Origin of the sequence: Corynebacterium alimapuense (assembly GCF_003716585.1) — a bacterium.
Lineage (GTDB): Bacteria > Actinomycetota > Actinomycetes > Mycobacteriales > Mycobacteriaceae > Corynebacterium > Corynebacterium alimapuense.
Window position 1 is genome coordinate 57,672 of sequence record NZ_PTJO01000005.1, and the last position, 57,671, is coordinate 115,342.

At 56.9% G+C, this 57,671-nt stretch carries 49 protein-coding genes, 3 tRNA genes and 1 pseudogene (2 of these 53 cut by a window edge); 19 read left to right on the top strand and 34 right to left on the bottom strand.

What is annotated here, in order from left to right; translation table 11 throughout:
* Window positions 1–106 carry the beginning of a 3-isopropylmalate dehydratase small subunit gene (gene leuD, locus C5L39_RS07365; protein WP_123048261.1) on the bottom strand. 497 nt of this gene lie to the left of the window's left edge, so 106 of the gene's 603 nt are visible here — the first part of the coding sequence; the start codon lies at window positions 104–106; its stop codon lies off the left edge, out of view.
* Window positions 107–130: 24 nt separating this feature from the next.
* Window positions 131–1,549: a 3-isopropylmalate dehydratase large subunit gene (leuC, locus tag C5L39_RS07370; protein ID WP_123048262.1), complete on the bottom strand. Its 1,419-nt coding sequence runs from the start codon at window positions 1,547–1,549 to the stop codon at window positions 131–133.
* Window positions 1,550–1,606: 57 nt separating this feature from the next.
* Here leuC and C5L39_RS07375 point away from each other — a divergent pair, with 57 nt between their 5' ends.
* On the top strand, window positions 1,607–2,317 hold the full coding sequence (locus tag C5L39_RS07375; protein ID WP_123048263.1) for an IclR family transcriptional regulator: 711 nt from the start codon (window positions 1,607–1,609) through the stop codon (window positions 2,315–2,317).
* A gap of 140 nt (window positions 2,318–2,457) precedes the next feature.
* On the opposite strand, the gene C5L39_RS07380 is transcribed toward C5L39_RS07375, so the two are convergent.
* From C5L39_RS07380 to gltX, 9 genes are all read right to left on the bottom strand, one after another.
* Window positions 2,458–3,579 (bottom strand): YHYH protein, encoded by a 1,122-nt coding sequence (locus tag C5L39_RS07380; protein ID WP_123048264.1) that lies wholly within the window; start codon window positions 3,577–3,579, stop codon window positions 2,458–2,460.
* A gap of 141 nt (window positions 3,580–3,720) precedes the next feature.
* Window positions 3,721–4,644 carry a DUF5655 domain-containing protein gene (locus tag C5L39_RS07385; protein ID WP_123048265.1) on the bottom strand — a complete coding sequence of 308 codons (924 nt, stop codon included), beginning with the start codon at window positions 4,642–4,644 and terminating at the stop codon, window positions 3,721–3,723.
* Between the two features lie 134 nt (window positions 4,645–4,778).
* Window positions 4,779–5,918: a DEAD/DEAH box helicase family protein gene (locus tag C5L39_RS07390; RefSeq protein WP_123048266.1), complete on the bottom strand. Its 1,140-nt coding sequence runs from the start codon at window positions 5,916–5,918 to the stop codon at window positions 4,779–4,781.
* On the bottom strand, window positions 5,918–7,540 hold the full coding sequence (locus C5L39_RS07395) for an ATP-dependent nuclease (protein WP_245974931.1): 1,623 nt from the start codon (window positions 7,538–7,540) through the stop codon (window positions 5,918–5,920). Before C5L39_RS07395 ends, C5L39_RS07390 begins: the two co-directional genes overlap by 1 nt.
* Complete coding sequence (locus C5L39_RS07400; RefSeq protein ID WP_126268744.1) at window positions 7,527–8,294, bottom strand: restriction endonuclease; 768 nt, start codon at window positions 8,292–8,294, stop codon at window positions 7,527–7,529. Before C5L39_RS07400 ends, C5L39_RS07395 begins: the two co-directional genes overlap by 14 nt.
* Before the next feature lie 76 nt (window positions 8,295–8,370).
* A tRNA-Glu gene (locus tag C5L39_RS07405) sits at window positions 8,371–8,446 on the bottom strand.
* Between the two features lie 696 nt (window positions 8,447–9,142).
* Window positions 9,143–9,215, bottom strand: a tRNA-Glu gene (locus C5L39_RS07410).
* Window positions 9,216–9,250: 35 nt separating this feature from the next.
* A tRNA-Gln gene (locus tag C5L39_RS07415) sits at window positions 9,251–9,322 on the bottom strand.
* Window positions 9,323–9,626: 304 nt separating this feature from the next.
* Window positions 9,627–11,117 carry a glutamate--tRNA ligase gene (gene gltX, locus C5L39_RS07420; protein WP_197714731.1) on the bottom strand — a complete coding sequence of 497 codons (1,491 nt, stop codon included), beginning with the start codon at window positions 11,115–11,117 and terminating at the stop codon, window positions 9,627–9,629.
* A gap of 212 nt (window positions 11,118–11,329) precedes the next feature.
* Here gltX and C5L39_RS07425 point away from each other — a divergent pair, with 212 nt between their 5' ends.
* Window positions 11,330–12,442: an isochorismate synthase gene (locus C5L39_RS07425; RefSeq protein ID WP_123048270.1), complete on the top strand. Its 1,113-nt coding sequence runs from the start codon at window positions 11,330–11,332 to the stop codon at window positions 12,440–12,442.
* On the opposite strand, the gene C5L39_RS07430 is transcribed toward C5L39_RS07425, so the two are convergent.
* Genes C5L39_RS07430 through C5L39_RS07455 form a run of 6 tightly spaced genes read right to left on the bottom strand, consistent with a single transcriptional unit; the run spans window position 12,439 to window position 18,959 of the window.
* A complete protein-coding gene (locus tag C5L39_RS07430) occupies window positions 12,439–13,017 on the bottom strand; it encodes a class I SAM-dependent methyltransferase (RefSeq protein ID WP_165858008.1) in 579 nt (192 codons plus the stop codon). The two genes, C5L39_RS07425 and C5L39_RS07430, sit on opposite strands and share 4 nt — an antisense overlap.
* Window positions 13,004–13,798 carry a fumarylacetoacetate hydrolase family protein gene (locus tag C5L39_RS07435; protein ID WP_123048272.1) on the bottom strand — a complete coding sequence of 265 codons (795 nt, stop codon included), beginning with the start codon at window positions 13,796–13,798 and terminating at the stop codon, window positions 13,004–13,006. The genes C5L39_RS07430 and C5L39_RS07435 overlap by 14 nt, the downstream gene beginning before the upstream one ends.
* Before the next feature lie 30 nt (window positions 13,799–13,828).
* On the bottom strand, window positions 13,829–14,485 hold the full coding sequence (locus tag C5L39_RS07440; RefSeq protein WP_123048273.1) for an exonuclease domain-containing protein: 657 nt from the start codon (window positions 14,483–14,485) through the stop codon (window positions 13,829–13,831).
* Window positions 14,485–16,341, bottom strand: a complete 1,857-nt coding sequence (locus tag C5L39_RS07445; protein ID WP_123048274.1) for a DUF294 nucleotidyltransferase-like domain-containing protein — start codon at window positions 16,339–16,341, stop codon at window positions 14,485–14,487. The genes C5L39_RS07440 and C5L39_RS07445 overlap by 1 nt, the downstream gene beginning before the upstream one ends.
* 52 nt (window positions 16,342–16,393) lie before the next feature.
* Window positions 16,394–17,902, bottom strand: coding sequence for a cell wall-binding repeat-containing protein (locus tag C5L39_RS07450; protein ID WP_123048275.1), 1,509 nt, complete (start codon window positions 17,900–17,902; stop codon window positions 16,394–16,396).
* Window positions 17,903–17,948: 46 nt separating this feature from the next.
* Window positions 17,949–18,959: a 3-isopropylmalate dehydrogenase gene (locus tag C5L39_RS07455; RefSeq protein ID WP_123048276.1), complete on the bottom strand. Its 1,011-nt coding sequence runs from the start codon at window positions 18,957–18,959 to the stop codon at window positions 17,949–17,951.
* A 265-nt stretch (window positions 18,960–19,224) separates the two neighbouring features.
* Between C5L39_RS07455 and efeU the strand changes: the two genes are divergently transcribed.
* From efeU to efeB, 3 genes are read left to right on the top strand one after another with little or no spacing between them, the layout of a single operon-like run.
* On the top strand, window positions 19,225–20,265 hold the full coding sequence (gene efeU, locus C5L39_RS07460; RefSeq protein WP_123048277.1) for an iron uptake transporter permease EfeU: 1,041 nt from the start codon (window positions 19,225–19,227) through the stop codon (window positions 20,263–20,265).
* Between the two features lie 14 nt (window positions 20,266–20,279).
* Window positions 20,280–21,548: an iron uptake system protein EfeO gene (gene efeO / locus C5L39_RS07465; protein WP_245974932.1), complete on the top strand. Its 1,269-nt coding sequence runs from the start codon at window positions 20,280–20,282 to the stop codon at window positions 21,546–21,548.
* Window positions 21,549–21,560: 12 nt separating this feature from the next.
* On the top strand, window positions 21,561–22,817 hold the full coding sequence (gene efeB / locus C5L39_RS07470; protein WP_123048278.1) for an iron uptake transporter deferrochelatase/peroxidase subunit: 1,257 nt from the start codon (window positions 21,561–21,563) through the stop codon (window positions 22,815–22,817).
* 43 nt (window positions 22,818–22,860) lie between these two features.
* Here the strand turns inward: efeB and C5L39_RS07475 are convergent, their stop codons facing one another.
* The 3 genes from C5L39_RS07475 to C5L39_RS07485 all read right to left on the bottom strand — a co-directional run bounded on the left by C5L39_RS07475 (window position 22,861) and on the right by C5L39_RS07485 (window position 27,048).
* Window positions 22,861–23,349 carry a flavin reductase family protein gene (locus C5L39_RS07475; RefSeq protein WP_123048279.1) on the bottom strand — a complete coding sequence of 163 codons (489 nt, stop codon included), beginning with the start codon at window positions 23,347–23,349 and terminating at the stop codon, window positions 22,861–22,863.
* A gap of 212 nt (window positions 23,350–23,561) precedes the next feature.
* Window positions 23,562–25,151 carry a phosphoglycerate dehydrogenase gene (gene serA, locus C5L39_RS07480; protein WP_123048280.1) on the bottom strand — a complete coding sequence of 530 codons (1,590 nt, stop codon included), beginning with the start codon at window positions 25,149–25,151 and terminating at the stop codon, window positions 23,562–23,564.
* Window positions 25,152–25,254: 103 nt separating this feature from the next.
* Complete coding sequence (locus tag C5L39_RS07485; protein ID WP_123048281.1) at window positions 25,255–27,048, bottom strand: GmrSD restriction endonuclease domain-containing protein; 1,794 nt, start codon at window positions 27,046–27,048, stop codon at window positions 25,255–25,257.
* An 82-nt stretch (window positions 27,049–27,130) separates the two neighbouring features.
* Here C5L39_RS07485 and C5L39_RS10880 point away from each other — a divergent pair.
* Window positions 27,131–27,313, top strand: a pseudogene (locus tag C5L39_RS10880) (recombinase family protein); the annotation flags it as partial.
* A gap of 447 nt (window positions 27,314–27,760) precedes the next feature.
* On the opposite strand, the gene ilvC reads toward C5L39_RS10880, so the two are convergent.
* The 3 genes from ilvC to C5L39_RS07505 all read right to left on the bottom strand — a co-directional run bounded on the left by ilvC (window position 27,761) and on the right by C5L39_RS07505 (window position 31,292).
* Entirely contained in the window at window positions 27,761–28,774 is a 1,014-nt protein-coding gene (ilvC, locus tag C5L39_RS07495) for a ketol-acid reductoisomerase (RefSeq protein ID WP_123048282.1), read from the bottom strand.
* A gap of 124 nt (window positions 28,775–28,898) precedes the next feature.
* Entirely contained in the window at window positions 28,899–29,414 is a 516-nt protein-coding gene (ilvN, locus tag C5L39_RS07500; RefSeq protein WP_123048283.1) for an acetolactate synthase small subunit, read from the bottom strand.
* A 3-nt stretch (window positions 29,415–29,417) separates the two neighbouring features.
* Window positions 29,418–31,292, bottom strand: coding sequence for an acetolactate synthase large subunit (locus tag C5L39_RS07505; protein WP_123048284.1), 1,875 nt, complete (start codon window positions 31,290–31,292; stop codon window positions 29,418–29,420).
* 289 nt (window positions 31,293–31,581) lie between these two features.
* Here C5L39_RS07505 and C5L39_RS07510 point away from each other — a divergent pair, with 289 nt between their 5' ends.
* From C5L39_RS07510 to C5L39_RS07525, 4 genes are read left to right on the top strand one after another with little or no spacing between them, the layout of a single operon-like run.
* Window positions 31,582–33,267 (top strand): mechanosensitive ion channel family protein, encoded by a 1,686-nt coding sequence (locus C5L39_RS07510; protein ID WP_123048593.1) that lies wholly within the window; start codon window positions 31,582–31,584, stop codon window positions 33,265–33,267.
* A 32-nt stretch (window positions 33,268–33,299) separates the two neighbouring features.
* Window positions 33,300–33,833: a PH domain-containing protein gene (locus C5L39_RS07515; protein ID WP_245974934.1), complete on the top strand. Its 534-nt coding sequence runs from the start codon at window positions 33,300–33,302 to the stop codon at window positions 33,831–33,833.
* Complete coding sequence (gene ilvD / locus C5L39_RS07520) at window positions 33,830–35,671, top strand: dihydroxy-acid dehydratase (RefSeq protein WP_123048286.1); 1,842 nt, start codon at window positions 33,830–33,832, stop codon at window positions 35,669–35,671. The genes C5L39_RS07515 and ilvD overlap by 4 nt, the downstream gene beginning before the upstream one ends.
* Before the next feature lie 10 nt (window positions 35,672–35,681).
* Entirely contained in the window at window positions 35,682–37,010 is a 1,329-nt protein-coding gene (locus tag C5L39_RS07525) for a glycosyltransferase 87 family protein (protein WP_245974935.1), read from the top strand.
* Window positions 37,011–37,021: 11 nt separating this feature from the next.
* On the opposite strand, the gene C5L39_RS07530 is transcribed toward C5L39_RS07525, so the two are convergent.
* Window positions 37,022–37,894, bottom strand: coding sequence for a DoxX family protein (locus C5L39_RS07530; RefSeq protein WP_123048287.1), 873 nt, complete (start codon window positions 37,892–37,894; stop codon window positions 37,022–37,024).
* Window positions 37,895–38,205: 311 nt separating this feature from the next.
* Between C5L39_RS07530 and C5L39_RS07535 the strand changes: the two genes are divergently transcribed.
* A complete protein-coding gene (locus C5L39_RS07535; RefSeq protein WP_123048288.1) occupies window positions 38,206–39,300 on the top strand; it encodes a glutathione S-transferase family protein in 1,095 nt (364 codons plus the stop codon).
* Here C5L39_RS07535 and C5L39_RS07540 read toward each other — a convergent pair.
* Window positions 39,251–40,144: a LysR family transcriptional regulator ArgP gene (locus C5L39_RS07540; protein WP_123048289.1), complete on the bottom strand. Its 894-nt coding sequence runs from the start codon at window positions 40,142–40,144 to the stop codon at window positions 39,251–39,253. The two genes, C5L39_RS07535 and C5L39_RS07540, sit on opposite strands and share 50 nt — an antisense overlap.
* A 70-nt stretch (window positions 40,145–40,214) precedes the next feature.
* Between C5L39_RS07540 and C5L39_RS07545 the strand changes: the two genes are divergently transcribed.
* Window positions 40,215–40,895, top strand: coding sequence for a LysE/ArgO family amino acid transporter (locus C5L39_RS07545; protein ID WP_123048290.1), 681 nt, complete (start codon window positions 40,215–40,217; stop codon window positions 40,893–40,895).
* Between the two features lie 107 nt (window positions 40,896–41,002).
* On the opposite strand, the gene mgrA is transcribed toward C5L39_RS07545, so the two are convergent.
* Together mgrA and gatB are read right to left on the bottom strand one after the other, a co-directional pair.
* Window positions 41,003–42,082 (bottom strand): L-glyceraldehyde 3-phosphate reductase, encoded by a 1,080-nt coding sequence (mgrA, locus tag C5L39_RS07550; protein WP_123048291.1) that lies wholly within the window; start codon window positions 42,080–42,082, stop codon window positions 41,003–41,005.
* A gap of 14 nt (window positions 42,083–42,096) precedes the next feature.
* Entirely contained in the window at window positions 42,097–43,602 is a 1,506-nt protein-coding gene (gatB, locus tag C5L39_RS07555) for an Asp-tRNA(Asn)/Glu-tRNA(Gln) amidotransferase subunit GatB (RefSeq protein WP_123048292.1), read from the bottom strand.
* 288 nt (window positions 43,603–43,890) lie between these two features.
* On the opposite strand from gatB, the gene C5L39_RS07560 reads away from it, so the two are divergent.
* The 4 genes from C5L39_RS07560 to C5L39_RS07575 all read left to right on the top strand — a co-directional run bounded on the left by C5L39_RS07560 (window position 43,891) and on the right by C5L39_RS07575 (window position 46,887).
* Window positions 43,891–44,379, top strand: coding sequence for a GbsR/MarR family transcriptional regulator (locus C5L39_RS07560; protein WP_123048293.1), 489 nt, complete (start codon window positions 43,891–43,893; stop codon window positions 44,377–44,379).
* Window positions 44,376–45,293: an ABC transporter ATP-binding protein gene (locus C5L39_RS07565; protein WP_123048294.1), complete on the top strand. Its 918-nt coding sequence runs from the start codon at window positions 44,376–44,378 to the stop codon at window positions 45,291–45,293. Before C5L39_RS07560 ends, C5L39_RS07565 begins: the two co-directional genes overlap by 4 nt.
* Window positions 45,283–46,059, top strand: coding sequence for an ABC transporter permease subunit (locus C5L39_RS07570; protein WP_165858009.1), 777 nt, complete (start codon window positions 45,283–45,285; stop codon window positions 46,057–46,059). Before C5L39_RS07565 ends, C5L39_RS07570 begins: the two co-directional genes overlap by 11 nt.
* A gap of 99 nt (window positions 46,060–46,158) precedes the next feature.
* Entirely contained in the window at window positions 46,159–46,887 is a 729-nt protein-coding gene (locus tag C5L39_RS07575; RefSeq protein ID WP_165858010.1) for an ABC transporter permease subunit, read from the top strand.
* A 91-nt stretch (window positions 46,888–46,978) separates the two neighbouring features.
* Here C5L39_RS07575 and C5L39_RS07580 read toward each other — a convergent pair whose 3' ends face one another.
* The 3 genes from C5L39_RS07580 to C5L39_RS07595 all read right to left on the bottom strand — a co-directional run bounded on the left by C5L39_RS07580 (window position 46,979) and on the right by C5L39_RS07595 (window position 51,093).
* Entirely contained in the window at window positions 46,979–48,091 is a 1,113-nt protein-coding gene (locus tag C5L39_RS07580) for a GmrSD restriction endonuclease domain-containing protein (RefSeq protein WP_123048297.1), read from the bottom strand.
* A 532-nt stretch (window positions 48,092–48,623) separates the two neighbouring features.
* A complete protein-coding gene (locus C5L39_RS07590; protein WP_165858011.1) occupies window positions 48,624–49,655 on the bottom strand; it encodes a 6-phosphofructokinase in 1,032 nt (343 codons plus the stop codon).
* 10 nt (window positions 49,656–49,665) lie between these two features.
* Window positions 49,666–51,093: a DHA2 family efflux MFS transporter permease subunit gene (locus tag C5L39_RS07595; RefSeq protein ID WP_123048300.1), complete on the bottom strand. Its 1,428-nt coding sequence runs from the start codon at window positions 51,091–51,093 to the stop codon at window positions 49,666–49,668.
* A gap of 34 nt (window positions 51,094–51,127) precedes the next feature.
* Between C5L39_RS07595 and C5L39_RS07600 the strand changes: the two genes are divergently transcribed.
* Complete coding sequence (locus C5L39_RS07600; RefSeq protein WP_123048301.1) at window positions 51,128–51,451, top strand: hypothetical protein; 324 nt, start codon at window positions 51,128–51,130, stop codon at window positions 51,449–51,451.
* Between the two features lie 3 nt (window positions 51,452–51,454).
* Here the strand turns inward: C5L39_RS07600 and C5L39_RS07605 are convergent, their stop codons facing one another.
* The 3 genes from C5L39_RS07605 to gatC all read right to left on the bottom strand — a co-directional run bounded on the left by C5L39_RS07605 (window position 51,455) and on the right by gatC (window position 54,420).
* Window positions 51,455–52,312, bottom strand: a complete 858-nt coding sequence (locus C5L39_RS07605) for a siderophore-interacting protein (protein WP_123048302.1) — start codon at window positions 52,310–52,312, stop codon at window positions 51,455–51,457.
* Between the two features lie 315 nt (window positions 52,313–52,627).
* Entirely contained in the window at window positions 52,628–54,118 is a 1,491-nt protein-coding gene (gene gatA / locus C5L39_RS07610) for an Asp-tRNA(Asn)/Glu-tRNA(Gln) amidotransferase subunit GatA (protein ID WP_123048303.1), read from the bottom strand.
* A gap of 5 nt (window positions 54,119–54,123) precedes the next feature.
* Entirely contained in the window at window positions 54,124–54,420 is a 297-nt protein-coding gene (gene gatC / locus C5L39_RS07615) for an Asp-tRNA(Asn)/Glu-tRNA(Gln) amidotransferase subunit GatC (RefSeq protein WP_123048304.1), read from the bottom strand.
* Between the two features lie 184 nt (window positions 54,421–54,604).
* On the opposite strand from gatC, the gene C5L39_RS07620 reads away from it, so the two are divergent.
* On the top strand, window positions 54,605–55,276 hold the full coding sequence (locus C5L39_RS07620; protein WP_123048305.1) for an ACT domain-containing protein: 672 nt from the start codon (window positions 54,605–54,607) through the stop codon (window positions 55,274–55,276).
* Here C5L39_RS07620 and ligA read toward each other — a convergent pair.
* Complete coding sequence (ligA, locus tag C5L39_RS07625; RefSeq protein ID WP_123048595.1) at window positions 55,273–57,336, bottom strand: NAD-dependent DNA ligase LigA; 2,064 nt, start codon at window positions 57,334–57,336, stop codon at window positions 55,273–55,275. The genes C5L39_RS07620 and ligA overlap by 4 nt on opposite strands.
* A 53-nt stretch (window positions 57,337–57,389) precedes the next feature.
* Between ligA and C5L39_RS07630 the strand changes: the two genes are divergently transcribed.
* Window positions 57,390–57,671, top strand: partial view of a 3'-5' exonuclease gene (locus C5L39_RS07630; protein WP_123048306.1) — the beginning only. 390 nt of this gene lie beyond the right edge of the window; the window shows 282 of its 672 coding nt (coding positions 1–282); its start codon is at window positions 57,390–57,392; its stop codon lies beyond the right edge, outside the window.

Consider the following 57,671-nt stretch of genomic DNA (forward strand, 5'->3'; position numbering starts at 1 on the left):
TGCGGGTCACTCGCTTGAGATAAACGGCAGGGATGATCTGGTCGGTATCAACATTCGACCGGGTCAGCGGGACGGCAACGCCGGTGTGGGTGGTGAATTTATCCACGGTGTCTGTTCAGCTCCTTGTAGCTCAGAGGTCGGCGGGGGATGCGAGGTGGCCCAGGACCGCGGTAGCTGCGGCGACCTGCGGGGATACCAAGTGAGTACGTCCACCGGGTCCCTGTCGGCCCTCAAAGTTGCGGTTGGAGGTAGAAGCAGAGCGCTCCCCCGGTGCCAATTGGTCGGGGTTCATGCCCAGACACATAGAGCAACCTGCGGTGCGCCACTGCGCGCCGAAGGCGGTGAAGATCTCATCGAGACCTTCCTGCTCTGCCTGCTGTTTGACCATGGTGGAGCTAGGCACCACCAGCATGCGGGTGTTCTCCGCGATAGCGCGGCCCTTGACTACCTCAGCTGCCTCACGCAGATCTTCGATGCGGGCGTTGGTGCAGGAACCTAGGAAGACCGTGTCGATGGCGATCTCACGCAGTGGAGTACCCGGGGTGAGATCCATATAGGTCAGTGCCTTCTCGGCAGCTGCCTTATCTCCATCGTTGGTGTAGTCCTCTGGGTCTGGCACATTCGCACCCAAGGGCAAGCCCTGACCTGGGTTGGTTCCCCAGGTGACAAATGGAGTCAACGCGGAACCATCGATCTCAACGACGGTGTCGAATTGGGCACCCTCGTCAGTGGGCAGCGTCTTCCAATAAGCAACGGCATCGTCCCAATCCTGGCCGGCGGGTGCGAATTCACGGCCCTGAACGTAGTCGAAGGTCTTCTCATCTGGGGCGACCATGCCGGCACGGGCGCCAGCTTCGATGGACATATTGCAGATGGTCATGCGCGCTTCCATCGACAGGTTCTCAATAGCCTCACCACGATATTCAATGATGTGGCCTTGACCTCCGCCGGTTCCAATCTGGGCGATGATGGCCAGGATGAGGTCCTTGGCACCCACTCCGGGCTGGAGTGTTCCGGAGACCTCAATGGCCATGGTCTTAAAGGGGCGCAGCGGCAGCGTCTGGGTAGCCATGACGTGCTCTACCTCAGAGGTGCCAATGCCCATGGCGATCGAACCAAAGGCGCCATGAGTAGAGGTGTGGGAATCTCCACAGACGATGGTCATGCCCGGCTGGGTTGCACCCAGCTGCGGGCCGACGGTGTGGACGATTCCCTGCTTAACATCACCCATCTGATGCAGGCGAACACCGAACTCTTCGCAGTTGCGTCGCAGGGTCTCAACCTGGATGCGCGAGGTCGGTTCTTTGATCTCTAAGATCTCTCCGGAAACGATGCCCTCGGTGGGCACGTTATGGTCCTCGGTAGCTAAGTGCAGGTCGGGACGACGCAGTGGGCGGCCAGCTAGGCGCAGTCCGTCGAAGGCCTGCGGAGAGGTCACCTCGTGGAGCAGCTGCAGGTCGATGTAGAGCAGGTCGGGCTCATCATTATCGCCTTTGGCGACAATATGGTCGTTCCATACCTTCTCGGCCAGCGTAAGCTTGTCGGCCATGGATGTTCACCATCTTTCCCTTGAAAATCTCACATGGTGAGATGCTAGTATCGTGGTATGGGACAGTATACCGCAGTTTCCGGCATCAAGGTGCTCGATCGGGCAGTAGCAATTATGGCGGCCGTCGCCCCTCGTCCGCTATCGCTGACCGAGCTCTGTGAGGCCACCGATCTGCCGCGCGCGACCACTCACCGCCTAGCCAGCGCTTTGGAAACTCACCGAATCTTGGCCCGCAATGTCGATGGCCGCTGGACCACCGGCCCAGCGCTAGCCAGTCTGGGAGCAGGTGGCCAGGACCAACTCATCGATGCCGCCATCCCGATCATGTCCACCTTGGTCGATACCACCGGCGAATCCGTGCAGCTTTATCAACTCAATGGCACCTCAAGAAGCTGCATTGCCTCCCAAGAACCACCCAGCGGCCTACAAAATACCGTTCCAGTGGGCTCCCAACTGCCACTAACCTCCGGCTCCGCGGCCAAAATATTCCTGGCCCATGGCTCGCCCCAACTGCGCGAAACCCTGCTTATCGACGCCGCCTTCTCCCCCGAGGAAGTAGCCATCGCCCGAGAACGAGGATGGAGCGAATCCGTCGCTGAGCGTGAGCTCGGATTGGCTTCCGTTTCTGCCCCCGTGTTCTCCTCCGCCGGAGCCTTCGTTGCAGTGTTATCAGTCTCCGGTCCAGCTGAGCGTCTGCGCCCACACCCAGGACAAAAATGGAGCAGCCAGCTAGTTGCGGCAGCACGGCGTTTGTCAGAGTCACTATAGCGAGTTGATTGGCGCCAGCTAGGTGCACGGCGATAACCCTGGCGGCTAGGTAGACCTAGACCAACAGGGCAAGAAAAATTGGGACAGGTCCTCATGTGAGGTCCTGTCCCATTCTGCTGGCGATATCAGCAGTTCACGGTCTACCTAGCTGCACCCTCCGGAGGAGCACCACCGGCCGGTGGTCCGCCTGCGGGAGCTCCGCCACCGGGCGGCCCACCAGCAGCAACCTCAGCCTCAGCAGTCTGACCAATCATGCAGGTAATTACCTGGTTCTCTTCTGCCGGATTGGCATGGTAGTGATAGCCCTCGGCCTCGGTGTAGTGACCGTTGCATTCATCCAGTTCTACCTCTGCTGCCTGTTGTTCATCGTAGGGACTGTGTACCGGGTAGCCATCCAGTGCATATCCGAACTGCAGGGTTTCACCTTCAGAAGCTCCTTCGACTTCGGAGCAACCAACCGCGCCATGCATGTGATAGCCCTCGGTCGGGTTGAAGTGACCGCCACAGTTGTCAAAGGCGGCAATCGTATGAGCATCCAAGATCGCAGTAACGGGTGCTGCGGCATCGATCCGAACACCGGAGAGAGTCACTCCCAAAAAGGCCGTTGCACTAGCAGGTTCAGCGGCTGCCACCGGTTCGGTAGGAATGAGCACCGTGGCCTGAACCGGCTCACCGTTTTCGAGCCATTCCAAACGGCCCTCCACACAGTGGTTCATTACTGATTCATCGACGTTGGGTTGAGCTGCCAATTCAAATTTCTCTTTGGTGTCAGTGACGAAGATATTGCCCTCTTCGTCATACATCTGCCATGCATCATCGCCGTAGAGTTCCGGAAGCTGCTCAAAGAAGGGGCCATCGAGCGAGTAGATGTCCTCACCGTCAAACCAGATGCCGGCTTGATCAGCGGTATCAGTGATGGTTTCCGGACAGAAGGGGCCAACTTCATCATCCAAGGGGTACCCGGAGATGGTGAGGTTATAGCAGGTAGAAGCGCTCCCATCGCTGAGAATGCAGTCCTCGATTGTCGGCTCTTGGGCTAGCGCCCCATCTTTGAACAGATCAATGTTAAGACCGGCCGGAGTCACCTCCAGCTCTGCTTCAGTAGTTGTGGTCGCATCAGTTGCCGATGCTGATTCCTCGGAATCAGAGTCCCCGGAACCACAAGCAGTAAGCAAGAACAGTGCTGCCACTGAGACTGCTGCAGGAGGCAGGACGCGAAGTGATCGTCGTGCTGAACTAGGCCGATCATTGTCCTGTTTCATAGCAGGAGAGTAGCAATATCCTGCGAAATTTTCGTTTCGAAATTTGAATGATTTGTGATGCACCTCTCAAAGTCGTTAGGAGCTTCTGTATTCTCGCCGAGATCATGCCGAGATCTCGCTAGTTCACTCACCTTGAAGCGCTTACTGATTGATGCTGTAGCTCTGCTCTACTAGCGTCATGAGATAGTCCAAATCGGTCTTTGGAGTGACCTCGACGCGATAGTCCCCATTTCCCCAGTGCCCCTTCTTGACCGGATGAACTAGGTTCTCGGCGATACCTCGCGGATCTTCGAGCGTGCCGCTCTTGACGTTGATAAACACCCAGAGCTTTTGCTTTTGGAAGATAACGTCAGTCACATTGCGGGTCATTTTGAAAACCACGTAGAGCTTCTTAGGCTCGAGCTCCATCTCTTGGTCGAGGCCCAAGAGACGCTCCTTGAGATCGTCGAAGAGCTTGCGGCTGGCTGGCCCACCCTTGGCTAGGTGGTCGTCGAGCGTATAAGTGACCTGGAGAGTTTCGGGCTTTTTTTCGACGCTCGCACCGAGCTTCGGGACGCCTTGGAGCCTCACTTTCTGATAGCTCTCGGTATCTAAGGTAAGCATGTTGTTCCCGAAGAGCTGGTAGCGCATCAGCTCAATCTTGATCGGCAGTAGATCCGCGGTGTCGGTATCGAACCTGCTGTAGCTCTCCGCTACGCAAATAACTCGGGGAGCATCCCACTGGACTTCCTTCTCAACACCCTTCTCCTGGCAGAGAACGTGGAATGAGTCCTTGTGGTCGAGCAACCAACGCAGGTACGAGAGCCCCTGGTTGATGACATTCTCGTTTTGGCCCTTCTTGTACTCAATAATGCACGGGTTGCCGTCATCGTCGATGCCGAGGGTGTCCATGCGCCCACCGAAGCTGGTTGAGTACTCGCTGGCCAAGAAGTGGACGCCAAGGATCTCATACAGGCTGCCCTCGAAGATCTTCTGGATGTCTCGCTCCAGAACCTTCTTCCCATTGACGGTAGTCATGGGCTTAACCTGCTTGGCCGAGTCTTGGCCCACTTCAAAGAGAATCATATTGGGATACTATATCACTTTGACCTGGGAGTTTATATGTCTCATTAGCTCGCTTCCCGGAATCATTCGGGCCGTTCAAAGGATGAGAGCCAGTCCGCTACAACAACTATCCAACTGCCACGGCTATAAAACTGTCATTCCTGCATCGGTGACCAGATCTGAACTTCTGGCAGTAAGTTCTGCAAAAACGGCTTGGTTGGCTTTTGAGGGACGATTGCCACCGAATACCTAGCTCGCGTCACTCCGACATAGAAGCCACAGGCCGATTTGTCGACAAGATATTCCTTCCCCTTAAGGAAATTGTCGATAGGACCAGTTGCGGCAATCAACACCCGAGCAAACGTTCGCCCTTTAACTTGTCCGATGTTCTCGAATCCAAGATGAGAGAGGTGTTTCGCGGTGGCCTTACTCCCACGAAGAGGAGTTGGCGAATAGAGTTTCATATATGCATCCAGATCATCTTTCAGGACTAGGAATACACCATCGTGCCCGGTGACCGCCTTGTTCGCCGATCTGGTTGGGCTAAAACTAAACCTAGGAGGGAAAATTGAATCAGAAAAATGGGAAATCAAGGCGTTAGATCGGTAAGTAGTCGATAATTCGCTGATCTGCAGTATCCCCGATTTCTCTCGACTTCTATACCAGTTAATCAGCTCAAGTCGGTCGGTGCTTTTATTGCGAGGAGAGAACAGACTACTGTCGATCAGGGACTGACGAGTATCTCCAACAGAATAGAAATTGAGTGCGTTCTGGTTTAGCAGGAGATCAATAATGTCGAGACCTTTTCTACTAATATCCTGAGCCTCATCGATGACAAGTTCATCATAAATCCGGGCCAATCTTGCTTCAACGAGACCACCCGCCTCCATCATTACGGCAAAAGCTAAATTTTCAATTGTTTCTTGAAAAATACACCAATTCGAATCAAAGTAGCGCAAAGTGCTGTCTCCACGCTGGAAGCGAATATACTTAGCCCTATCTTTCTTATCTTTACTGTCGTCGGGTGGAAACGAAAATCCCATGACCTTTGCATTTGGAAAGAGCAGCGGAAGGTACGGGCGAATACAATGATGAATCAAGAACGAGTACCAACCAGACACGTCTGGCAATCTTGCCGGAGAACAGGCTTCTTTTAGGCGACCCTCTAACTCATTCTGACCAGTCAGTGTCAAGGTGACGATCAGTCTCCGCGTGGATTTTTCATCGTTGACGCATCTGTCGATGATGCTCTGCGTCTTACCTGCGCCCGCACAAGCATGAACGAACTGGTGCATTAGCTTGATCGACTCCCGGGCGGGCTCATCAGGAAGTCGAATGCCTCATTGAAATATACGGGCGGAAGAATCTTAGACTGGCTCTCTGCAATCTTGAGTGCCGCAGTGGTCTTGTTGCCAGTCATCCATGACTCAACGTCAGTGCCAGGGTCGAGGTCAAATAGTTCCCTTAGAGCCTCCGCCTTGTTCGCGTTGCAGATCTGTGGCTCCAAAGTGTGTCCCAGCCCCTTGTCTCCAATAAAAAACTGCCGGTGTCCTGGCTCAAGATACTGGGTCGACTTTTCCTCCCAGTGGCTCGCACTTTCCCCGTCATTATCTCGAAGTGCAGCTAACCTAATTCCCAGCCGATCGGCCAATTCAAAGGCACGAGCAAAGCTCGTTCCTACAGTGACCACATCTATTCCTTGGTCTAGTGGCTCAACTCCAAAGCGGTCTTTGAAGAAGCGGTTGAACACTATCTCGTCAGAAGGTCCCTCGACTACCACGGCCAAATCCGCGAGCAATAATCTCAGACTATCGAAGCCCGAAAGCTTCTGAAAATATTCCACGGTTTCGGGAGACAACTGGTCAAACTTGCGGATCTCCCCCGACCTCAACATTGCTAAGTGATCTAGCCCGAGTCGGTTCAGCACAAAGGAACTATGTGTTGTCACGAAAAGTTGTTGATCTCCCACGTTCTTGCTCACCAAATCGAGAAGAATGCGAAGTTTTGTATGGCTAAGATGGTTCTCGGGCTCCTCAATTAGTACGCAGCTGACGTTTGCATGAGATTGATTGAGCGCGAGAATCGTCTTTGCTGTTACTTGCGCCCCCTGACCTGCAAGCCCCAGCGGGATACCGCCAATCTCAGGGATTAGGGTTGCGTCCCAAGAAGCTGAACGAGATTGATCTACCTGGATGCCAACTCCTACCGATCCGGCCTCTTGTGCTTCCCTCCCCAGCTGTTTGTTAATCCCCTTTAGTACGTCTCCGCCGAGAGTCGAACGCATTTTACGATGCTCAACAGATATACCGACTTTGGCCTTCTCGTCGATTCGTTGATCGAGCAATTGCCTCGTATGCGCGTCAAGACCATTCCGAGAAAATACAGCCTGGCCGTCGATAATCGACACACCAAGCCCCTTTGGAGTTTTGAAGATCGGGCCACCGGAAAAATCAAGCCAATCTACCCGATAATACTCTACAGGCAAGATTCGAGGCCAACCCTCAACACTAAAGTAGTTCTCGATCTCTTGCGCATAAGCTGGATCAGGGTACGCGCGTATTGACATCCCTACAGAATCTTCCTCGCTTAGATTGTGGACGCCGCGCATAGCTTCCAGCTGCTTGTTTCTCGTTCTCAGGTGTACATCTATTCTGAAATCTGGCATCGGTACACTTGCTCCGACAGACTTCTGGTTAAAGAACTCGTCTACGTTCGCTTGATTGAACCAGTAAGGATTGATCTCATCGACCGCTCTGAGTCGGCCAATTCTTCCAGTTAGAACCATTATCAGCGCCTCAAGAATTGTTGATTTTCCAGAGCCGTTTGCGCCAACAATGATGTTGCTTCTCGGGTGCGGTCGAAATTCCATATCCCGGAATTTTCGATAGCCTTTGATCCGCAATTTAGTTATCTGCATCGACAACCTGCCTAATCATCGTCACTATGTCATCGCTCTTCAGCTGTGGTCGGAACGTGACTTTGATTTTCTCCTTGTCAACTGATTCGAAGAACTTCCTCGATGCTTCAAGCCACATCTGCTCACTTTCACGCAGATCAGTAATCTCTTCAACGTCTTTAGTCTCGACGATAAAGTTCAATGACAGTTTTCCGTCCTTATCTTTTAGGACGTACATGAAATCGGGACTTATCGCGCCGCCGAAGTAAAGGGGCACCGGAATTGAGCGCCGAGGAATCTTACCGAACACCACTACCTGGTCCAGGTGGGAATCCCGAATAGTCTGCTTCTCTTTTGGCGAATCATAGGCTAAAACGTCATACAAGAACTTCTCTGGAACGCGAGACTCTTCGTCCCGATAGACACCGATGTTGCCTTGGATGATCCTCTTGAGTGGCTGACCTTGATCATCAGTCAAAGCTGTAGCGCCTGCCAGCCCTTCGATCTTAGTATAGGAAAATCGACTGATCATCTCACGCTGCATCCAGACCTGGAAGCCGGTGACGAAATTTCCGAGCGTAGCCTTATCAAAGAAGTTCTTCGGCAGCTTCTTTTTCTTATCCGCAGCAACTAGGCCGGTATGAATACGATCAGGTGGAAGAAAAGTCTGTTCATATGCCAACTGCAGCCACTCGCCATACGGAATAGCCTCAGTACTGTCGTAGGTAGACCGAGTTTCTGATCGAGTATCGACCGTGCCGTCGTCATTTATCACGAACGTCTCCCGAAATCCACGTCCGAAGACCTGGCCCATTCTTCAAAAATTCGTACTCGTATGTGTAAGCATACATTGGTACCCCGTACGGGATTCGAACCCGTGTTACCGGCGTGAGAGGCCAGCGTCCTAGGCCACTAGACGAACGGGGCTTGTTCGCTATATATGTGGTGTCCTGAACGGACTCCATAACAGTAGACGGAACATGCTGGTGGGAACAAATCGCACGCTCAGTGGCTATAAATAAAGAAATCCACCACAGAGACTGTGGTGGATTTTCCGAACCGTGGACGGTGGCATGTCCACCGCTTCCGACTGCAGGTGCGAAAGTATCGTCAGTCTGAGTTGAAGTCCTCTTTGACTGCGTCCGCTGTGGTTCATTAGAACCTAGTTGCCGGGGATTGGCTTGTCCGTTCCGTGGGGTTCGGTTGACGCCATTCGCAACATGTCTCTCCCGTGTGGCTCCTGTGCTTCGCGCTAACTATGCGCTTGGAAGTTATGGATTATGGCTATGCCGCTCATGGGAGGAAGTCTACGACGCGTCCGGGAATAAGATGCGTTCCACTTGCTGCCATATGCTCACCTTCCGCTCCTGTTGCAGTCGGAGTACCGATCTCCCTCTGCCCAACTAGCGGGCTTTTCAAGGTGTGATCCTCTCCGTTAATTGCAGCTTATTCCCTATCTGCAGGGTGTGGAAGGACTATTTTTACAATCATTATTTGCCCTACCCCCACACCGTTAAACCGCCAGTTGCCGGCCACGCACTAAAAGTTAGTTCGGGGGTAAATACTATTTCGAAATCAAAAAATCACCTTCAAGCGTGATGCTTGAAGGTGATTTTTATGTTGTACCCCGTACGGGATTCGAACCCGTGTTACCGGCGTGAGAGGCCAGCGTCCTAGGCCACTAGACGAACGGGGCAAGGCGAACTTCATCGCCCGCAGATTGCTCTGCAGCTGGCCTACCAGGACTCGAACCTAGAACGACGGTACCAGAAACCGCTGTGTTGCCAATTACACCATAGGCCACTATGTTATTATCTTCTGTTGCTCGCTCTCAGTGAGCAACGTTGAATACTATAACCACAATGGCCCATTTCTAACAAATCCGCAGGTTAAACGGCATATTTCCAAGTCTAAAAACTGACCTTTCAACGCCACTACTACCCTGCCGCTGACCCACGACAACTCCCATCGACAGTGCCGGCCCGAAGGAACAGGCTGCGGTGAGAATACGGCGGCGTCGATAAGCATCTTTGGCATAGAAAAAGACACCCGCTAGCGCCTAGACGAGCAATCGCCGAGGCACTAGCGGGTGGAAGAAAACTAACTGTTAGACAGCCGGCTGGAAGGGCGTGGCCTTGCGGGCAGCCTGCAACCGAGCCAGGGTCGACTCGCGGCCCAATAGCTCCATGGACTCGAACAGAGGCGGGGAAATGGCCGCACCAGAGATGGCCACTCGAAGCGCGCCATAAGCCTTGCGAGGCTTGAGCTCTAGGTCCTCGAGCAAGGCCTTGGACAAGGTCGCCTCAAGCTCGGCGGTAGTCCAGTCCGAGACCGCTTCCAGGGCCGTGATAGCGGCCTCTAGCGGTGCGACGGCGTCTTCCTTGAGGTTCTTCTTCGCCGACTTCTCATCAAGCACCAGATCCTCATCAGCGGTGACCAAGAACTTTAAAAGGCCATAGGCATCCGAGAGAACCTTGATTCGGGTCTGGACCAGCTCGGCGGCCACCTGGAACTTCTCGGCCGGGTAATCGGCTGGGAAGTCGGTGTACTCGCTGAGGAAGGAACGCAGGCGCTGCTCGAAATCAGCAGGCTCCAGCAGGCGAATATGGTCGGCGTTGATCGACTCCAGCTTCTTCTGATCAAAGCGCGCTGGGTTGCCAAGAACGTCCGCAACATCAAAGTTGGCCACCAGGTCATCAACGCTGAAGATGTCCTGGTCAGCCGACAAGGACCAACCCAGCAGTGCCAGATAGTTGAGCATGCCTTCCGGGATGATGCCATTGCGGCGGTGATTGAATAGATCCGAGCTCGGATCACGCTTGGAGAGCTTCTTATTGCCCTCGCCCATGACGAAGGGCAGGTGGCCAAACTCCGGGGTAGCCTCAGCTACGCCAATGCGCTTGAGGGCCTCATAGAGGGCCAACTGACGCGGGGTCGAGGGCAAGAGGTCCTCGCCGCGCAGGACGTGGGTGACCTTCATCAGCGCGTCATCGACCGGGTTAACCAGGGTGTAGAGCGGTGAGCCATTGGAACGGGCGACCACGAAATCGGGCTGGGTGGAAGACTTGAACTCGACCTCACCGCGAACCAGGTCGTTCCACTTCCAATTCTGCTCCGGCATCCGCAGACGCCAGACCGGCTTGCGATCCTGCTCTTCAAAAGCAGCGATCTGCTCAGCGGTCAGCTCACGGTCGAAGTTGTCATATCCAAGCTTGGGGTCGCGGCCAGCTGCCTTGTGGCGCTCCTCGACCTCCTGGGCGGTGGAATAGGCCGGGTAAACCTCGCCGGCCTCAATGAGCTTGTTGAGGACATCTTCGTAGATATCCATGCGCCGGGACTGGCGGTAGGGCTCATGCGGGCCGCCCTTTTCCACGCCTTCATCCCAATCCATTCCCAGCCAGGTCAAGGCATCGAGGATGGCCTGGTAGGACTCTTCCGAATCGCGGGCAGCGTCAGTATCTTCAATACGAAAAACCAAGGAGCCACCGGTATGGCGGGCATAGGCCCAGTTGAACAAGGCAGTGCGTACCAAGCCCACATGTGGGGTTCCGGTGGGTGAAGGGCAAAAACGAACTCGAACGTCAGTCATGTCCGTCATGGTACTGCTCACCGTTTTCTTTGGACACGCAAGTCCCAGGCTTTGGCCAACGCTATGACTATGCTGACACGGGAATCTGACTGACCTGCCCTGAGACCAGCCCCGCTGAGACTGTTCGTCCAGGAAATCACCGCCCTGTCCAGATCTAAAATTTCTGGCTGAGAAACACCGGAGTTTAGCTGTGAAACTCCCCCGGTCTAGACTGTCTTTTTATGTGTGCTCACCGCCCCTCATCCGCGCCGGACTTCCTACTGTCCCGCGCGCACGGCTCGGTGCGTACTCAAGGTTGCTTGGAAACCTTCACCGACCCCTGGGATGCGATTGCGGCGTTGGCCGAAGGTCGCGTCCAGATGGTCGTCGGCGCGATCCCGTTTACCCGTTCTTCTCCTGCCGCGTTGACGGTTCCAGCAAAGATCATCCGTGAGGATGGCCCCCTGGAGCCGCATGCTTACTACCGGCAGGGGCCAGGTGCCCGCATGCACGCCGAGCTTGCCAGCATGGACCCAGAACCAGAAGAGCACCTGCGCCGAGTAGAGGCAGCGGTGAGCACCATCCGAGAATCCAAGCTAGAAAAAGTTGTCTTAGCTCGTTCCGTGGATATCGCTTTCGACCCGCCAGTTGATCCCCTGTTGGTGGCTGCTCGGTTGATCGATAACTCGCTGAACAAGGATGGCTTCATCGTCGATCTCTCGCCGGCAGGCCAAGCAGGCCACATTTTGGTCGGCTCCTCCCCCGAGGTGCTCATCAAGCGTCAAGGCTCTACTGTGTCGGCTTTCCCGTTGGCAGGCTCTGCCGCGAGGCAAGAAGATCCGGACCTCGATGCCGCAGTAGGAACTGAGCTATCTCAATCCATTAAAAACCTCGATGAACACCGCCATGTCGTCGAGCATTTACGCCAAGCGCTAGCTCCATTGTGCTCACGTCTGGATATCGCGGAGCAGCCGGAGCTGACCAGCACCAGTGAAATGTGGCACCTAGCTACCCCGATCGTGGGCACCCTTCAGGACTCCACCCTTAGTGCCTTGGAACTGGCCGTGCGATTGCACCCCACTCCGGCCATTTGCGGTACTCCTACCGACGCCGCCGAAGCGCTCATTGAGACCGCAGAGTCTGACCGTGGGTTCTACGCCGGCGCGGTCGGCTGGTGTGATGGATCAGGAGATGGCGAATATATGGTCGCTATTCGCTGCGCGGAGGTCTCCGGCGATGGCCGGTCTGCGCGCGCTTGGGCCGGCGGGGGCATCGTCGCCGATTCCGACCCAGAAGGCGAGCTCGCAGAGACCACCGCAAAACTGCGGACGATCCTGCGCTCCCTAGGGCTTTAAGCCCGTACTGCTCGCAGAACCAGATCCTCGCGGTGATGAGCGCCAGCTCCGTGGCTCACTGCACGGCTAACCCGGCTCACAGACACCTCGGCGAAGTGCTCTGCCACTAAATCCTTCAGAGCAGCCGGGCTCAAGAGCTCTGGATGCTCATCGCCAAAATCATGGTGGACCACCAATAGCGTGCCACCAGGAGCGACCAACTTGATCAATGCCTGAGCAACGTCCGCAGTCGCGGGCAACGGGGTATAGAAACTGCTGACCAGATCGAAGGTTCTCCCCCGCTCAGAGAACTCAACTAGATCCGCCGCGATGAGCTCAACGTGCTCAGATAGTCCCTGAGCATCGATCAGCTGCTGAGTGCGTTCGATAGCGACTGCCACCGGGTCGATACCGGTGACCTGCCACTGCTGGGCAGCCAACCACGCGACATCCGCGCCTTCGCCACAGCCGATATCGATTACTGTTCCGGCAGTCATTGCGCCAACTTCACGGACCAGATTCTCATTGGGATTACCCGACCATCTAGGTCCCTCGGCGTAGAACTGATCGAAATCAGTGTGACTATGCTCGGGCAACGGGATTTCCCAGCTTGCCGATGCCGGGGATCTCAATCTCGATGAAATCGCCCGGGGACATTGCCGCAGTGCCAGCCGGAGAACCCGTGCAGATGACATCTCCCGGCAGCAGCGTCATCGAAGCCGTAATGAACTCGATGATCTCACCCATTTTCATGATCATCTGATCAGAGTTGGAATCCTGCTTGAGCGCGGTCTGTCCCTCGTGGGTCAGACGAGCCTTGATCGGGAGGGAGTCAAGATTGACGCTATCGATGTCGGTTTCGATCCAGGGGCCGAGCGGGCAGAAGGTGTCAATGCCCTTGGCCCTAGCCCACTGGCCATCGGCGAACTGCAGATCGCGGGAGGAGACGTCATTGACAATAGTAAAACCGAGAACGACAGATTTCCAGTCTGCAGCCTTGACATTCTTGCAAGGCTTGCTCACGACGACGGCGAGCTCGCCTTCGAACTCGACCTTGGTAGCAAAGTCAGGAATGCGAATGGGGTTTCCGGGCCCCACCACTGCCGTCGACGGCTTCAGGAAGAGCGTCGGGGGAAGATGCTCCGCTGACTCCTTGAACACCTCAGCAACGTGATCGGCGTAGTTGCGGCCAATGGCCACTACCTTGCCGGGCAGCATCGGGGCAAGCAGTTTCACATCCGCCAGCGGCCATTCCCGGCCAGTGTAGGCCGGTGCAGTAAAGGGCGTACCTTCAACCTCTTTCGCAATCAGGTCCTGATCACCATCGATAACGGCGAAGGACATTCCATCCGGGTGGGCAATTCTTCCAAAGCGCATGCCCGCAATCCTACAGCCCGGATACCTGCCCTAATCCATCAGATCGCGGAGGTTGTGCACCGAGAGACTAGCCCGGTGAGCAAGATACTGTTCGGCGCATGCCAGCGCATCCGTGAGGGCATTGTGATTGCGATAGCTGGGAAGACCATAACGCTGACGGACCCGGGCCAAGCGGAGATCTTCCCCGCGCGGATAGGTACCCATCCGCTCCATATGCCGTCGCTCAATGGAGAAAGTATCCACGATCGGCACGTTCAGTCCCGCGCCAAACGACTCTTGGCAAGCAGCGGAAATAAAACCGGTTTCCATCGGCGCAAAATGTGCCAACATCGCTCTCCCCTGCAGAGCCTCTAAGAACTGAGTCAGCGCCTCTTTGGGATCTACTCCAGCGGCAATCTCATCGTCGGTGAGATGGTGAATGGTCGCGGAAGGGCCGACGGAAAAACCCTCCGTTCCGCGCAGGATGACATAGCCTGCACCAGAGAGATCAATCTCTTGACCATTAACTGGTACCCAGCCAATGGAGACCAGCTGATGGCGATCGGGCTTGAGGCCAGTGGTTTCCACATCAACAGCCAATAGGCGCGCCTCATCCAGTGGGGTACCCGCATCAGGAGGGGTTACCTCATAGAATTCCCGGAGTGGGCCAGTTGCTTTTTTGGCTGGATCACTGCGAAATGGCCACATCAGATGCTCCGGACCGGATACTTGGTGGCCAGGGCATTTTGCATGTTTTTGATGATCTGGAAGCTATCGCGCAGGTGCTCCCGGTCCATTTTGGACAACCTATTGGGGTCAATATTGTAATCTGGGACCACCTTTTCTCGGACCTGCTGGGCCTGGTGCCGCAACGTGATCGTACGCAGGTACTCAAAAGCATCGAGCAGGTCGAGTGCGCCCTTCTGCGAGACCGCGCCAGCAGCAGCGGCTTCACTTAGTCGGCGACGGGTGCCCACTGCTTGTACCCCAGCGGTCAACGAGAACAGCCTGGCCATCTGCACGATCCCAGCAGTACCACCCTTTTTCACGTTCAGGGTGTTGGCATACTCTCCCGAGCGATCAACAACGAGTCCACGGAAAAAGCCCAGTGGCGGCTCCCGGCGCGCGGCCAAGGAGGCGAGGTGCGCGTGCATCCGACGCGCTCCGTGGGCCATTCCTACCGCATTGCTGTGGACAGCATCTGCGAGTTCGGAATCACCGTGAATGCTTCGGAAATCAAAGAAGGTCTGCGCATGCAACAGAGCATCTGGGCTAGGGGCAGTGACCCAGAGATGGAAAGTGTCCATCCATTCCGAGGCGGTCATCCGCCATTGCGGATTCATCGCCATCATGTCCCCCGGGCACAGTACCTGTCCTGCGGTATCGAGTCCTCGGCAAACGAACTCCGAAAGCTCAGCGAAGTACTCCCCGTGCTCGGATTCCACGTAGTCATCCGATAACACCATGGCGTTGTCTTGGTCTGAAGCCAGACCCATCTCTCGGCGGCCCTGTGAGCCTAAGACCACGAAGGAATAGGACACCGGCGGGGCGCCAAAGCGTTCCTCTCCCAGAGTCAATAGCCGCCGTGCCAAAGCATCAGCGGCGATGGTCATCATTCCGGTGGTCTCTTCGGCAGAGGCTCCGCGCTCGATAAAGCGCGCTGCTACCTCAGAGGCTGAAGAATAGGCATCGACCAATTCTTCCGGGGAGTTTCGCCGGGAAAGATCAGCGGTGAGGTAGATCGGATCATTGCGCAGCAGTCGCATGACGTCTGCGGTGGTGACAATTCCGGTGAGCTGACCTTCATCCACAATCGGTAGGTGATGGATACGTAATTCTGCCATCAGCAGCATCGCTTCAAAGGCAAGCGTCTCAGAGTTCACCGTCCGAGGAGATGCTGTCATAACGTCAGTCACGGGCCGGTTGATGTCTAGGCCTTGAGCTATTACTCGTCCGCGCAGGTCACGGTCGGTGAGAATACCGTTGAGTCTTCCATCGGTAGTAATAAGCAACGATGACACCCGGTTTTCTTCCATCACCACCGCTGCCTGCTTAATGGTGGAATCCATGCCGATGGACACTGGGTCATTGATCTTAAAATCAGCCAAGCGGGTACGCAGTACATCCGCCGAGGTATCTTCGCGCAGCTCATCTGCCGCAGCATGGATTCGGCGAGACTGTGAGGAATAGAAGCGCTCAATATCGGGATTGCGTTCGATCAACCCGCCAAATTCTGCACGTGGCAGGGTCAGCAGCAAGGAATCTTCTACCGCGATCATTGAGTACTGGCAGGCATTGTCACCCACCAAGGTGGAGTAGCCGAAGCTGCGACCAGCATCCCTGCGATCAAGGAGTACGCCGTCGTTGCCGAGAACATCCACGGCCCCCGAACGAATGACATAGAGCTTGTCATTGGGTTGACCAAGGGCGATAATCTCTTCGCCTCGGCGGACGTAGTGGATATTCATCCGGCCGGGCAACTGATCCAATTCCTTGGCAGGCAGGCGGATGAAAGGCTCAAAGTCGGCGATAAATTCGCGGACCTCATCTAGTTCGACCGTCATGGCCTACAGCCTAGGGAAAAACCCCTTCCCTAGTGCGGTTTCCCTCAAACTACTATTGGTAGGAAACGAACCAGGGACGAGGCTCAATGCTAAAGGTCTGCTCGGGGGTAAACATTGGGGTGTCTTCATCAATGAAGTTCTTCCACGCCAAGAAGAAATCCCCGCTCAAGTCTTGCTGCATAGCGCCCCACGTGTCGAACTTTTCGCTGGCGCCGCCATGTCCATCGACGTGGAGGACGAAGGCGATCTCTGGATAGGACGTATCGATCAACTCTCGATTGCGCACCATCTGGGTTTGAAACTGGTGCACAATCAGCGATTTCTGCGGTAGATCATTGTCTTGGACTAGCGTGGCCAACCACTCAGAGACCTCATTGATCTCGGCCGCAGTGGTGTTTCCCACTCGGGTCATCGGTTGTTCACCCGGCGCAAGCTTCCATTCTGGGTCCAAGGCGAGACCAACATTGGGCAGTTTGAGTAGATCCTCGTAATATTTCGCTTGCTCCAGGAAGCTGCCTTGGCCCGGTTGGAGGTCAAGGTTGGCGTATCCGCCAGCTTGAGTAATCGCCTCAACATAGGGACGTAGTTCCTCGGGATCACTCTCATTCGAGTAATTGCCATCTGGTCCGGGAACATCCGAGGCGACGGTGGCAATGACCTCAAAAGCCGGAATAACGGGCTGCTCTTCTAAAGGCTGATATTGCGCAACCAACTCTTGGGCGCGAGTAACAGCCTCATCCGGAGACTGCTCCCCCATCACGCCTAAAGCCGCTCCGGAGGGGTGACCATAGAGCGCAATCATGCGTCGGCCGGGGAAGACTAGTCCTCCGCCACCGGGCAACTCACCATTGGCCGCCAGATCCACCGCTCTGTCAAAGAGCTCTGGATCGCCGAATTGAGCGCCTAGTGCGAGCACATCCGAATTATTAACCAAGTCCATGGATTCAGGACTAATGCGCGGATCGGGATACGGGAGCATCATCACTTCCGCACCAGCTGCCTTCGCCGTAGAAAGGCTAGCCAAAGTGGTCTCCGCAGTTGCCAGCATGGGCGGCATAGTCAACGGGTGCTCCAGAAAGCCCAGATCATCGATCCCCGAAGCAGTTTCAGGCGTCAGCACAGCGATGTCTTCGATTGATTCCGGGAGCAAAGATTGCTCATCATCGATGAGCTCAGCGGTAGTTGCCAAGGCGCCGACCTGACCGACGGTAACCACCGTATCCGCTTGGAGCCGAGTGATTTCGCCTTCTAGAGTCGAATTATCTGCTCCCACAGCGGTAATCATCGGCGCCCCAGCAGCTATTGCGACGTGGGCAGCTCGAGTTTGCTCTGCTAGCTCAGGCCCGGAGACCACGACGATCTCAGCTGTTTCGAAAAGCCTCCGGGAGGTCTCGACACCGCTGCCATCACGATCTGCGATGACCTCTGAGGCTGGCAGAGCCAACGAAGCGGCATCGCTTTCTGACGCTGCGCCATCGTTGCCATTATCTACCTGCGACGAACACCCAGCCACCAAGGACAGTGCTGTTGTCATCGCCAGCATCACTGCCAGTTTCTTCATAGGTCTCCCTCATTGCTTTCACTGAGAATACAATGTCAGGCTACCTTTAAAGAGCTGCAAGAATGCGGTCCCCCACCTCGGAGGTCCGGATATCACCGCTACGGTGCGCAACATCTTCGGTCACGGCCGCTTCAATCCGGGCAGCGTTGTCTTCATCGCCTAGATGACGAAGAAGCATCGCGGCAGAGAGGATCGCCGCAGTCGGGTCAGCAACGCCGGTTCCAGCAATATCCGGGGCGGAGCCATGGACCGGCTCAAACATCGAGGGGTTAGCTCCGGTGGCATCAATATTTCCGGAGGCGGCTAGGCCGATTCCGCCGGAGATTGCGCCAGCTTCGTCGGTGATGATGTCGCCGAAGAGGTTATCGGTGACAATCACATCAAAGCGGGAGGGGTCAGTGACCAGGTAAATAGTTGCTGCGTCGATATGTGCATAATCGACGGCGACCTCTGGGTATTCGGTGGCGACCTCATCGACGGTGCGCTGCCAGAGTCCGCCGCCATGGACCAAGACGTTGGTTTTGTGAACCAGGGTCAGGTGCCGGTTGCGGGTCATCGCCAGCTCGAAGGCGTAGCGCACGACTCGTTCTGCACCGTAGCGAGTATTTACAGAGGTCTCGTTGGCAACCTCGTGCGGGGTGCCCACTCGAATGCCGCCGCCATTGCCGGTATAGGCGCCTTCAGTACCCTCACGAACTACGACGAAGTCGATCTCGCCGGGGTTGCGCAGAGGCGACTGCACTCCCTCATAAAGCTTGGAGGGACGCAGGTTGACGTGGTGATCAAGTGCGAAGCGCATCTTCAGCAGCAATCCACGCTCAAGGACGCCGGGGGCCACCTCACCCGGCGCGCCGATGGCACCGAGCAAAATCGCGTCATGCTCGCGCAGAGATGCCAGATCTGCGTCGGTGAGAAGTTCACCGTTGCGCAGGTAGCGGCGGGCGCCTAGATCGTAATCGGTGGTCTCGATGTCCTCGCGGACTGCGCGGAGGACGCGGAGGGCCTGATCGGTTACTTCCGGGCCGATTCCGTCTCCGCCAATGACTGCAAGTTTCATTCTATGGGATTCCCTTCTCACCAGATGGACTCGTGGGCGAGTTTAGCAGCCCAGACCTCGCGCTGTGCCAGATACCGACGTTCTTTCAGCACTGCCCGGAAATCTCCGCAAGCCCGCAGGCCATTCCCCATCCCCCAGTCCCGCATCCTCCCCGAAAGGGCGCGCAGCCACCACTCTTAAGCAGGCAAATATTGGTTAAATTTACTACTTAGGCTAGGCTCACCTGAGTAATTTTGCATTTCCTTATCGCACTGAAAGGCTGGCCATGTTTTTTGCCGCATTTCTCATCGGCCTCCGCGAAGGCCTCGAGGCCGCCTTGATCATTGGCATCCTGCTGGCGTATGTCCGTCGCCGGGGCCATGACTCCGCCCGCACCAAGATTTGGTGGGGAGTGGGCATCGCCGTAGTTGGCTCCCTACTCATCGGTGCCGCCCTGACCTTCGGTCGCTACAGCCTGTCGTTTAAGGGACAAGAGATCATCGGCGGGACTATGTCTATCCTCGCCGTCGCCATGGTGACCTGGATGGTCTTTTGGATGATGCGCATTGGCGGTCGTCTCAAAAGCGACTTAGAGGAAGGTGCCGACGCCGCTCTCGCCGCTGGAGCCTGGGGCATCTTCTGGATCGCCTTCGTTTCAGTAGGCCGCGAGGGCATTGAGACCACCATCATCCTCTGGGGCTGGACTAATAGCCCGGCTGCCCTGCTCGGCGCACTTTTGGGCATCCTCAGCGCAGTCGGACTGGGCTTTGGCCTCTACCGAGGCATTCTGCGGATCAACCTAGGCACCTTCTTCAACTGGTCCGGAGTCTTCTTGATCATCGTCGCTGCCGGCATCTTGGCTTATGGCATCCATGACCTCCAAGAGGCCGCAGTCTTGCCGGGACCTTTCTCTGGAGATCCGATTGCCCCGACGCATCCACGCACCGGCGAAGTCCTCACTGGTTTCGCTACCTACCCCTTCTGGGGCGCGGCTTATCCCTTCGGCTGGGCTTTCAACTTTGAGCACCTCATTGAGCCTTCCGGGGTCTTGGCCGCGTTCCTTAAGGGCACCGTCGGCTTCGTGCCGCAGATGACGTGGCTGGAGGTCACCGCATGGGCGGTCTACTTGCTGGTGGTCTTCCCGGCGTTCCTGCGCCAGGTCAAAGCTAATCGACGCCCGCGCCCTAAGCCTGCCTCTGAAAGCCCGGCAGGCCCGGCAGATCCGGCTACCCCGGCCGGGCCCGATGAATTGGTACCCGCCGACACCCCGGCGGCACCGACCAGCTCGGCAAAACCTCAGGCCGATTCTTCCCCCACTAAAATTTAAAAGGACTCTCTCCTATGAAGATGACCAAGTACACCCTCGGCACTATTGCCGCATTGAGTACCACTACTGTCCTGCTGCTTTCTGGCTGCACCGAGGTTTCCGAGACCTCGGCAGACGGCGCTATCTCAGTCTCCTCCACCGCTGATTCCTGCGAAGTCTCCACCGATTCCATCGATAGCGGCAACCACACCTTCTCCATCAGCAATGACGGCGAGCAGGTCACTGAGTTCTACCTGCTGGGATCCGATGGCCTAAGAATCGTCGCAGAAAGGGAAAACATCGCCCCCGGTGCTAGCGCTGAACTGGATCTAGCTCTGCCGCCAGGAGACTACTTCACCGCCTGCAAGCCAGGCCTGCGTGGAGCCAATGTCGGCGAAGCTGCCTTCACCGTCACCGGCGAGGCCGTCCCCGTTAGCGCCTCTGATCAGGAGCTCTACGACGAAGCTGTGGTCTCCTATGTCAACTTCGTCAAAAACGAAGTCGCTACTCTCGTGCCCGCAGTAGGCGAGTTCGCAGCTGCTTATGCCGCAGGCGATGATGACACGGCTCGCGATCTCTACGCCGATACCCGCGTCAACTACGAGCGCATCGAGCCGATCGCCGAAGCCTTGGGTATCCTCGATCCCCGCATCGATTACCGCGAGGTCGACTACCTAGCCGAAGCCGATGAGCTTGAGGCCGACGACCCCACCTTCACCCAATGGCTGGGCTTCCACCGCATCGAAAAGGATCTCTGGGTGCCCGAGGAGACCGACCGCAACGCCGATGGAACTCCCGCCTGGGAAGGATGGGAGCCCTCCACCACCGCTGAGCGTCAACAGGTCGCCGACTCCCTGATCGCGGACGTCGATAAGCTCTTTGACACCGTCAACGACGAGAACTTCATCGAAGACCAAGAGCTGACTATTTCCAGCGTCTCCAACGGCGCGATGGAACTGCTCGAAGAGATCGCTGTGACCAAGGTGACCGGTGAAGAAAACTGGTGGTCGCACTACGACCTCTGGGATTTCCAGGCTAACCTGCAGGGCTCACGCATCGCCTTCGATCTTGTCGCCCCCATCGCAGAATCCAAGGGCGAAGAAGGCACCGAGCTAGTTGCCGAGATCAATGAGAACTTCGATGCCCTCCAGGCCCAGCTCGATGAGTACGGCAACTTAGAAGACGGCTACGTCCTCTACGACCAGGTCACCGCAGCCGAGCAGGCTGAATTAACCCGCGATATCGATGCCCTGCGCGAGCCGTTGTCGAACCTGACCGGCACCGTTTTGAGCATCTCAGAGTAGGAAGAACACATCATGGCCACTATGAATCGCCGCCAGGTACTCGGCTTGCTCGGGGCTGGCGGGATCGGCGCCCTCGCTGGCGGCGGTACTGTCGCCATCGGTACTCAAGCTGCCGCACAGTCTGAAGTTCCCCCGGAAACTGATGAGCTGGCCTATCCCTTTGAAGGGGCTCACCAAGCTGGAATCATCACCCCAGCCCAAGACCGAATCCACTTTGCCGCCTTTACTGTCGACCCTGAAGCCACCCGCGACGATCTGATCGATCTGTTGGAACGCTGGACTCATGCCTGCCGGCGACTCGTCCTGGGAGCAGAACTCAGCGCACGTGGCGCCTTTGGTGGCGGGGAGAATTTCCCGCCGGAAGACAGCGGCGAGGCATCCGATCTGGGTCCTTCGGGTCTCACCGTCACCTTCGGTTTCGGCCGGACGCTTTTCGACGATCGCTTCGGCCTTGCCGAGCATATGCCGGCCGACTTCACTGACATTCCGGTCATGTCCAATGATTTTATTGATCCAGATCGCTCAGATGGCGACCTGTGTATCCAGGCTTGCGCCAATGATCCGCAGGTAGCTTCCCACGCCATCCGTAACCTCACCCGGATGGCCATTGGAACAGCGGTATTGAAGTGGTCGCAGATCGGATTCGGACGGACCTCCTCAACTTCTGAGAGCCAGAAGACTCCGCGCAACCTCTTCGGGCAAAAGGACGGTACCTCTAACCTCAAGGCAGAAGAGTCAGAGCTGCTCGATGAGCATGTCTGGATCAGCGATGAGCAAGCCCAGGACTGGGCCATCGGCGGAACCTATCTCACCGCCCGTCGGATCACCATGACCATCGAGGTTTGGGACACCCTCCAGCTGGAGGAACAAGAACGAGTCCTAGGTCGCGAGAAGTTCCACGGCGCTCCCCTGACCGGTACCGATGAATTCGATGAACCGGATTTCTCGGCCACCACCGAACGAGGTTTACCCGTTATCGACGAGCGCGCGCACGTGCGCCGCGTCCATCCAGATAACAATGACGGCATCCAGATGCTGCGTCGTGGCTACAACTTCATTGACGGCAATGATGCTCAGGGGCGTCTCAATGCCGGGCTGTTCTTCATCGCTTTCACCAAGACACCTGCGAGGTTTGCCCAAGTCCACAGCAGCATGGCTCGTGATGACATGTTTGTGGAATATCTCAAGACCACTAACTCCGGGGTCTATCTAGTTCCGCCGGGAGTTGGCACCGAAGACTATGTCGGCCAAACCCTCTTTGAGGCCTAAGGTGAGCTCTAAGCCACAGATCTAGCAAGAGCCACAGGCCTTACTAGTCGGCCCAGTCATGGACCCGACCGCGCTGATAGAGCAGCGGTCGGGTTTTTTCATTGGCGCCACATGCGTGGACCTCAACGGTGAGAATGGTGTGGTCGCCGCCTTCAAAGGCATTGACCACAGCGCCCACGAACCAGGCCGCAGCGCCGTCGATAAGCATGGGACCATGTTCATCACGAATAGTCTCGACGCCCTCGAAGCGGTCGATTCCGCGCCGGGCAAAACGTGAGGCGATCTCAGCTTGACCTTCGGCCAGCACCGAGATGCCTACGAAAGCTCCAACCTCAAGATGTGGCAGCGACCGCGAATTACTATCGACGCTAAAAACGACCATGGCCGGTTCCAAAGACAACGAGGAAAAGGCACTAATCGTCAGGCCGATGTCTGCTCCCGTCTCGGCGTTCACGGTCACCACCGTGATTCCGGATGGAAACGTGCCGACGACCGCCCGCAGCTGATCTCCGCTGACTGTCGGCTCCATCATGGTGCTGCCACCTTCTCCTAGTTTTCTGGGCGGATTGAACCTCCACCTTCGAGGTAGTTTTAACGGAAACTATACGTGCGTGAGTCTCGCGGGTAAATGGTGTCATTACCGACGGACTGGCTTCTCCAAAGATTCAGCACAGCCCACTTTCAACAGCCAAGGCCCGCTCCCCCAGTAAAATTTGGGGTGCGGGCCTGACGTGGGTATGAGACCTAGTCCAGGGTGATCTGGATAGCGTTGGTGGCCCCGAGGGCCTCGCTGATGGTCTGCTCAAGTGCCTCCGGGATCTCTGCGTCAACGCGCAGGATCAGGGTGGCACCATCGCCTTGAGCTTCCTGGGTCAGTGCAGCAGCGGCAATGTTGATGCCAGCTTCGCCCAACAGGGAGCCAACCTTGCCCAGTGCGCCCGGAGCATCGGTGTACTGCAGGAAGAGGTTGCGACCCTCAGCACGCATATCCAGCCCACGGTCGTTGATGCGCACGATCTTCTCCACGCGCTCCAAGCCAGTCAGGGCTCCGACCACAGTGGCGGTGGTGCCATCGGCAGCGATTGCCTTGACCTCGACGACTGAACGGTGCGAGGTGGACTCCGGAGCAGTGTCAACCTGGTAGTTCACGCCACGTGCCTCAGCGATGGAGGGAGCGTTGACGAAGGTAACCTGCTCATCAGTGATGCCGGAGAACAAGCCACGGACAGCCGACAGACCCAGCACGGAGAAGTCGTCCTCGGTGGAGAGCTCACCGCGAACCTCAACCTCAAGGCCAACCGGTGCGCCTTCGAGCAGCTTGCCGGAGAGGCGACCGAGCTTGCGGCTCAGTTCCAGCCACAGGGCGACCTCTTCGCCGACGCGACCGCCGGAGACGTTAACGGCGTCGGGAACGAACTCGCCAGCCAGCGCCTTGAGTACGGAAGCTGCGACGTCGGTGCCAGCGCGGTCCTGTGCTTCAGCGGTGGAAGCACCCAGGTGCGGGGTCACAACAACCTGCGGGAGCTTAAAGAGCGGGGAGTCGGTGCACGGCTCGGTGGAATAGACGTCAAAGCCTGCGCCCCAGATATGACCGGAGTTAATAGCATCAGCCAGTGCCTGCTCATCGACCAAACCGCCACGAGCGGCGTTGATGATGATCTGGCCCTTCTTCGACTTAGCCAGCAGCTCGGCGTTGAACATGCCGGCCGTTTCCTTGGTCTTGGGCAGGTGGATGGTGATGATGTCAGCGCGGCCGACCAGCTCATCTAGATCAACCAGCTCCACGCCCAGCTGTGCTGCGCGGGAAGGGTTGGCGTAAGGGTCGTAGGCGATGATATCGGTTTCGAAGGCAGCCAAACGCTGTGCGAAAAGCTGGCCGATGTGGCCAAAGCCAACAATGCCAACGGTCTTGCCGAAGAGCTCAACGCCCTTGAAGGACGAACGCTTCCACTCGCCTTCACGCAAGGTCGCATCAGCGGCCGGGATTTGGCGAATGGTGGCCATCAACAAAGCGATAGCGTGCTCGCAGGCAGAATGGATATTCGAGGTCGGGGCGTTGACCACCATGACACCACGCTCAGTGGCGGCGTCAATATCAACGTTGTCTAGGCCGACGCCGGCGCGGCCGACGATCTTCAGCTTCGGCGCGGCCTCAAGGACCTCGCGGGTGACGGTGGTCGCAGAGCGGACCAACAGAGCATCCGCCTCGGGCACTGCAGCCAGAAGCTCCGGGGTGTTTGGGCCATCAACCCAACGCACCTCCACAGAGTTTCCGAGTGCTTCTACAGTGGAAGGGGCCAATTTATCGGCGATGAGGACGACGGGCTTGCTCACGTGTGCTTACTCCAGCTTCTCAGTCAAGGATGTGGAACCAATGACACTCTAGCCGGTGGACAATCTCGCTGTCTGAGGACCTACCTTTAAATTGTCTCCAACTTCACGCTTGGAAGGCATTAGGCCCTTCATCACCCCCAGAATAGTCTGCATCATCAACATCTCGGATAACTGGCTTGTTCATCGCATACTCCACCATTCCGAGGAAACGGGCTCTCCGGTCGCGCAGAAAATTGCGCACATCACCCTGATAAAGCAGTGATGCATTGAGCTCATGGGAAGACAACACAGTGTCAAACTCCGAATCTTCCATCAGCGACTTTGATTGCACTCGGCGAAGATAGCGGGCTGGCGAGTAACCATCAAGAATGACTTCTGTGCGCTTGCCCATCGGAGTGTGGTTGAGCACGCTATCTGCCAGGACTGGATCAACTCCTTGTTCGACACACCACTCTCGGGGAAATATTCGATAAAACCCCGGAGCTAGATCTGCGACGGTCCAGCGATCAAATGGCTGGGCGGTACGCCAGTCACGAGCGCCACGTCCCATCAACAAGGCATAAATCCCCCGGTAGACACCAGAATCTTGGCGCACCGAGAAAAAGCGCGATTCAGAGAAAGCTGCGTCCCGAATAGTCTTCGGGACTTCCTCAGTCTCCTCACGAATCCAAGCGGTGACCTGATCGACATCCCTAGCCGAGCGATTGATCACTGCAGCAGAGCCATAGAGCTCACCGAAGATGCCACACCAGAACCACTGGTTGAGCTTGTCCCAAGCGCTAGTGGAGGCCAAGTCACGAGGAGTATTAGCCAGCAGCGCAAAAATGGTCGCCAACGGAATCAGCTGTGCTGGATAGGGCACTTGCTCATTGGTGAACATACAACGTTGGGAAAGAAACTCTGCCGCTTCTTGGAAGGTGATCCGCAATTCATGGCGGGCCTGCAGATAGTCCTCCAGGCTGAGATTAAGAATGTCCTCGCGATGTCCCACCGCGTGGCCTTGCCTGGCGGTGACTAGCAGGGAGACCGCGGTGAGGAAATCGGTGCGGTTGATGGCATCTAAAGCAGGGTATTTGCTCAAGATGGCCTTCGTTTCGGCCCAATCATCTGAGAGCCGGAAACTCGGGTCTTCAGTGGCAAAAGAAGCCGTAAGGAGTTCAAAGACATCCATCTGCAGACCCGCGGAGTTGGCCAAGGCAAAGATCGAGCCAATGCCAGTTTGCTCGGTCTCTCGATTGAGCCGGATCATCGGAATATCATAAGCCGCCAATGGTTTGACAACCTGGTCATAGAAGCGCTTGACGTTTTCTCGACGACCATCACGGTCATCCGCGGCTACATCAAACAATAGATCAGTGCCAGATTCCCACAGCAAAGTTGATACCGGCAGGCAACCAGCGGCTACAGCGGCATCACGGTCCGGGATTCCCCCTGGGATCTGCGGGCCAAAGTGTGAACGCAATTGACCATTTTCATCCACCGCAAAGACCGCTTCATCCGGCATGACCTGGGATTCAACAACCTTGGCAATGTCGACGTAGAAAGTCCGGCGGATCTTCTTGGAGCGGAAATCTACCGTGTTAACCACACCATCACCGGCTAGGCAGTGATAGAGAGTGGTCAGACGCTGCTGCCCATCGAGCAGTAATAGGCCTGGGGCTTCGCCAGTATCCGGAGCGCCTGAAATCGGGCGAGGACGGAAGCGAGTGGGCGCGTTTCGGGTATCGAGCGCCAGAAAAGAACCAGCCGGATAACCGCGCAAGACGGTCACCAGCAGTGCTCGAATCCGGTCAACGTCCCAAGCATAGGAGCGCTGAAAGTCCGGCAGTTGGAGATCCCCCCTGTCGATGCGCGCGAAGAGATCTGCGAGGTCGTAACTCGGCGTCGTATAACCCATGCTCGTGATTCTATCCCCGCATAGGTCAAGTCGCGCGTCGCCCCACAAGGAATTCTCAGACTCCCCAACCTACAAGGGATAATTGAGGAAATCTGTCCGCTCGGACAGTCACAACCTGCGGTTCAAAGAGATCATTAACGACGATAAGAAATCTGCATCAACCACTAACCGCCCCGGGCTTCATCAAGCATTGGACCACGCCCGCGAAGGTGACGTCATCGTCGTTCACACTCTCGACCGGTTGGGCCGCACCGTCCGGGATACGTGGCCCTTCGCGTTTTAGAGTGCGTGGCGGATTCTATGAGTCGTGGCAACACTGGTGTTTCAATAGCTTGAGGGGAATATCGGACCACCTCTGTCGGGGTGCGGTACTCCAGAGTTTTCCTCGGCCAGTTAGTTGACTGCTGGACCACCGACTCCAGATTTCCGACTGAGTACACCGAGGAGATGCAGGCGGAAGCCGGGAAGGTTCCTCCCTAAACCGCTAGAACCCGCCCAGGTACCGATATACGAAAGCACCCCACAGAACGAATGTTCTGTGGGGTGCAAGGCCAGGATTGCAGGCCATCGTTACAAGAGGCGACAGTGCCTAACTGACGTTAGATGCCTATCCGGTGTTCTTGACACCGGCGGGAACCCGAAACGCGAGTGGAGTTGGGATCAGGACACGTGCAAGCCGTGCGGTGATCCCCATCTCCCCTACTACCAAGATTTAGGCAGTAGCGTCGAGCGGGTTCTTGACCCAGCTCATCAGGTCGCGCAGCTTGGTGCCGGTGGCCTCGATCTGGTGGTTGGCGAAGTCAGCGCGCAGACCCTCGAGCTCCTTGTTGCCGCCTTCGACGTTGGCGATCAGGCGCTTGGTGAAGGTGCCATCCTGAATGTCACTGAGGATGTCCTTCATACGCAGCTTGGTGCCGGCGTCGATGACGCGCGGGCCGGAGAGGTAGCCACCGAACTCAGCGGTATCAGAGACCGAGTAGTTCATGTTGGCGATTCCACCCTCGAACAGCAGGTCAACGATGAGCTTGAGCTCATGGAGGCACTCGAAGTAGGCCATCTCGGGCTCGTAGCCGGCCTCAACAAGAACCTCGAAGCCGGTCTTAACGAGCTCCTCGGTGCCACCACAAAGAACAGCCTGCTCACCGAAGAGGTCGGTGACGGTCTCAGCTTCGAAGGTGGTCGGGATGACGCCCGCGCGGGCACCACCGATAGCAGCAGCGTAAGCCAGGCAGAGTGCCTTGCCGTTGCCCTTGGGATCCTGATCGACGGCGATGAGGCAGGGAACGCCCTTGCCATCGACGAACTGACGACGGACCAGGTGGCCCGGGCCCTTCGGTGCAACCATGCCGATAACAACGTTGTCGGCCGGGACGATCAGGTCGAAGTGAATGTTCAGGCCGTGGCCGAACAGCAGTGCGTCACCGTCGTTGAGGTTCGGGGCGATGTCGTTGGCGAAGATATCCTTCTGGGAGGTATCAGGGGCCAGCAGCATGATGACGTCGGCCCAAGCGGATGCCTCGGCGTTGGTCTTAACCTCGAAGCCGGCTTCCTTGGCCTTCTCTGCGGACTTGGAACCCTCGCGCAGGCCGATAACGACCTCGACGCCGGAGTCGCGCAGGTTCTGCGCGTGGGCGTGGCCCTGGGAGCCGTAACCAATGACGGCGACCTTGCGGGCCTGGATCAGGGAGAGGTCAGCGTCAGCATCATAAAGAAGTTCAATAGCCATGGGAGAAATTCTCGCCTTTCGTTATTTGGGTATTACTCTTGCCGTTGTACCACATTATGAGACAATGCGACCCATTTAATGAGATATTCAGAGTAAATATCTCACCATATGGGATTTTATGGAACTACTTCGACGGGGCCATGACCTTCGGTCCACGGTTGAGCGCAATCTGACCGGACTGGATCAGCTCACGGATTCCGAACGGCTCCAGCACCTCGAGCAGAGCCCGAAGCTTACCGGGGGTACCTGTGGCCTCGATGACCACAGATTCCTGAGCAACATCGACCACACGAGCGCGGAAAATATTTGCTGCATCGACGACCTGAGGTCGGTTGGTGTTGTCCGCGTTGACCTTAACCAGCATGATTGCCCGGGCAATGGTGGTGGGAGTCTCAAGACGAACCACCTTGAGCACCGGAACAATCTTGTTGAGCTGCTTGGTGATCTGCTCGATGATCAGATCATTGGCGTCAACAACGACGGTAATGCGGTTGACACCATCGGTGTCGGTCTTAGCTGAAACCAAAGACACCAGGCTGTAGCCGCGGCGGGTGAACATGCCAGCGACACGGGAGATGATGCCGTCAGTATCTAGGACCAAGACGCTAAGAGTGTGGCGGCTGATATCAGTAGAGGCCATGGCTTAGTTCTCCTTCTTCTCTGCGAGATCATCCATGACCCCATCGATGTCGGCCGGGGTCTCGGCTGCGGAAGCGTCCTCATCGAAGAGCGGGCGCAGCCCCAGAGCGTACTGAATCTCCGAGTTGGAATGTCCAGCTGAGACCATCGGCCAGACTTGGGCGTCTTCGCCGACGATGAAATCGATGACCACGGGACGATCATTGATCGCACGGGCCTTTTCAATGGCAGGGATAACGTCTTCCTGTCGGGTAACCCGGATCGCTACGCACCCCAAGGCTTCCGACAGGCCGACAAAGTCCGGGACATATTCGCCTTGCTCGCGCAGCTTGGTGTTGGAATAGCGACCTTCATAGAACAGGGTCTGCCACTGGCGAACCATGCCGAGGTTGCCGTTGTTGATCAAGGCCACCTTGATCGGGAAACCCTCGACCGCAGCGGTAGTCAACTCTTGGTTGGTCATCTGGAAGCAACCATCACCATCGACTGCCCAGACCTCTTTATCCGGCTGGCCAGCTTTAGCACCGAGCGCAGCGGGGATGGAATAGCCCATTGTCCCCAGGCCGCCGGAGTTGAGCCAGGTACGCGGCTTTTCAAAGTCGATGAACTGCGCAGACCACATCTGGTGCTGACCAACACCAGCGGCATAGATCGCATCCGGGCCGACCACTTTCGATAGCGTCTCAATGACATACTGCGGCGAGATGGAACCATCCGACTGCTCTTCATAGCCACGGGGGAAAGTGTCTTTGAGCCCAGTCAAGTACTCGACCCAGGGGCCAATCTTTGGAGCTTCCAGGTTCTTAGCGGAGCGGTAGGTCCGCAGCATTGCAGACAGAACCTCTTTGGCATCGCCGACGATCGGGATCTTTACCGGACGAATCTTGCCGATTTCCGCCGGGTCAATATCGGCATGGATGACCTCCGCATCGGGTGCGAATGATTCCAACTCGCCGGTCACGCGATCGTCGAAACGCGCACCCACAGCGATCAACAGATCAGAACGCTGCATAGTGGCTACCGCGGAGACTGTGCCGTGCATACCTGGCATGCCCATGTTCAACGGATGGGAATGCGGGAACGCTCCCAGTGCCATCAACGTAGTCACGACCGGAATGCCGGTGTACTCAGCGAACTCCAAGAGTTCCTGGTTGGCATCAGCTTTAATAACACCACCACCGATATAGAGGCACGGGCGCTTGGCCTCGGCGATGAGCTTGATCGCTTGAGAAATCTGTCGAGAGTGCGGAGTGGTTACCGGCCGATATCCCGGAAGATCCCGCGTCGGCGGCCACACAAAGTCCAGTTCCGCGTTCTGAATGTCCTTCGGAACATCGATGAGGACGGGGCCGGGGCGACCGGTGAGCGCCAGGTGGAAGGCTTCAGCCATCGCCTGCGGGATGTCTTTGGCATCAGTGATCATGAAATTGTGCTTGGTCACTGGCATGGTCACACCACGAATATCAGCCTCTTGGAAAGCATCAGTGCCCAAGAGACCACGGCCGACCTGGCCGGTGATCGCGACCATCGGCACCGAATCCAGGTTGGCATCAGCCAACGGAGTAACCAGGTTAGTGGCACCGGGGCCGGAGGTAGCGATACACACGCCGACCTTTCCGGTGACCTGTGCATAACCGGTTGCTGCGTGTCCTGCCCCCTGCTCATGGCGCACGAGGACGTGGCGGAGCTTAGTGGACAAAAATAGCGGATCGTACAGAGGGAGAATCGCTCCACCGGGCAGGCCGAACACGATGTCGGCACCTAGCTCCTCAAGACTACGGACGATCGCCTGAGCGCCAGTCATCCGTTCTGGGGTCTCGGCGGTGCCAGAAATCCTCCTGGCGACCGTAGCCGGGGTGGGCGTTTGCGAAGCTGCCACGTTATCAAGCTCCTAATTCACAGGATCATACGGTTTTGAAAGCCCCGGACCTCGCCCCGATGTGTGGGGACGAAACGCCGGAACATATACGTCGACGACAGTGTTTAAAGCGACCACAAAAAACAAAGCCCTCACACAGCACTAATGGTGGGTGCTGTTGAGGGCGCTTGTCGAGACAACTGGCTAAAAGCCGAGACGGCACGCGCCGCTAGGGTACTACCAGGAGTCGAATATTGATCATAGATCTGATAATACACACCTCACAGGGAGCAGTCGTATCATGGTCGACATGCTCGTTTCATTTTGGCTCAATTGGCTCAACAGAACCTGGGATTGGTTCATCAGCACAGGATTAACCCTGGCGCTCCTACTAGTCCTCGCCCTTCTCATCCCTCGACTCGGACGGTTTGCCCAGCGGTGGATTAACCGTCGATTGCAAGATTCTCACGACCCCGAAGATGCAAAAACCAAGCTAGCTATGGTGGGCGTCGGCATATATATAGCTCAGTTGATCGGGTTTTTCATTCTCGCGATAGTCACGCTGTCGACGTTGGGAGTCTCCCTAGCCGGGGTTGCGATCCCAGCAACCGTTGCTTCTGCCGCCATCGGCTTGGGAGCACAGTCAATCATCGCCGACTTCCTAGCTGGCTTCTTCATCCTCACCGAAAAGCAGTTCGGCGTTGGCGACTGGGTCCGCTTCGAAGGAAACGGTGTCGTCGTTGAAGGCACCGTCATCCAGGTGACCATGCGTGCTACCCGAATTCGCACGCTCGCCGAAGAAACGGTGATCATCCCCAACTCCACCGCCCGGGTGTGCATTAACTCATCGAATTTCTGGTCTCGAGCGGTAGTGGTCATCCCCGTTCCTCTGCTGGGTTCTCAAGACCCCTATGAGGCAATCGAGCGGTCCGAGGCAGCCACCCGCCGAGCTATTGAGCGTGATTATGTCGCAGCTGAAGTAATTGGCGAGCTTGACGTTCAACCAGCCGTCGGCATTAATCCTCCGTCGACTGTCGGCATGCCGTGGACCGTGGACATGCGGTTTCTGATCCAGGTACAAGCAGGCTCTCAGTGGTTAGTAGAACGAGCTATTCGTACCGCCATTCTCGAGGAATTCTGGGACGAATATGGTTCCGCCACCACCGTCACAGGTGAAGTCAAAGACAGTGTTGATCTTGTAGATACGGCGGAGGCGATTGCCAAGATTGTCGATGACCCTCGCAACACTGCTAGACGTTCGACCCACCCGGATGCAACAGCTGCCACAACGGCTGCAGCATCCGCCGCATCCGCCGAGGCGAACTCAACCACCCAGTCTGCATCTACTGAGGATCGCACCCGCGAAGACTCCTCCGATATGCATTTTGCAGTGCCAGCACAGTTTTCCGACGGAGCTGGACATGATCCAGCTGCTAATCGACGCCGCCTGCAAATCGACGGCCCAGAGCCAACTGCGCCGAAGGCCCCAGACGCTGTAGATCCAGACGGAGATGAGATTACTGAAGAAGAAGAGCTGTTGGCATCTGGTCAGCTGTTTCGCTCTGATGAGGTAACCACCCGGTGGCAGCGAATGATCTCCGCCGGTGGCCGAATCCGACCTTCGACGATGTACTTATTCATCGTGCTTTTTGTCATCGTCTTTGCCAAGGGATTGACTGCCGAACCTGATACATCTTACGAAGGATGGGGTAGCCGTTCTTCATCAGATGATGTGGTCATCTCCGAAGAAGTGGAGCCAGAACCGACGGTGAATACGAACCCGTCTTCCCCAGCCACGCCTACCCAGGAACCGGTGCCAACAACGACAACAACTTCTCCCTCATTCTCGGAACAATCACCGCGGAACGCGATCGAAGAAGGTACCGAAACCACCACCACTCAAACCGCACCGCAAACCACCCAGACCACCCCGACGCAGACCCCAGCCCAGGCAACTCAGGAGACTGTTGTTCCGACCTCGACACCCGGGCAATGAGATCGTGCCAATGCTGAACTAGCATGGTCAGCATGAGTTCTGAAGCTGCGGACGCAGAATCCGTGCAGTTCCGTCCGGACCGCGCCAATATCCTTGCTGCTTTGCTGATGATTGCCATCGCACTGCTGGTAGTTGGCGCGGCACCGGTATACCTGTTTTGGGTACTGGCGATTCCAGTGCTGTTTATCTACTGGATCCTCCGGTCCTCCACCACCGTCGATGAGCAGGGGGTGAGCATCAAGTACGCCTTCCGAGGTGGCAAAACCGTCGAATGGGAAGATCTCTCTGGTGTGGGTTTTAAGGGCTCCCGCGCACTTTTGACCACCACGGAGGGCAAGGAATATCCCATGCCCGGGGTGACTTTCAATTCTCTGCCGAAACTGTCGGAAGCTTCCTCTGGCCGGATCCCTGATGCCTTAACCGCTGGCCGGATTGCCGCGGACGAGAAGGTCGTGGTGATCAACCGGGATGGTGAGCAGATTCTGCTAACCAAGGAAGAGTACGCTGCACGTCAAACCGATAAAGCTGCCGAAGCCGACAGCGAAAACCCGAGGAGTAATCAGTGATCCCGCTACGTTCCCGAGTCACCACCGTCGGTCGCAATGCCTCCGGAGCTCGTGCTCTGTGGCGAGCGACCGGAACGAAGGAGCACGAGTTTGGCAAACCAATCGTGGCGATCGTTAACTCCTACACTCAGTTCGTCCCCGGCCACGTCCACTTGAAAAACGTCGGCGACATCGTCGCTGAGGCGGTCCGGGCAGCCGGCGGTGTGCCCAAGGAGTTCAACACCATTGCCGTCGATGATGGCATCGCCATGGGGCATAGCGGCATGCTTTACTCGCTGCCTTCCCGTGAAATCATCGCCGACTCGGTCGAATACATGGTCAACGCCCATACCGCCGATGCCATGGTCTGCATCTCCAACTGCGACAAGATCACCCCAGGCATGCTTAACGCCGCCTTGCGCCTAAATATCCCGACCGTATTCGTCTCCGGTGGACCAATGGAGGCTGGCAAGGCCGTCGTGGTCGAGGGCGTCGCCCACGCCCCCACTGACTTGATCACCGCTATCTCGGCTTCCGCTGACGAGGCAGTCTCCGATGAGGGACTTGCTGAACTTGAAGCAGCCGCCTGCCCGACCTGCGGATCTTGCTCCGGCATGTTCACCGCTAACTCAATGAACTGCCTTACTGAGGCGCTCGGTCTCTCGCTGCCGGGCAATGGCACCACCTTGGCTACCCACTCCGCCCGCCGCGAGCTTTTCACCAAGGCTGGCGAGATGATCGTGGATATGTGCCAGCGCTACTACGGCGAGGAAGACGAGTCTGTTCTTCCCCGCAGCGTGGCTACCAAGCATGCCTTCCACAACGCTATGGCTCTGGATATGGCGATGGGTGGTTCTACCAACACGATTCTGCATACCCTCGCCGCCGCTCAAGAGGGTGAAGTTGATTTCACCCTCCACGACATCGACGAGATCTCGCACAAGGTCCCCTGCCTATCCAAGGTTGCCCCAAACGGCATTTACCACATTGAAGATGTCCACCGTGCTGGTGGCATCCCCGCCATCCTCGGTGAGCTGCGCCGTGGCGGCTTGATCAATGAAGACGTCCACACCGTGGCTTATGACACCGTTGACGGCTGGCTCAACGACTGGGATGTCCGTGGCGGAAAGGCCATCGACCAAGCTACTGAGCTCTTCCATGCTGCTCCCGGTGGCAAGCGCACTACCGAGCCATTCTCGCAGTCCAACCGGTGGGGCAGCTTGGATCTGGATGCCCAGGACGGTTGTATCCATGATGTGCTCCACGCTCACAGCGCCGATGGTGGCCTCGTAGTCTTGCGCGGCAACCTCTCCCCCGATGGCGCGGTGCTCAAATCCGCTGGCGTCGAAGAAGAATTATGGACCTTCACTGGCCCCGCCCGAGTGGTCGATAGCCAAGAAGAGGCTGTCTCGGTCATCCTCAAGCGCGAGGTCCAGCCAGGCGAAGTCGTCGTTATTCGCTACGAAGGTCCCGCAGGTGGCCCGGGTATGCAGGAAATGCTGCACCCGACGTCCTTCCTCAAGGGTGCGGGCTTGGGTAAAAAGTGTGCACTGATCACCGATGGTCGCTTCTCCGGAGGAACCTCAGGTCTCTCAATCGGGCATATCTCCCCTGAGGCTGCCCATGGTGGTCTCATTGCTCTCATCCAAAATGGTGATCCGATCACCATCGATGTCCATACTCGCCGCTTGAGCCTAGATCTCGCTGATGAGGAGATCGAAGCTCGCCGCGTGGAAATGGAGTCCCGAGAAAAGCCGTGGACCCCGTTGACCCGTCAGCGCGTTGTCTCCAAGGCACTGCGCGCCTACGCCAGCATGGCTACCTCCGCAGATAAGGGAGCCGTCCGACAGGTCGACTAGGGTGGTCGAAGTGACTTCGACCCTCGATAGCAACCAGGTAAAGCCCGCGATCTTGCCTCATAGCCTCATCTTAAAAGTGATGACGTTTTTGGGCTTGGCCGCGGGCTTCGGCGTTACCAGCCGACAGGTACTACTCACCGATTTTCCGGTGGATATGATCATCTACCGCGAGGGCGTTCGGGCTTTCCTCGACGGCGGGGAAATGTATTCCGTACCCATGATGGCGGGAAATTTGGCGCTGCCGTTTATCTATCCGCCGTTTGGAGCCATGGCGCTGGTTCCATTGACCATCGGTGATCTCTTCAATCACAACATGGCCGGCAATATCCTGATCGTTTTATCTTCGGCCTTGATTCTGCTGTGTCTTTATCTCGTTGCACGCACGATTGCTTCACAGTGGCTCGATCGCCCGAGCTTGCTGGCGGTAACGGCAGTGGTCTGGCCGGCAGCGCTGCTGATCGAACCGGTATGGCTCAATGCTGGTTTCGCACAGGTCAACGTGGTGATCATGGCCTTGGTAATCCTAGATCTCATCCCCCGTCGACGCTTTTTGCCACAGGGCACTCTCATCGGTATAGCTGCAGCGATCAAGATTTCTCCGCTGGCGATGCTGCTATTTTTTCTTCTTCGCCGAGATTTCAGAGCGATCGCCGTGGCTGTGGTCGCAGCGCTTTCGGCTACTGCGGTAGCCGCGGCTTTGAGGTGGGATGCCACCGTCGAGTATTTTTCGACAGTGTTGCTGGGCATGGGCACCGATTCGGAGTTCGGCGTCGATTCGACTTATCAATCCAATAGCTCACTCAAGGGCATGATCATGCGCTGGTACACCAGCTCCGAATCCCTTGAGGCTCATTCAACCCAAGCCAACATCATCTGGTTAATTTTGGTGGTGGTCACCATCGGTCTTGGCTCTTGGCTAATGATCTCATTGATGCGACGAGAGATGCTTGTCGACGCCGTCTTGGTCAACGCAGTGATCATGTTGCTGATCTCCCCCATCTCCTGGTCCCATCACTGGGTGTGGCTGACCATATTGCTGCCCGTGGTGGCATGGCGCTGCTTGACAGTGCTGGGGGCTCCCAAGGCTTTATCTGCTATCACGCTGGTATTCAGTGCGCTGGTCTTGAGCAATCCTGCCAAGTGGTGGTTCGGAGATGCCATCGACGTCCATGCGCTGGGGTTCTGGGAGAAGCTCTTGGTCTCCGACTTCGTGTGGCTATCGATCCTGCTGCTGATGGCTTGGGCAATAGCACTTCGGACAGTCCCACGGGTTGATCCTGCACCTTCCCAGGCAGCAAAAAACCCGGCTCCCCTAGAACAGGAGCCGGGTCGGAGTTAATCCGTGGTGGATTAGTTGAGCGGGTTGATGCCCGCGCCAAACCACCAGAGTGCTACGCCGCCGGAAATCGCCAGCACCACAAAGATCCAAGAGCTAAACAGCGGACGACGTGCCCAGCTGCGCCCGTAGTCGAAGGAATACAGGCCTGGGCCGGTGAACTGCAGCGCCACGGAAACTCCCAGGAGCACCAGCGATAGCCAGACGCCCTCTGACCAAGCGAAGATGTTTAGTCCAGCGCCGCTACCTGCCAGGGCATCCAATGCGGTGAAGGAAGTAGCGACGGTGGCGATCATCGCAAAGAGCGGGGTAATTAGTCCCAGGACCAAGAAGACGCCCGCAGCAAGCTGCATCGCGGGTACCGCGATCGCAAGAGCGCTCGGCGCAAGGTAGTTGGCGTAATCGGCTTCAAGACCGGAGATTCCTTCACTGCCGCCGAGCTGGAAGAAAGTACCCACCGATTCTAGGATCAACCAGACTCCCAGTAACAGGCGGATGATTAAGAGGCCTAGGTCAATGGTGCCACGACGATGATCGAACACCTTAGGTTCCGCTAGATCAGCAGCTGGGTCGGTGTTATCAAAGGCCGGGGCTGCGACCGGAGCGGCAGTAGGTGCCGGGCCGGGAGTGGAACCATAGCCAAAGGCCACCGTCTCGTGGCTGCCAGTGGGCGCGAAATCCTGGTCACTATAAGGGGCTGGCTTCGGCTCTGCCGGAATCTCCTGCGGAGCTGCGCGACCAGTGCGTTGGTAGGCCCCACTCGCCCCTTGTGGGAACTGAGTAGTGGAGTCTTGGGCAGGGTCTTTCCGGTAGGCAGGCACGTCGAGACCATCATCGGTCGAGGCTGCTCGATCTGGGAGGTCCGAGTTTTGATTGTTGTCACTCATGCTTGCCAGATTAGGCCACAGGGAAGGTCCCGCGCCGACCCACTTCGGCGAGCCGTCCAGAAAAGCCTAAGGTGCTTCTGATAAGACCGCTGCTGAGACTTTGTGAACCTTGGATATTTCGGCTGCACGTAGCCAGCAGGGGGCACAATCTCCGGTAGTCAATGAGATATCTTCCACCGAAGTCTCAGAGGATACGAGGCTGGCTAGGTTCTTTGCTACGGTCCCTTTCTCCTGCTATTTCTAGCTGGCTAGCTGCGCTCATTGTCCATAATCATTGCCCTATCCCCTGCAATGACGTTAGTATTGTTGATATGACAACAGACAATCCTCAGGCCCCGGCTGGAACCTATGCCTCCACTACCGGTGCTTTCGTCCGAGACACCAATTACATCGCCGATCGCATCACTGCTGCTGCCCCCGCAGGGGCAGCAACCAGTCAGGATGATGGCACCTTTCACTGGCCAGTGGAAGCCAATCGCTACCGATTAGTCGCCGCGCGTGCATGCCCTTGGGCACATCGTGCAGTCATCGTGCGCAGGCTCATGGGACTGGAGTCAGTCATCTCGTTAGCTCTAGCCGGTCCCACCCATGATCAGCGTTCGTGGACTTTCGATCTTGATCCCGACGCGGTGGACCCAGTGTTGGGAATCACCCGCTTGCAGGAGGCCTACTTCAATCGCTTCCCCGACTACCCACGAGGCATTACCGTGCCTGCGCTGGTCGAAGAATCCAGCCGCAAGGTCGTCAGCAATGACTTTCCCAGCCTCGTGCGCGATCTGATCACGCAATGGGGAAAGTTCCAGCGCCCCGGAGCCCCGGATCTTTGGCCCAGCGAGCATGTCGAAGAAATGGAACGGCTGAATAAGTGGATCTTCACCGAGATTAACAACGGGGTCTACCGGTGCGGATTTGCCGGCAGCCAGGATGCTTATGACGATGGCTACGATCGGCTCTGGAGTGCTCTCGACCAGATCGAGGAGCGGCTCTCTACCCGTCGCTATTTAGTGGGCGATCACATTACCGAAACGGATATTCGGCTCTTTGTCACGCTTATCCGCTTTGATGCCGTCTATTACAGCCATTTCAAAACAGCTCGCAATAAGATCACCGAGATGCCCAACCTCTGGGGCTATCTGCGGGAGCTGTTCCAGCTTCCAGGATTTGGCGATACTACTGATTTCACTGAAATCAAGCAGCACTATTTCTTGGTCCACCGAGATATCAACCCCACGGGAATTATCCCTGGCGGCCCAGATCTATCCGGCCTAGCTACTGCGCATGGCCGCGAGATTTTCGGTGGTAGCCCCTTCGCCCCAGGAACGACCCTCCCAGGCGCCATGCCGCCCGGCGAGGAGCTTAAAAACCCTGAGCCATTCCAGAATCAGGCACCACACCTGCAGCCTTAGTGACTGCTTGGCTCAGCTTTTCTAGCAGTTCTGATTCCAGGCGCCAGCACTGCCAGTAGAGGGCGACTTCGGCCACGGTATCGTCCAACGCCACCAGCTCACCAGATTCGAGCAGCGGGCTGGCTTGGAGTTCAGGCACTAGCGCCCAGCCCAGGCCGGCTCGTGCCGCCTCGAGGAATCCTTCCGATGAGGGGATCTGGGAGATGACTCGGCGGCGACGCACGGCGGCGTCGAGACGCCCCTGCAAATCGACATCCTGCAAGGTGTCATTGGGGCCGAACCGCAGCGCTGGCAGGTGCGCCCAATCTATCTCGCCGTCGAAGGTATAGGCCTCACGCAGTTGTGGGGTGGCCACGGCCCGGTAATACATGCTCCCCAATGCCGTGGCCTGGCAGCCAGAAACTGGGGTGGCTTCCCTGGTGATCGCGCCCAGCACGTCACCTCGGCGCAGAAGCGCGAGCGTATGAGATTCATCCTCGATGCGCAGCCGCAGAGTTGCATTGCCAAAAGCTGCGACATCTGCCAGCACTGGGCGAAACCAGGTAGCTAGTGAATCGGCGTTGACCGCCACCGACAGCGGCACCCGTTCCAACCGACCACTGAGCTGAGCATTGGTCTCATCTTGAAGTAGCGCCATCCGCCGAGCGGCTTGCACCAGTATCTCCCCGGCCTCGGTGGCGGTAGTTCTGCCAGTGCGGCGCACCAGGACTCGGCCGACGTGTCTTTCTAGGGCTTTGATCCGCTGACTGACCGCTGAGGGCGAGACGCCCAAGGTTGCGGCCGCGTATTCAAAGCTGCCTTCATCGACAATAGCTAGCAAGGTCTGCAGGTGAACTGGGTTCATGAAGCAATTCTAACCTAAGGTGAAAATCTATCATTGGCCTTCATCGGCAATCTAGTCCACACTGTCAAACATGTCGATCGTGCTTGCCGGGCTCTTGCTCGGATTCTCCCTCATCGTCGCCATCGGACCGCAGAATATCCTGCTTATCCGACAGGGCGCTCGCCGCGAAGGCGTGACCGCAGTCATCATCGTGTGTCTGATTTCCGATGTTCTTTTGCTCTCGCTGGGCACCTTGGGCGTCGGAGTCCTCGTAGCCAAAGCGCCCCTAGTTTTGGTCGTACTCAAATGGGCCGGAGTGGCCTATTTGGCATGGTTTTCGCTCGCCGCGCTGAAAGATGCCGCCCGAGCTCACCAGCGTGAGGGCTCGACCGCAATCGAGAGCAGCGAACCTCAAAGCGCCGATCTGGGAACAGGCAGCACCGCAATTGCTACCCGCCAGGACACTAAAGTGGTTCCGCAGCGATCATGGGTCCGGCCTATGTGGCAGGCCATCGCACTCACCTGGCTTAATCCTGCGGCCTATCTAGATTCCCTAGTGATGATCGGCGGGATCGCCTCCCAATACGGCGAACAAGGACGCTGGCTGTTTACTGGTGGCGCACTATTAGCTAGCTTCATCTGGTTCCCTGTCGTCGGCTACGGCGCAGGGCTCCTATCTGGCCCATTGTCCAACCCGAAGGTCTGGCGGGTCCTTAACGTGATCATCGCGATCATCTTGGCGGGCCTCGCACTCAAACTCGCTTTGATGTAGCCAAAAAAGTGCGCACAAAAAAAGGATGAGGAACAGCATTCCTCATCCTTGAATCTGGTGACCAGCACGCCCGCGGCGCGTCGATAAGCAGTAGTTAGAACCTAGTCTTAGTCGGCGTGACGACGAGACGCGGTCGCTGCCGCCCAGATATTGATGCCAGCATCGCTAGCGGCCTCATCGATCGCCTTGAGCTCAACATCGGAGAACTCTAGATTCTCGAGGGTATCGAGGTTCTCATCAAGCTGAGCAACGCTAGAGGCACCGATCAAAGCGGAGGTAACCGTGTCCGCGCCATAATCACCCTGCTCACGCAACACCCATGCCACTGCCATCTGGGCCAGTGACTGACCGCGATTGTTGGCGATGTCATTGAGCTGAGCGACCATCGCCAAGTTCTCTTTGCTGAGCATCTCGCTCGAGAGGGAGGACTGCGCAGCAGCACGCGAGTCAGCAGGAACGCCATTGAGGTAGCGATTGGTCAGCAGTCCCTGGGCCAGCGGGGAGAAGGCGATAACGCCCATCCCGGAATCCGCCGCGGTCTCCAAGAGCGAATCGCCATCCTCGCCGGGCTCTTCCACCCAGCGATTAACCAGGGAATAGCTCGGCTGATGAATCAGCAACGGGCAGCCTTCCTCAGCCATAAACTCAGCAGCCTCGGCGGTGAGCTCCGGACCATAAGAAGAAATGCCGACATAGAGCGCCTTGCCGGAAGCAACAATGTCACGCAGGGCATACATTGTCTCCTCGAGCGGAGTCTCGGGATCCGGACGGTGATGGTAGAAAATGTCCACATAGTCCAGGCCCATCCGGGTCAACGACTGATCAAGCGAGGACATGAGGTACTTGCGGGAGCCACCAAACCCATAGGGACCAGGCCACATATCCCAGCCAGCCTTAGACGAAATAACCAACTCATCGCGGTAGGGCTTGAAATCCTCGGCGAGCAGGCGTCCGAAGTTGCTCTCTGCCGAGCCTGCCGGAGGGCCATAGTTATTAGCCAAATCGAAGTGGGTGACCCCGCGGTCGAAAGCCCGGCGCAGGATGGCTCGCTGGGTCTCCAAGGGCTTGTCATTGCCAAAGTTGTGCCACAGACCCAAAGAGATGGCCGGCAGTTTGAGACCGGAACGACCCACCCTGCGGTAGGGCATCGAGTCATAGCGATCAGGAGCAGCTACATAGGTATTCATTGTCCCTAAATTCCTTAGTTGAGCTTTTCGGCGATGAGCTTGTTGACCTGAGCTGGGTCGGCTTTGCCACGGGTGGCCTTCATCACGGCACCGACGATCGCGCCGGTAACCTTGGTGTTGCCAGCGCGGTATTTCTCCACGATGCCCGGGTTAGCTGCCAGTGCCTCGTCGACGGCCTTTTCAATGGCGCCATCATCGCGAACGACCTCTAGGCCATGCTTGGCGATGACCTCATCGACGTTACCCTCGCCAGCAAGCACTGCGTCGACGGCCTGACGGCCTAGTTTATTGGTGAGCTTACCCTCGTTAATCAACGCTACGACGCGAGCAATCTGGACCGGCGTCACTGCCAAGGCATCAAGATCGACCTCGGCTTCTTTGGCTTTCTTGGCTAGGTAGGACACCCACCAGGACCGTGCCTCATCAGAGGTGGCTCCAGCTTCGACGGTCTCAGTGATCATGTCGAAGGCGCCAGCGTTAACCAGGTCGCGCATCTCCGCATCCGAGAGCTTCCACTCCTGCTGGATGCGTGCCCGACGAATCCACGGCAGCTCCGGCAAGGTGGCACGAATCTCCTCGACCCACTCGGCCGGGGCGATAACTGGAGGCAGGTCCGGGTCATTGAAGTAGCGGTAGTCTTCCGCGGTCTCCTTGATGCGGCCGGCTAGCGTCGTGCCATCGGTTTCTTGGTAGTGACGAGTCTCCTGGCGGATCGTCTCGCCGTTTTCAATCGCGGCGGCCTGGCGCATCATCTCAAAGCGCACGGCCTGCTCTACCGACTTCAAGGAGTTGATGTTCTTGGTCTCAGTACGGGTACCAAATTCCTGCTGGCCGATGGGGCGCAGTGAAAGGTTGGAGTCCACGCGGATAGAGCCCTGATCCATGCGAGCATCAGAGACTCCGAGAGATTTGACCAGCTCACGCAGTGCGGAGACATAAGCCTTGGCGACCTCAGGTGCGCGCTCGCCGGCACCTTCGATCGGCTTGGTCACGACCTCGATCAGCGGAATGCCTGCGCGGTTGCAATCCACCAAGGAGGCGGTCGCGCCGTGGATACGTCCGGCAGAGCCGCCGAGGTGGGTCAGCTTGCCGGTGTCCTCTTCCATGTGAGCGCGTTCGATCTCTACTCGCCACTCGGTGCCATCTTCTAGCTGGACATCCAGGTAGCCCTCGTAGGCGATGGGCTCGTCATACTGGGAGATCTGGTAGTTCTTCGGCTGATCCGGGTAAAAGTAGTTCTTCCGGGCAAAACGTGAAGATTCGGCGATGGAGCAATTAAGCGCCAGGCCGATCTTGATAGCCCATTCCACGCCCTTAGCGTTGACCACGGGTAGCGCGCCCGGCAGGCCGAGCGAGACTGGGTCAACGTTGGAGTTAGGGGCATCGCCAAATTCGGCGGAGCTGGCAGAAAACATCTTGGTCTTCGTGGCCAACTCCACGTGGACCTCTAGGCCCATGACGGGATCAAATTTCTCCAGGACTTCGTCAAGGTCCATCAAGTCATACGTCGTGGCAGTCATGCCGGACAGTCTAGTTGCTCACCGAAGCGGCTGCGCCAGGTGGTCGAGCAGTTCTCGCGACCTCCCCGGTGCCAGCGATATTGCCCTCTCCGCGGAGACTTCGCCAAAGGCCTGAAGTACTGGGTGTGACGGTGGCTCGGGCCTTCTCCCCTACCTCCTCGCTCTGGCTTTCTCACCCCGGGATAGGCATGGCAGATGCAACGCTGATAGAAATCTTGCACAGGCATTGCACTTTCAATTATTTCAGTTTATATTGAAATCCATGAGAATCGATCTAAGATCGACATCATGACTGACACTTCCGAATCCTCCGCCAACGACATCAACCAATTCATCGAAAACATCGGACTAGTACTCGAATCTGCTGGTCTGACTCGGGCTGCCGGCCGAATTTTCGGCTACCTCTTGGTCTGTGACCCACCCGAACAACATGCCCAAGCCATCTCTCACAGCATCTCGGCCAGCACCGGAAGCGTGAGTACCAACCTCCGTTTGCTCGTCCAACTCGGATTCGTTGAGAAAACCGCACTACCCGGAGACCGACGCACCAGCTACCGCGTCGGCCCTGGAGCCTGGGACAGCGTCATGGAAGACCAGCTTCGCGCCACCATTGCACTGCGTGAAGTCGCTGAAACCGGATTGCAGATATTGCCCGACCACGCCCCCGGACGTCGAGAACGACTACAAGAGGCCGTCGACTTTTTCAGCTTCCTCGAAGAGAATTTCCCTCCACTATTCCAGCGCTACCACGATGAGAAAGGCAAGAATCAGACATGACTACACCTGCCATCCACACCACAGCCATGAGCAAGATGTACGGAGATTTCGCGGCTGTCAGCTCCCTCGATCTCACCGTGGACCAGGGCGAGATCTTTGGCTTCCTCGGTCCGAATGGTGCCGGTAAATCCACAACCATCCGGGTCCTGCTCGATCAGATTCGCCCCAGCAGCGGCTCCGCAAAAATCCTCGGCCATGACATCCGCACCGAGTCCCTCGAGGTCCGCCGCCGGATCGGGTATATCCCCGGCGACCTAGCATTTTATCCGTCGATGACCGGCGAACAGACCCTGCGCTACTTCGCGAAGCTTCGTGGCGGTGTCAAACAGCAGCGCATCGATGAACTGGCAGAGCGCCTCCAGGCTGATCTATCGAAGAAGATCAGCGAGTACTCCACCGGAAATCGCCAAAAGATCGGCCTAATTCAGGCGTTCATGCACGATCCTGACCTATTGATTCTTGATGAGCCCAACGCCGGGCTTGACCCGTTGATTCAGCAGGAATTCATGGAGATGATGCGAGAGGTAAGAGCCGACGGGCGAACAGTATTCCTCTCTTCCCACACCTTGTCTGAAGTTGAGCGAGTCGCCGACCGAGTCGGGATCATTCGCCACGGCAAGCTAGTGGTAGTTGAGAGTATCGATGGCCTCAAAAAGAAGGCTGTTCGTCGCCTCGATTTCGAATTCGGCAGTGTGGTGCCTGACACCCTTTTTGATGGGATTGACGGCGTCCGTAGTGCTGAGTTCAACGACCATCACGTCTCGGTATCTTTCGACGGATCAGTCAATGCCGTCCTGCACACAGCCATGGACTATGAAGTAGTAAATCTCCATAGCCGGGAAGCCGACCTAGAAGAGATTTTCTTGGCTTACTACCGCGATGATTCCTCGGCAGGTGCTAAAAATGTCTCCTAACCTGATCCTGCACGATCTCCGAGAGCGCCGGGTAGGCATCCTCGTCATAGGCTTTTCCCTTGGAGTATTGTCTTTTTTCGCTCTGGCGATGTCGGTGCCAATGGCCGATATGCTCAATTCCATCACCGACAATCTCACTCCGGCATTGGAAGCCTTCTTGGGCGGAGAAGCACCCGGCGGCTATGTCGTCGGCGAGGTGTTCAATCTCATTGCCCCGATAGCTATCGTCGCTTACGCCATCAGCGTAGGAGCATCAATCCTGGCCGGTGAAGAGCAAACCAAGACCATGAGTTTACTCTCCGCCCAGCCTATTTCCCGGCTATCCATTTTTACTGCTAAAGCCGTTGTCCTGATCCTGGCATTACTCGGAGCGGTGGTGCTGTTCTGGGCTGGTCTAGCTCTAGGTGTTTGGCTTATCGACGTCGACGCAACCCTGACTGAAGTTACTGCTGGCAGCGTTCATCTATTTTTCCTCGGGTTAGCCTTTGGCGGCCTATCGTTCGGTGTCGCCGCCGCTACCGGTCAATCACTGTGGGCAACCTCGATAGTCGGCACGATCGCCGTAGTCACCTACTTCATGAATGCGATGCTTCCGTTGGCTGGCTTTGATGCTGCTGCCAAGATCAGCCCCTGGTATTACTACCTCGGCAGCGACCCGCTCAACAACGGCATCGACGCCGGCCACTTGCTCGTCTTAGCAGCCATCGCTGCAGTCGGGTTTGCCGTATCCGCATGGGCATTTCCTCGACGAGATCTGAAAGGCTAAGCGATGACTACTACTAGCACACACATTGAGGCCTCCTCATACTCCCCGATGAGGGCACTCTTCGCTCGAGCTTTCAGCTCCCAGTTGAAAATCCTAGCCATGTTCGGATTTTATTCGATTGTCATGGGCTTGGTCATCGGACTGCTCTGGGAGCCGTTGCAAGATGCTTTCAGCTCCTTTGAGCTTCCCGAAGCACTGACCACCATTCTCCCCGGAGCTGACCTGACGACCCCGGCTGGCTGGGCTAATGCCGAGTTTCTTTCCATGATTGCCCCTGGCGGCATGATCGCGCTAGCCATAATGGCAGGACTACGTGCAACTGCCAAAGAGGAAGAATCCAAAACTCTAGGCATGTCCTTGTCCGCTCCAGTCTCTCGGAACCAATTCCTCGCGGCCAAGACCCTATCGGTGGTCAGTTACGTGCTCATCATGGGAGTGCTGATCTATCTCGGCCTATTAACAGCAGATATCAGCGGATCTCTTGAATTATCCAGTTCTGGAATGATCGCTGCTGCCATCCATACGACGTTGCTGGGCTTGGTATTTGCCGCCATTACTCTCACAGTCGGAGTCGCCACTGGCCGGGCTAAACCAACCATGGGTATCGCCGCTCTATTGGCAGTGCTCTCCTTCGTGGTCGCTTCCTTCTTCCCATTGAGCGAAACCCTCAACGACTGGACGAAGCTGAGCCCCTGGTTCCACTACAACGGACATAATCCGCTGGTCGAAGGCGTTGATGTCTCATCCGCGCTAGTCCTCGGCATCGCCGCACTAGTTATCGGCGCTATCGGCTTCCTGCAGTTTCCCCGCCGGGATCTACACGGCTAAGAAGCTCTACTAACCAGCCAACAGCCGGGGCACCAAAATATCTTGGTGCCCCGGCTGTTGGCTGTCTAAAACTGGCTCAGTCGATGCCTAACTATGACTCGCAGTTGATCCCGTCGCCATCGCCATCGCGGTACCACTGGTATTCCGGATCAACTCCGGAAATATAAGGGCCAAAGCCCGCGGCGATGGCAGCTTTACAGGTACCAAACTGCGGATCGGTGCCACCGGTTGATTGCGGAACAGTAAGAGGTTCGGGGGCAGGTGCTGGAGCAACAGGTATCACCACGGGGGCAGGTTCAACTACCGGGGCTGGTTCGACTACCGGGGCTGGTTCGACAACTTCTGCTTGCTGAACTCCAGTGGTGTCTACTTGGTAGGCGGCGGTGGCTGTCTCATCCGTCGGGAGTACTTGCTCCGGGCAATCAGACAAGATCCCAGCCATGGCATCTTTTTCCGCGCTGGTAACCCACAGCTGATAGCGCGCCTTCACTGCAATTTGGCGGGAGACGTAGTCACAGCGGAAAGGCTGGTTGGCCGGCAACCACGTCGCTGCGTCGCCATCACTCTTTTGCCCGTTCGCTGGCCCATCTACGGCCAAGAGATTCAACGGATCATTTGCAAAGAGGGTACGAGTATCAGTATCGAGTTGCTGGGCACCCTTTTGCCAAGCATCCGATAATGCGACCACGTGGTCGATCTGAACCGCGCTGGAGGTGTCTTGACCGCGCACAAAGTGAATCTCAGTAGCGGTATAGGGATCATCCAACACGCCGGTAAGCACCACACAATCCTGCGTGCCCTCACGGAACGTCTCACCGTCAAGATCGCGGGCAAGAATGTCATTGCGGGTATCGCAACCATTGTGATCAATATCTGACCAGGAAGCCCCAAACAGGTCTCGGTCATAGCCGGTTTTCGGTGCTCGACCCTTGACTTCTAGGGTATCGAGGGCTGCTCGAGCAGTACCAGTGGCCGCATCATCCGGAGTCTCCGCCGAGTCGCCTGCTACTGCTGCAGATTCCGGGGCTTCCGATTCCGCAGAAGAACTCCCCTCTGAATCTGCCGCTGAAGGATCGAGGCTGGCCGAAGAGATTCCGGAGCTTGCTGTATCCACGGATTCATCATCTGGCAGGCTGCAGCTGCTCATCCCCAGCGATAGCGCTGCGATAGCTGCGACAATGCTCGACCAACGCTTCAGCGTCATGGTGGCTTCTCCTTAAGGTATGTACTGAGAAAAATAAACGTGCCCTGGGCATCCGCGAGACGGACTTTTATGGACTCCAGCTGTTCAGAAGAACTGACTGCGGATTGATAATCCACGCTCTGGGGCAGTATTAACTGCCACATAAGTTCGAAAGGATACCCACTGGGGAGTCGATGGAGGTAGTCGACTGTCCACAGAAGCCACATTCCTCACTGGACTTGCCAGGTATGTGAAAGATCCCAATCTGGGCTCAGTCAGATGTCTCTGACCACTCCTAACTGCAGGTTGTGGCTTGATAGGGCCTACTGAATTGCTAGCCATCAGCTAGCCCAATCTAGTCGGAATCGCAGAGCAGTCCGCGGGGGTAGCAGGCGCACGGTTTCGGCCACACTAAAGCTGGAGGCACTGCTCCCCTATTGCCCACTTGCTGCCAAATATCAGCTACTCGAAGCTAGGGGCGCTCAGAAATGACTAAAGCCCACCCCCGTTGTCGAGGTGGGCTAATCATCATGTGGTGCAGGTTGAGCAACTATTAGCCAAACATAGCTTGGGCGGTATTAAAACGTTCCATTGGAACAGTCTTGAGCTTGCCCACGGCTTCTTCCAACGGAATGTTGATGATGCGCTCGCCGTTGAGCGCAACTGAAGTACCGAATTTTCCTTCATGCACTGCACGAGTAGCACGCACACCGTAACGGGTGGCTAGCACGCGGTCGAAGGCCGTCGGGGTGCCGCCGCGCTGAATGTGGCCGAGCACGGTAGTACGCACGTCATAGCCAAGACGGTGGTGAATCTCATCGGCGACCTGCTGGCCGATACCGGTGAAGATCTCGTGGCCGAATTGGTCGATGCCACCCGAACGCAGTTCCATGGTGCCCTCTGCCGGTGCAGCGCCCTCGGAGACGACGATGATGCCGTACTTCTCGCCCATCTGGAAGCGTCGTTCCATTGCTTTGCAGATCTCAGCGATATCGAAGGGCACCTCTGGGATCACGGTGTAGTGAGCTCCGCCAGCCATACCGGCATGCAGCGCAATCCAACCTACGTGGCGGCCCATGACCTCAACGATGAGAATTCGGTTGTGAGACTCTGCGGTGGTGTGGAGGCGGTCAACGGCATCGGTGGCTACCGCCACAGCGGTATCAAAGCCGAAGGTGTAGTCAGTACCATTAACGTCATTATCAATGGTCTTGGGCACACCAACGACCGGAATTCCGTTGTCGGAGAGCCACTTAGCTCCCTTGAGGGTTCCCTCGCCGCCGATGGGGATCAAGGCGTCAATGCCAGCGTCATCTAAGTTGCGCTTAATCTGATCCAAACCAGCTTTGAACTTATCGGGGTGAAGCCGACCGGTGCCCAAAATAGTGCCGCCGCGGAGAAGAATACGGTCAATATTCTCATCGTCGTAGAGATCGACGCGGCGGTCCTCGAGCAGACCGACCCAACCGTCTTCGTAACCGACGACGGTAGAACCGAACTCTGCGCTGGCGGTGCGGACGATTCCGCGGATGACGGCGTTGAGACCGGGGCAATCGCCGCCGGAAGTAAGAGTAGCTAGTCGCATAGGCATCATTCTATCTCCGAGAGCCCATCGGCGCGACGGCTGGCTCAAGTGTTGTCTTTTGGAAGAAGGACACGGCGATAAATCCTAAGCCGAGGGCAGCCACCGGGAGCAGCAGTGCATTTGCCATCCCGTCGATCAATCCATAGTTGAGCGCACCGATCTGCATCGCCGCCCCGACTGAAGCTGCACCCAGCACTGCTCCGGTCTGCCGGGTGGTGTTATAAACCCCGGAAGCTGCGCCCATGTAGGCAATATCAACATCACGCATAGTGGTTGCGGAATTTGGTGCCCAGACAAAAGAATTGCCAATTCCCAGCAAAGCGATGGGCAGCAGGAAGTAGATAACCGGGATGTCGGCACGCATAATTGCCCAGGCCAGAAGCAAAGCTCCGGCCGTGGTACCAAAGCCAATCATCGACATAATTCGGGGATGGTACTTATCGGCTAGCGGACCAACTAGTGGAGAGGCCACCATCGCGATGACCGCCATCGGGATCATCATCAAGCCTGCTTGGCCGGAGTCCAATCCCCTGCCTTCTTGTAGCCACACCATGATCGGCAACATCATCGACGAGACCGTGAAACCCATCGTGGCGATCGAAAAAGCACCCAGCGAATAGTTGCGATTACGGAAGATAGTCAGTGGAACCAACGGCTCAGAGCCACGGTCCAGTGCAGTGGACTGTAAGCGGATAAACAATGAGACCATTCCCACTCCGAGGATAAGCAGTCCTATTGCCCACAGTGGCCAGCCGGATTCTGGTCCTTGTTGAACGGCGAACACCAGCGCGGTCATGCCAATAAAGGAAACGGCTACAGAAGGGGCGTCGATACGCCGGGCGTAAGTAGGAAGAGTAGGCACCCACATCCCGGCTAAGACGATGGCAATAATTCCCACCGGCACGTGCAGCAGAAAAATCCCCTGCCACCCAACCGTTTGCACGATAAGTCCGCCTAATACCGGCCCAGTGAGGCTGGCCACCGACCCCACCGCACCCCAAGCTCCGAGTGCCATCCCGCGGTGTTCCCTGGCGAATACTCGGTTGATCACACTCATGGTTTGCGGGGTCAGGATCGCTGCGCCAATGCCTTGGATGCCACGGGTGATAATAAGGAATTCGATAGATTGGGCCATCGAACCTGCCACCGCTGCCAGGGTGAACACCGCCACTCCCACTTGGAATACGGTGCGCTGGCCGAAGCGATCACCAAGCCGGCCGGTAAACAACAGCGGGACGACCACACACAGCAAATAGATCGAAGTCACCCACACGACCTGGCTAAAGCTCGCTCCTAGCTCCTCTTGCAAAGAGGGAGTAGCCACCGCGACGATAGTCTGATCGAGCAAGATCATGAAAAAGCCCAGGCATAGGGCGGCTAATGCTCGCCAAGCCTGAGGCCTGGGCAATACCGTAGAAGCGGGAATCGCGGAAGTCATTTACCAAAGCCTAGTCCGACGTAGAATATGAGCTATGAGCATGATCGATATTAAAAAGCCAGAAGACGTCTCCACCGCGTCTGTAGTCACCCTTGGATTAATCGGAGGGTGGGTGACTGCTCGGGAAACCGGCATCCGTCCACTCGGCGGTGTGGTACTCGCGGCTGCCGGATATTGGGCAGCCCGTAGCTGGGTGGCTACCTCCGGCCCAGTGACCGCCACCGCATTGACTGCCCTCTACGTCGGTGCGTTCGGCGCCTCGCATCCTTTGGCTAAGAAAATCGGGCCGTGGCCTGCAGTTCTGACTGTCACGGCTGTGGCCGGTGGCGCAGCCTGTGTGGTCTCTGACCTGAAGTAACTATCAGTGGCCCTGGTTGAGTTCTTGGGCCTCTGATTGCTCCACCGCTGCGATGAATTCTTGCTTGGAACTTTGCCACTGATCCTCGGTCATTCCGATGCGCCAATAACCAGAGATCGATACATCGGCTTTGTCTACCCCGCCGTCAACGAAGAGGAAGCGGCGCAGTTCACGGATCATTTCTGCGACTCCGTGGATGAACCAGGAAGTGCGCTGCTGCGGGATACCTGCACTACGAACCTCAGCCGATAGCGCAGTGCCAGGAGTTGCACCATCGCGGTAGACCCAGTGAATGTTGACGTTTTCTCGTTCTGGCATCGAGAACTTGGTCTTGGCGTTGGCGATTTCTACATAGACCTCGGCGCTAGCGCCTTCCGGCAGCTTTTCGACGGCCGCAGCTAAAGCCGGCGCCGCAGTCTCATCACCTGCGAGCACGAAATGCTCATAGTCAGAATCTGGTGCCCAAGCACCACCGGGTCCAAGAAAAGCAATGGTATCGCCTTCTTCGGCACGCTGAGACCACGGGCCAGCCAGCCCTTCGTCACCATGGGTAACAAAATCCACCTCAAAATCACCGGTGAGAGTGTCTACCCGCCGCAAGGTATAGGTGCGAGTGACTGGATGCAGCTCCCGCGGCAGATTTTCCCTGATCTCAACAATATCGAACGGCCAAGCGTAATCGGCTTCTTCGGGAACAAAGATCAGCTTGATGTAGTGATCGGAAAAGGCTAAATCCTTGCCGACTAGGCCGGGCGCGTTCAGGCTCAGACGGATCAGATCCGGAGACAGACGGGTGGTTCCGGTAACTGTGGCTTCAATGGGCTTGCGGATCGGGCGATTTTTGCGTGCTGGTGCGGTCATGGGTGTTGCTCCTAATAGTCGATTTAGGACACCCTAACCTATTTTGGATTCTGGACGGTTGGCGGGGTGAAAAATCAGCTTTCAGAGCGGATGTGAGGTTAGTACGACTAGCGAATTGCGCCGAGGCGTATTTTCTCACCGGCCGATTCGTGCCCTAGATTCCTGAACAGGGATTATACGTCTCTAGCCAAGAGCCCTATGTGAGAAAATACGCCTCCTGGAAATACGCCTTAGCGACAATGACCCCACCCACGCACAAAGCCCCGGAGCAGTAAAACTCGCTCCGGGGCCTGCAGCACTGCAGCTGCTAAGAACTTATGCCTTGCTGCGACCTGCTTCGAAGGCAGCGCCGACATAGTAGAGGCGGTCATCAGCGAAAGCCGGGGCCATGATCTGCAGACCGACCGGCAGATTGCTATCTGTGGCGAATCCGGAGGGCACCGACATACCGCACAGACCAGCCAAGTTCAGCGGCAAGGTGCACAGGTCGAAGTTGTACATCTCCAGTGGATCGGAGACCTTCTCGCCAAGCTTGAAGGCTGTGGTCGGGGTGGTCGGAGTAACCAAGACATCGACCTTCTCATAAGCTGCAGCAAAATCCTGCGCGATGAGGGTACGAACGCGCTGAGCCTGCAGGTAGTAGGCGTCGTAGTAGCCCACCGAAAGCGCATAGGTGCCCACGATGATGCGGCGCTTGACCTCATCGCCGAAGCCCTCTGCCCGCGAGATCGACATAACCTTATCGGCCGAATGGGTTCCGTCATCGCCGGCGCGCAGTCCATAGCGCATGCCGTCAAAACGAGCGAGGTTGGAAGAAACCTCACACGGCATAATGAGGTAGTAGGCAGCCAAAGCGTCATCGAAGTGGGGGCAATCTACCTCGATAATTTCCGCGCCCTGGCTGGTCAACTGTGCCAGCGATTCATGGTAGTTATCCATGACACCGGGCTGCCAGCCTGCACGGTCAAATTGCTTGACCACACCGACTTTCAGTCCGCTGAGATCGCCAGTAGCACCCTTGCGTGCGGCAGCAACGACATTGGCAACTGGTCGGTCAACACTAGTGGCGTCAAAAGAATCATGGCCAGCAATAACCTCGTGCAGCAATGCAGTATCCAAGACAGTGCGAGCAGTAGGCCCGACTTGATCCAAAGATGAAGCAGCGGCGATGAGACCGTAACGAGAGACGGTGCCATAGGTCGGCTTAACGCCCACGGTATTGGTCAAGGCAGCTGGCTGACGGATCGATCCGCCGGTATCAGTACCAATGGCCAACGGTGCTTGACCTGCAGCTAGTGCAGCCGAAGATCCGCCACCGGAGCCACCCGGAGTCCGATCTAGGTCATAGGGGTTGCGCACCGGTCCGAAAGCAGAGTTCTCAGTAGAAGAACCCATGGCGAACTCATCGAGATTGGTCTTGCCCAGAATCGGGATACCAGCCTGGCGAATCTTGGTGGTGACGGTGGAGTCATAGGGGCTCATCCACCCTTCGAGCATTTTCGACGCCGCAGTGGTCGGGGCATCGGTGGTGGTGAGCAAATCCTTCAGTGCCAAAGGCACACCAGCCAGAGCAGAGGCCGGTGCCTCGCCCCGGTCCAGGGATTCGTCGACGGCATCCGCCGCGGCCAGCGCCTGCTCGGCACCAACGTGGAGGAAGGCGTTGATTTCTCCATCGGTATCGGCAATGCGATCCAAGTGGGCACTAGTGACCTCACGCGAGGTCACCTGGCGAGAATGAATCGCTTCTGCCAGATCGGCAGCGGTCATGGAGGTTAGCCCGGATTCGGGCACGGTGAAGCTAGTCATGGTGGTTACTCCTCCCCCAAGATCTGCGGCACAACGAAACGCTGGTCTTCGACGGCAGGTGCCTGGTCAAGGGCCTGCTCGGAGGTAAGAGTAGGAATGACGACGTCTTCTCGCATTGAAGTAGTAATCGAATGCGGGTGGCTCATCGGCTCAACTCCCTCGGCCTCGACTCGTCGAACGGCCGAGACATTGTCGACGATCTGGTCGATCTGGTCGGCGAACTGTTTGAGCTCGTCCTCGCTAAGAGCTAGGCGAGATAGCTTAGCGAGGTGGGCGACCTCATCACGCGAAATTTCGGACACGGCGGGCTCAATCCTTTACACATCTGTGAATGAACTTTTCTCATGGTACTGCAACCCCAGTCACTGCCAGACTCTGAGGGTTTGACTGCCAGTTGATCACGAGGAATGGGATGTTAACTATGATATGAAGAGTCACTCATGCATTTTCCGCATTAGCAACCCATGAAAGGGTGCCGTACACATCATGTCGTTTCTCATCCGCATCTTAATCCCAGATGCCCCGGGAAGCCTCGGCAGGCTCGCGGAGGCTATCGGCGCCGTCGGCGGCAACATCAAGTCAGTCGATATTGTGGAGACCTTCCACGATAGATCAGTCTTAGATGACATCGTCGTGGAGCTCCCGAGCGATATTATGGCTGATACGTTGATCACCGCGGCTAGCTCCATCGATGGCGTCGTCGTCGATTCAATCCGGCCGTTCTCCGGCCGAGTGGACCGCCGTGGTCAGATTCAAATGCTCTCCAATGTTGCCTCCCACGCGAATGATCTCAAGCGTGCCATGCAGGAATTGGTCAATGTCATCCCGCAGGCGATGACTGTCTCGTGGGCAATCGTGCTCGATGACACTGGCAAGGACACTAAAATCTCTCGTGTCGCGGCCGCCCAAGCCGCCCCTGAAGATGATGGAAGCAACCCCACGACTATTGATGTCACCAAGGCTCGGATTCTCAATCCGGAGACCGAAGAGTGGATTCCTGCGTCCTGGGGACTGCTCGACTCCTCGCTCGCGGTGACCCCGTTGAACGGAACCGGCATGGTGTTGGTAGTCGGTCGCACTGGTGGCCCGGACTTCCTGGCCAGCGAAGTCGATCACCTCGGTCATGTCGGCCAAATCGTCGGGTCGATCCTTACCTAAGTAAGGGTTTCCTCCTCATCGACAGCCGGGCCGTGCTCCAATAGCCGGATAAATCCGGCTTCATCAAGGATGCGCAGGCCGAGATCGCGAGCCTTAGTTTCCTTGGTCCCGGCGTTCTCGCCGACGACGACATAGTCGGTTTTCTTTGATACCGATCCCGATGATTTGCCGCCACGAGTGATGATTGCCTCTTTGGCTCCATCGCGGGTAAATCCCTCCAGCGAGCCGGTGACCACGATGGTCAATCCTTCTAGAACTGGCACAGCTAGGTCTTCGCTCGTGTCTTCCATACTCACTCCAGCAGCGGCCCATCGCTCAATAATCTGACGATGCCACTCGATCTCAAACCAGGATTTGAAGCTCTCGGCGATGATCAAGCCGACGCCATCGGTATCTGCGATGTCTTCGATCGGGGCGTCGATAAGCGCTGGCAATGAGCGATAGCGAGTGGCCAACGAACGGGCAGCAGTGGGTCCGACGTGTCGAATGGAAAGAGCGACGATCACCCGCCACAGCTCGGTGGATTTGGCTGAATCTAGGTTTGCCAGCAGCTTATGACCCGAGGCATTAACACCACCAGATTTAGCTGTGTAAACCTTCGAGGCCAATAAGTCCTCTTCGGTGAGATCGAAAAGACCGGATTCATCGCTCAGGATGCCAGAATAGATGAGATCCTGGGCGCCCTTCTCCCCCAGCGCCTCAATATCGAAGCCGCCGCGGCCGGCCAAATAAGTCAGCCTAGAGCTCAGCTGGGCAGGGCAGCTGCGAGAATTGGGACAACGCCAATCGGCGTCACCTTCCTTCTGCGGCGCCAAACGGGTGCCACAAGACGGGCACAACGTAGGGAAGATGAACTGACGCTCACTGCCAGTGCGGCGCTCGACGACTGGGCCCAGCACCTCCGGAATGATCTCGCCAGCTTTGCGGATGACTACCGTGTCGCCAATGAGCACGCCCTTGCGGATGACCTCCGTTTGGTTATGCAGCGTAGCCATGGCCACCGTGGAGCCAGCTACAAAAACCGGTTCCATAATCGCAAACGGAGTCACTCGACCAGTGCGGCCCACTCCGACCTGAATATCGATCAAGATGGTGGTGACCTCCTCTGGCGGGTACTTGTAGGCAATCGCCCACCGTGGTGCGCGGCTAGTAGAACCAAGGGCTCGCTGCTGGGCATAAGAATCGACCTTGACCACTAGGCCATCCATCTCGTGCAATGCGTCGTGGCGATGATCGGCCCAATAAGCAACCTTCTCCCGTACTTCGCGCGCGCTATGAACTTGCTCGGTATAAGGGCTCACCGGCAGCCCCCAAGCAGCCAATGCTTGATAGGCGGCAAACTGAGAATCAGGGGAAAATCCCTCGCGCGCCCCCACACCATGGGTGATCATGCGCAGCCGCCGTGGACGGACATCCTCAGGGTTTTTCTGGCGCAGCGACCCCGCCGCAGCATTGCGGGGATTGGCAAACGGCTTGCCCCCAGCCTCTTGGCGGAGCTGATTGACTTCAGCGAAATCCTCAACGGCGATGAATACCTCTCCGCGGACCTCCAGCAAGCTCGGGATGGGATAATCATCAGTTGCGGTCAGTTGGTGGGGAATGTCCTCGATGACTCGCGCATTGGCAGTGACATCCTCCCCGGTTCGGCCATCACCTCGGGTGGCTGCTCGCTCGAGCTGACCATTCCGATACACCAACGCTAGAGAAAGTCCATCGATCTTGAGCTCGGTGAGATAGGTCTCGGCAGGGGTGCGCGCTAGCCACTCGCTGAGTTCTTCATCATCAAAGACGTTGTCCAAGCTCATCATGCGTTCGAGGTGGACGACATTATCGAAAGTCGAGGAGACAGCCGTTGGTGCGCCGACCTCCATCGTCGGGCTTTCTGGCACCGCTAGTTCGGGATGGCGTTGTTCGAGCTTTTGCAGGCGACGGAAGAACTCATCGAAATCAGCATCGGGAATCTCCGGCTGATTGTTGTAGTAGAGATCACGGTGGTGGCGGACCAATTCGGCCAGCTCGTTCCACTCACGGCGCAGGTCAGCATCCACTTCGGGTTTCACATCAGTCACGATCTCCAATTCTAGTGTCGGGTGCTACGGCTAGGGTTGAGCGCATGACCAATTTCGACGCGACCCGCATGTTGTCCTTCGACCTGGAGACCACCTCCGCCAATCCGTTAGAGGCCCGCATCGTCACCTCGGCAATGGTGCGGATCGATGGATCGCAGGTTAATGCTCTCGAGCACTTGGCCGACCCAGGAATAGAGATCCCAGAAGAAGCTGCCAAGATCCACGGCATCACTACGGAAAAGGCCCAGGCTGAAGGCCGACCGCATGAGGAGGTACTGCGTGAGACCGTCGAGCAAATCAAAGCCGGTTGGGCAGATGGCCTGACG

What these genes read in the sequence shown, in the direction of transcription:
- leuC (WP_123048262.1), bottom strand. Translation starts at nt 1,549, where the DNA reads ATGGCCGACAAGCTTACGCTGGCCGAGAAGGTATGGAACGACCATATT.
- C5L39_RS07375 (WP_123048263.1), top strand. Translation starts at nt 1,607, where the DNA reads ATGGGACAGTATACCGCAGTTTCCGGCATCAAGGTGCTCGATCGGGCA.
- C5L39_RS07380 (WP_123048264.1), bottom strand. Translation starts at nt 3,579, where the DNA reads ATGAAACAGGACAATGATCGGCCTAGTTCAGCACGACGATCACTTCGC.
- C5L39_RS07385 (WP_123048265.1), bottom strand. Translation starts at nt 4,644, where the DNA reads ATGATTCTCTTTGAAGTGGGCCAAGACTCGGCCAAGCAGGTTAAGCCC.
- C5L39_RS07390 (WP_123048266.1), bottom strand. Translation starts at nt 5,918, where the DNA reads ATGCACCAGTTCGTTCATGCTTGTGCGGGCGCAGGTAAGACGCAGAGC.
- C5L39_RS07395 (WP_245974931.1), bottom strand. Translation starts at nt 7,540, where the DNA reads ATGCAGATAACTAAATTGCGGATCAAAGGCTATCGAAAATTCCGGGAT.
- gltX (WP_197714731.1), bottom strand. Translation starts at nt 11,117, where the DNA reads ATGACGGACATGACTGACGTTCGAGTTCGTTTTTGCCCTTCACCCACC.
- C5L39_RS07425 (WP_123048270.1), top strand. Translation starts at nt 11,330, where the DNA reads ATGTGTGCTCACCGCCCCTCATCCGCGCCGGACTTCCTACTGTCCCGC.
- C5L39_RS07435 (WP_123048272.1), bottom strand. Translation starts at nt 13,798, where the DNA reads ATGCGCTTTGGAAGAATTGCCCACCCGGATGGAATGTCCTTCGCCGTT.
- C5L39_RS07440 (WP_123048273.1), bottom strand. Translation starts at nt 14,485, where the DNA reads ATGTGGCCATTTCGCAGTGATCCAGCCAAAAAAGCAACTGGCCCACTC.
- C5L39_RS07445 (WP_123048274.1), bottom strand. Translation starts at nt 16,341, where the DNA reads ATGACGGTCGAACTAGATGAGGTCCGCGAATTTATCGCCGACTTTGAG.
- C5L39_RS07450 (WP_123048275.1), bottom strand. Translation starts at nt 17,902, where the DNA reads ATGAAGAAACTGGCAGTGATGCTGGCGATGACAACAGCACTGTCCTTG.
- C5L39_RS07455 (WP_123048276.1), bottom strand. Translation starts at nt 18,959, where the DNA reads ATGAAACTTGCAGTCATTGGCGGAGACGGAATCGGCCCGGAAGTAACC.
- efeU (WP_123048277.1), top strand. Translation starts at nt 19,225, where the DNA reads ATGTTTTTTGCCGCATTTCTCATCGGCCTCCGCGAAGGCCTCGAGGCC.
- efeO (WP_245974932.1), top strand. Translation starts at nt 20,280, where the DNA reads ATGAAGATGACCAAGTACACCCTCGGCACTATTGCCGCATTGAGTACC.
- efeB (WP_123048278.1), top strand. Translation starts at nt 21,561, where the DNA reads ATGGCCACTATGAATCGCCGCCAGGTACTCGGCTTGCTCGGGGCTGGC.
- C5L39_RS07475 (WP_123048279.1), bottom strand. Translation starts at nt 23,349, where the DNA reads ATGATGGAGCCGACAGTCAGCGGAGATCAGCTGCGGGCGGTCGTCGGC.
- C5L39_RS07485 (WP_123048281.1), bottom strand. Translation starts at nt 27,048, where the DNA reads ATGGGTTATACGACGCCGAGTTACGACCTCGCAGATCTCTTCGCGCGC.
- ilvC (WP_123048282.1), bottom strand. Translation starts at nt 28,774, where the DNA reads ATGGCTATTGAACTTCTTTATGATGCTGACGCTGACCTCTCCCTGATC.
- ilvN (WP_123048283.1), bottom strand. Translation starts at nt 29,414, where the DNA reads ATGGCCTCTACTGATATCAGCCGCCACACTCTTAGCGTCTTGGTCCTA.
- C5L39_RS07510 (WP_123048593.1), top strand. Translation starts at nt 31,582, where the DNA reads ATGCTCGTTTCATTTTGGCTCAATTGGCTCAACAGAACCTGGGATTGG.
- C5L39_RS07515 (WP_245974934.1), top strand. Translation starts at nt 33,300, where the DNA reads ATGAGTTCTGAAGCTGCGGACGCAGAATCCGTGCAGTTCCGTCCGGAC.
- C5L39_RS07530 (WP_123048287.1), bottom strand. Translation starts at nt 37,894, where the DNA reads ATGAGTGACAACAATCAAAACTCGGACCTCCCAGATCGAGCAGCCTCG.
- C5L39_RS07535 (WP_123048288.1), top strand. Translation starts at nt 38,206, where the DNA reads ATGACAACAGACAATCCTCAGGCCCCGGCTGGAACCTATGCCTCCACT.
- C5L39_RS07540 (WP_123048289.1), bottom strand. Translation starts at nt 40,144, where the DNA reads ATGAACCCAGTTCACCTGCAGACCTTGCTAGCTATTGTCGATGAAGGC.
- C5L39_RS07545 (WP_123048290.1), top strand. Translation starts at nt 40,215, where the DNA reads ATGTCGATCGTGCTTGCCGGGCTCTTGCTCGGATTCTCCCTCATCGTC.
- mgrA (WP_123048291.1), bottom strand. Translation starts at nt 42,082, where the DNA reads ATGAATACCTATGTAGCTGCTCCTGATCGCTATGACTCGATGCCCTAC.
- gatB (WP_123048292.1), bottom strand. Translation starts at nt 43,602, where the DNA reads ATGACTGCCACGACGTATGACTTGATGGACCTTGACGAAGTCCTGGAG.
- C5L39_RS07560 (WP_123048293.1), top strand. Translation starts at nt 43,891, where the DNA reads ATGACTGACACTTCCGAATCCTCCGCCAACGACATCAACCAATTCATC.
- C5L39_RS07565 (WP_123048294.1), top strand. Translation starts at nt 44,376, where the DNA reads ATGACTACACCTGCCATCCACACCACAGCCATGAGCAAGATGTACGGA.
- C5L39_RS07570 (WP_165858009.1), top strand. Translation starts at nt 45,283, where the DNA reads ATGTCTCCTAACCTGATCCTGCACGATCTCCGAGAGCGCCGGGTAGGC.
- C5L39_RS07575 (WP_165858010.1), top strand. Translation starts at nt 46,159, where the DNA reads ATGTTCGGATTTTATTCGATTGTCATGGGCTTGGTCATCGGACTGCTC.
- C5L39_RS07580 (WP_123048297.1), bottom strand. Translation starts at nt 48,091, where the DNA reads ATGACGCTGAAGCGTTGGTCGAGCATTGTCGCAGCTATCGCAGCGCTA.
- C5L39_RS07590 (WP_165858011.1), bottom strand. Translation starts at nt 49,655, where the DNA reads ATGCGACTAGCTACTCTTACTTCCGGCGGCGATTGCCCCGGTCTCAAC.
- C5L39_RS07595 (WP_123048300.1), bottom strand. Translation starts at nt 51,093, where the DNA reads ATGACTTCCGCGATTCCCGCTTCTACGGTATTGCCCAGGCCTCAGGCT.
- C5L39_RS07600 (WP_123048301.1), top strand. Translation starts at nt 51,128, where the DNA reads ATGAGCATGATCGATATTAAAAAGCCAGAAGACGTCTCCACCGCGTCT.
- C5L39_RS07605 (WP_123048302.1), bottom strand. Translation starts at nt 52,312, where the DNA reads ATGACCGCACCAGCACGCAAAAATCGCCCGATCCGCAAGCCCATTGAA.
- gatA (WP_123048303.1), bottom strand. Translation starts at nt 54,118, where the DNA reads ATGACTAGCTTCACCGTGCCCGAATCCGGGCTAACCTCCATGACCGCT.
- C5L39_RS07620 (WP_123048305.1), top strand. Translation starts at nt 54,605, where the DNA reads ATGTCGTTTCTCATCCGCATCTTAATCCCAGATGCCCCGGGAAGCCTC.